Origin of the sequence: Pseudomonas sp. G.S.17 (assembly GCF_038096165.1) — a bacterium.
Lineage (GTDB): Bacteria > Pseudomonadota > Gammaproteobacteria > Pseudomonadales > Pseudomonadaceae > Aquipseudomonas.
Genome location: NZ_CP151076.1, coordinates 286,931 through 344,428, shown reverse-complemented (window position 1 = coordinate 344,428; position 57,498 = coordinate 286,931). Strand labels below are relative to the sequence as shown.

The following is a 57,498-nucleotide window of genomic DNA, read 5'->3' as shown; positions in this document are numbered from 1 at the left end:
ATTGGTGCGCGCTCAGGACGAACTGGTGCAGGCCAGCAAACTGTCAGCGCTGGGCACCATGTCCGCCAGCATCAGCCATGAACTCAATCAACCATTGGCGGCGATTCGCAGCTACGCGGAAAACGCTGAAGTGTTGCTCGACCACGGGCGCACCGATGACGCGCGGGGCAACCTCAAACTGATCAGCGAGCTGACCGGGCGCATGGCCTCGATCATTGCCCACCTGCGCGCTTTCGCTCGACGTGATCGCCATGCGCCGGAAAGCGTTGCCCTGCAACCGGCGCTGGATGACGCGCTGGCGCTGCTGGCCAAACGCCGACGCGCCATGGAAGTGGAACTGATCCGCGACTTGCCGGACGCCACGCTGTGGGTTCAGGCCGGGGAAACCCGCTTGCGTCAGGTGTTGGGCAACCTGCTGGCCAACGCGCTGGACGCCCTGACCGAAAAAGGTCCGCCGCGCAAACTCTGGTTAAGTGCCGAACAAACCCCGGAAGGCGTCAACCTGTTCATTCGCGATAACGGCCCGGGGTTTTCTCAGGAAGCACTGGCCCACGCCCGCGAACCCTTTTTCACCACGAAAACGCGCACGCAAGGGCTGGGCCTGGGTCTGGCAATCTGCGATACGCTGATGCGCGCGCTGGGCGGTGAGTTGCTGTTCGCCAACCATCCCAGCGGCGGCGCCTTGCTAACCTTGCGCCTGCGTGCCGGCGCGTCCGGCATCAGCCTTCAACCGCCCGAGGATCTTTCCGCATGACCGCCATCGACAGCCAGATCCAGGTAGTGCTGATCGACGACGACCCGCACCTGCGCCAGGCCTTGAGCCAGACGCTGGATCTGGCGGGCCTCAAGGTATTGACCCTGACCGAGGCCAATGGTCTGTCGAGCCGCGTCGGCCGCGACTGGCCCGGCGTGGTGGTCAGCGATATCCGCATGCCGGGCATGGACGGCCTTGAACTGCTGAGCCAACTGCACAGCCAGGACCCGGAACTGCCGGTTTTGCTGATTACCGGTCACGGCGATGTGCCGCTGGCGGTGCAGGCCATGCGGGCCGGCGCCTATGACTTTCTGGAGAAACCCTTCGCCAGCGATGCTCTGCTGGACAGCGTGCGCCGCGCCCTGGCGTTGCGACGTCTGGTGCTGGACAACCGCAGCCTGCGTCTGGCCTTGAGCGATCGCCAGCAATTAAGCACGCGACTGGTTGGCCAATCCGCGCCGATGCTGCGCCTGCGTGAACAGATCGGTGCGCTGGCGGCGACCAGGGCCGACGTGCTGATCCTTGGCGAAACCGGCGCAGGCAAAGAAGTGGTCGCCCGGGCGCTGCATGATTTGTCCAACCGGCGCAGCGGGCCGTTCGTGGCGATCAATGCGGGGGCGTTGGCCGAATCCGTGGTCGAGAGCGAACTGTTCGGCCATGAACCGGGCGCTTTCACCGGCGCGCAAAAACGTCGGATCGGCAAGTTCGAATTTGCCAACGGCGGCACGTTGTTCCTCGATGAAATCGAAAGCATGAGCATGGACGTGCAGGTCAAACTGCTGCGCCTGCTGCAGGAACGTGTCGTCGAACGCCTGGGCGGTAATCAGCAGATCGCGCTGGATATCCGCGTGATCGCCGCGACCAAGGAGGATTTGCGTCAGGCGGCTGATCAAGGCCGGTTCCGGGCCGACTTGTATTACCGCCTGAACGTCGCGCCGCTGCGTATTCCGCCACTGCGCGAACGGGGCGAAGATGCGCTGATGTTATTCCAGCACTACGCCGATGCGGCGAGCATGCGTCATGGCCTGCCCAGGCATGAGCTGCAACCAGGACATCGCGCCCTGCTGTTGCGTCACACCTGGCCGGGCAATGTGCGCGAGCTGCAAAACGCCGCCGAGCGATTCGCGCTGGGTCTGGAATTGGCGCTGGAGGGCAACGATGTGCCAACCATGCCCGCCAGCGGCGGCGGCCTGAGCGAGCAGGTCGAGAGCTTCGAGCGGTCGCTGATTGCCGCCGAACTGGCGCGTCCGCACAGCTCGGTGCGCAGCCTCGCCGAAGCCCTTGGCCTGCCGCGCAAAACCCTGCACGACAAGCTGCGCAAACACGGCCTGAGTTTTGGCGACAGTGGCAGCAACACCGAGGATGCGGAATGAACCACGACTCTCTTGATCAGGCTGATCACCTGGAACACGTACTGCACCACGATATCCCGCTGACCCGGGAGATGGGCGTGAAAGTCCTGAGCTGGCAAAACCGGCAATTGCGCCTGCACCTGCCCCTTGAGCCGAATATCAATCACAAAAGCACGATGTTCGGCGGCAGCTTGTATTGCGGCGCGGTGCTGGCGGGCTGGGGTTGGCTGCATCTGCGTCTGCGCGAAGCCGGTATCAGTGACGGGCACATCGTGATTCAGGACGGACAGATCAGTTATCCGCTGCCGGTACGCGGCGATGCGGTCGCGATTTGCGACGCGCCGGATGCCGCGCTCTGGGACAAATTCCTCACCACCTACCAACGACGCGGCCGCGCGCGGCTGACGTTACCGACGCGTATCTGTGCGCCAGACAGCGAAACCGAAGCGGTGAGGTTTGTCGGGCAGTTTGTGTTGCATCGGTAGTATCAGTCTGTCTGACACACCGCTTCGCGGCCGTCGTAACCTCCGAACGCTCCCACAGGATCGTGCTAGATCGCTCCCGCGGCAGATTGATTACGAACGCGCCAGATCCAGCAGTTTCTCCCGCCACGCGGCCTCGGCGGGCAGCGCCACGAAGAACGGGTTGCGCAGTGATTCCCGCGCCGGATAGCTGAACGCCTCGCCGGACAATTCCACCACTTCCCCGCCGGCACCTTCCAGCACGCCTTGGGCAGCAGCCGTGTCCCATTGCGACGTCGGGGCCAGACGCGGATAGCAGTCGGCAGCGCCTTCGGCCAGCAAGCAGAACTTCAGCGAGCTGCCGATATTGGTCAACTGTAGATGGCCCACCGCAGCGGACAGCCCGGCCAGCAGACGTTCCTGTTCGGCGCTGGTGTGGCGGCGGCTGGCGACCACGGTGAAGTCGTGGCCTTCACCCGGCTCGGTACGCACGCTGATGGGCGAGATATGGTCGTCATCGTCACTGCGCCAGGCGCCCAGACCCGCGCCGCCACAGTAGCAGCGGTTGTTGGTGGGCATCGACACCACACCGAACACCACACGACCGCGTTCGATCAGCGCGACGTTGACGGTGAATTCTTCACTGCCGGAAATAAACTCCTTGGTGCCGTCCAGCGGATCGACCAGCCACCAGCGTTCCCAACTGGCACGCTCGCTCAGCGGGATATCGGCGTCTTCTTCGGACAGCACGTGAATGTCCGGTGCCAGCGCTTGCAAGCCTTCGACCAGCAAATGGTGTGCAGCCAGGTCGGCGGCGGTGACCGGCGAATCGTCGGCCTTGGAGGTCACGCTGACGTTGGCGCGCCAGTACGGCAAGATGACTTCACCCGCCAGCCGGGCCAGCTTGATGACCGGTGCAAGCAGCGGATGCGGCAGATTATCGAGGGTGTCGATCATGGCAGGAACAGGCCTCGCTGGGTCAGCAGGTCGCGCACCAGATACAGAGCAGCCAGGGCTCGGCCTTCGCTGAACTGCGGATGTTCGATCAGACTGGACAGCTCACGCAGGTTGACCTTGTCGACGCGCATTGGCTCGGGCTCATCGCCTTCCAGACGCTCTTCGTAGAGATCGGTGGCCAGCACCACCTGGATTTTCTGGCTCATATAGCCCGGCGACAAAGACAGCTCGGTCAAGTGTTCCAGCTGATGCGCGCCATAACCGGCTTCTTCCTTGAGCTCGCGGTTGGCTGCGGCCAAGACGTCTTCGCCCGGCTCGATCAGGCCCTTGGGCAACGACAACTCGTATTCATCGGTGCCGCCGCAATATTCTTCGATCAATACCGCATGATCGGCATCCAGCATCGCAACGATCATGACCGCGCCGTAGCCGGTGCCTCGACCGACCAGACGTTCGTAGGTACGCTCAACGCCGTTGGCAAAGCGCAACTGCAGCTCTTCGACTCGGAACAAGCGGCTACTGGCGACGATCTCGCGGGCAAGTACGGTGGGTTTCTGGCGCATGACGGGCTCCTTTGCGTTGACGGCGTACTATACCGTGGCTTTTCCGATTGTCTGTGTCGGATATGCTTATGCAATTCATCAACCCCGAGAGGCCCGAATGCCTTCCATGCCTTGGCGCGACATCGATACCGTTCTGCTGGATATGGACGGCACACTGCTGGATCTGCATTACGACGAACATTTCTGGCTGCAGCACTTGCCTGCGCGCTATGCCGAATTACACGGCATCAGCCACGCAATGGCGCTGCTGGAGATGAAACCGCTGTTTGAAAATAACGCTGGCACGCTCAATTGGTACTGCCTGGACTTCTGGAGCACGGAGTTGAAGCTGTCAATCCGCGAGCTGAAACTGGAAACCGCGCACCTGATCGCCTTGCGCCCGGATGCCGAGACGTTTCTGGCCGCCATCAAACAAGCCGGCAAGCGCGTGATCATGATCACCAACGCGCACCGCGATTCGTTGTCGCTGAAGATGGAGCGCATCGAGCTGGCGCCGTATTTCGAGCGGCTGATCAGCTCCCATGACTACGGTTTCCCCAAGGAAAACCCGCAGTTCTGGGATGCCCTTCACGCCGATATCGCCTTCGACCCCGCGCGCAGCCTGTTTATCGACGACACGCTGCCCATCCTGCGCAGCGCCCGAAACTTCGGCATCGCCCATTTATTGGCCGTCAGCGAACCCAACAGCCAGAAAGGCCCGAAGGACACCGAGGAATTTGACGCGGTGAAGGATTATCGGGAGTTGATGACGGGGTTGTAAGCATCTGACACAAACCTGTGGGAGCGAGCTTGCTCGCGAAAAGGCCGTAGGAGCGACCGTAGGAGCGACTTTAGTCGCGAGAGGCGCGAGAGCGTCAATTGCCCTCCCGGCTAAAGCCGGTCCTACAACGATTCGCGAGCAAGCTCGCTCCCACGGTCTACCTCCGTCCTGATTTACTCAGGAATCCGCAACACCTGCCCCGGATAGATCTTGTTCACATCCTTGAGCATCGGCTTGTTGGCGTCGAAGATTTTCTGGTACTTGCTGGCGTCGCCATAAACACGCTTGGAAATAGCGCTGAGGGTGTCGCCTTTTTCAACGGTGACGAACTTAGCTTCAGTCGCAGGTGCAGCGCCAGCAGCGAGGGTCATCTGGTCGTCGACTTTTTCCACGCCGCTGATGTTGCCCAGCGTCAGCAGAATCTTCTCCTTCTCTTCCTGGCTGGCCGCTTCACCGGTGACAGTCACAGTACTGCCTTCAACTGTGGTCTGAATGTTCGGATTGCCCAGCCCTACTGCGGAGATGTGTTTTTTCAACGCTTCATCGGAAGCGCTGGCATCGCCTTGCGTAAGCGCGCCCAGAATCTTTTCGCCGGCGTCTTTCAGAAAACTAAAAATGCTCATCCATGCTTCTCCATGCGTATCGTTGGTGTGAATAGTTAACGATAGTTCGAACCAGCTCCTTCGCCGTTTGTTCCGACTAAGTGCCATCCGCCCATCTGACGGCCCGACAGGCTAGAATCAGCCGCTTGCATTGCGCAGTGGAGCGCCGATGGACATCAAACAACTAAAATTCCTGATTGCCCTGGACGAAACCCGACATTTTGGCCAGGCCGCTGCCCGGTGCAATATCACCCAGCCGACCTTGTCCATGCGCCTGCGCAACCTTGAAGAAGAACTGGATCTGCCACTGGTCAATCGCGGCCAGCGCTTTGAAGGCTTCACTGCACCCGGCGAACGAGTGCTGGCCTGGGCGCGCACGGTTCTGGCGGCCTACGACGGTTTGCAGGCCGAAGCTGCCGCCTGTCGCGGAAATCTGGTCGGCACGCTGCGGCTGGGCGTGGTGCCCTTGTCGAGCTTCGACCCGCTGCCACTGCTGCAACGCTTGCACGAAACACACCCAAACCTGCGTTTCGAGCTGTCGGCGCTGAGTTCCGAGCAGATCCTCGAACAGCTGGCGAGCAACCGGATCGATCTGGGTGTTTCCTATCTGGAACGCCTGGACACTGAACGCTTCGATGCGCTGGAACTGGCCGAGACCCGCATGGGCCTGCTTTACGACCAACGGTATTACACCTTCAAGGCAGCAGCCCTGACTTGGGCGGACCTGATCGAATTGCCGTTGGGTCTGCTGACCAGCGGTATGCATTTTCGCCAATCCATCGATCACAACTTCCACAGTCGTGGCCTGCAACCTCATCCGTTGTTGCAGACCGATGCCGTCCATCAATTGCTGCAAGCGGTGCATGGCGGTTTCTGCTGCGCGATCATGCCGCTGGACGGCGGGCTGGAAAACCTCACCGAACACCTGCGCCTGCATCCCATCGACGACGCCCGCACCCTCGCGCGCCTGGGTTTGATCATGCGCCGCAGCGCCCCGCGTTCGGCCCTGGCCGAAGCGTGCCTGGCGCTATACCAGAAAATCAGCGAAGAGCATTGATCGACGTCATCTATCGGAGCATCAGAACAAGCGATTAGACGTTATCGGACGAGAGGCCTACGCTAGGGACATTCTAGATGTCACTCTGCCGGTACTCTCCCATGCACGCCAAGCGCAAGGTCAGCACGGCGCCCGCTCAACACTCGCCCGCGCCCGACGCAAGCCAGTCCTACAACTACTCGAACCTTGCGCGCGAAGAATCAGCACGCACTGAGCTGGCCGAAGAGGTCGCTCTGGCGATTGCCTTCAACGGCATCAGCCAGGCCGTCATGTTGGTCAGCCCTACTGATCTTGAAGATTTCGTCGTCGGTTTCAGTCTGGCCAGCGGCATCGTCGCTTCGCCCGACGAAATCTATGACATCAAACTCAGTGGCTGCGGATCGGCGCAACAGGCCGAAGTTGAAATCGCCAGCCGCGCGTTCTGGAACCTCAAGCAGCAGCGCCGCCACATGGCCGGCACCAGCGGCTGTGGGTTGTGCGGTGTGGAAGCGGTAGAGCAAGCCTTACCCGAATTGAACGTATTGCCCGGCGCGCCGTTACCGCCCATTGAATGGCTGGACGGCCTGCGCCAGCGCATCGGCGAGTTCCAGCCCCTTGGCCAGCATTGCGGCGCCGTGCATGCGGCGGTTTTCATGGACAACCACGGCCAGCTGCTGCTGGGCCGCGAAGACATCGGTCGCCACAACGCCCTGGATAAATTGATCGGCGCGCTGGTGCGCCGGGAAATCCCCATGGCGGGCGGCACCGCTATTGTCACCAGTCGTTGCAGCCTGGAGCTGATCCAGAAAGTCCTGCGCGCTGGCATTCAGACGCTGGTCAGCCTGTCGTCACCCACCGGCCTGGCCCTGCAATGGGCGCGCCGTCATAACCTGAATCTAATTCACCTGCCGCAGCACAGTGCGCCGCGGGTCTACAGCCCTGCGATGGAGAATCAAGCGTGAGCATGCATAAAGAAGCCGACAACAAACCGGTCCCGCGCTACAAGCCGTACAAAGGTGCGGCCGGCGGTTGGGGCGCATTGATCAGCGTGACTCATCACTGGCTGTCCAGCGACAACGCCCTGAAAAACCTGCGCATGATGTTGAAGACCAACCAGAACGGCGGTTTCGACTGCCCGGGTTGCGCGTGGGGTGATTCGCCGGAAAGCGGCATGGTCAAGTTCTGCGAGAACGGCGCCAAGGCGGTCAACTGGGAAGCCACCAAGCGCCGCGTCGATGCTTCGTTCTTCGCCCGCTACAGCGTCAGTGCATTGCGCGAGCAAAGTGATTACTGGCTTGAATATCAAGGCCGCCTGACCGAGCCGATGACCTACGATGCCGAAACTGATCGCTACAAGCCGATCAGCTGGGACAACGCATTCGCCCTGATCGCCAAACACCTGAAGGCGCTGCCGAGCCCGAACATGGCCGAGTTCTATACCTCGGGCCGGGCGAGCAACGAAGCCGCTTATCTGTATCAGCTGTTCGTGCGCGCCTTCGGCACCAACAACTTCCCCGATTGCTCGAACATGTGCCACGAAGCCAGCGGCGTGGCGTTGTCGCAAAGCGTGGGCGTCGGCAAAGGCACGGTAACCTTCGATGACTTCGAACACGCCGATGCAATTTTCGTCCTCGGCCAAAACCCGGGCACCAACCACCCACGCATGCTCGAACCCCTGCGCGAAGCGGTAAAACGCGGCGCTCAAGTGGTCTGCGTCAACCCGCTCAAAGAGCGTGGCCTGGAACGTTTCCAGAATCCGCAGCACCCCATCGAGATGCTTACCAACGGTGACCGTCCGACCAACACCGCTTACTTCCGTCCGGCTTTGGGCGGCGACATGGCATTGCTGCGCGGCATGGCCAAGTTCCTGCTGCAATGGGAACGCGAAGCCCAGGCCGCCAATGCGCCGCTGGTCTTTGATCACGCCTTCCTCAACGAGCACACACACGGCGTGCTCGATTACCTTGCGGCCATCGACGACACTTCGTGGGAATCGATTGTCGAGCAGTCCGGGCTGCCATTGAGCGACATCGAGCAAGCGGCGCGCATGTACGCCAAAGGCAAGAACGTGATCATGTGCTGGGCGATGGGCATTACCCAGCATCGCCATTCGGTGCCGACCATCCAGGAAGTCGCCAACCTGATGCTGCTGCGCGGCAACATTGGCCGTCCCGGCGCAGGTCTGTGCCCGGTGCGCGGCCACAGTAACGTGCAGGGCGACCGGACCATGGGCATCAATGAGCGCCCACCGGCGTTCTTCCTGGATGCGCTGGAAAAACGCTTCCAGTTCAAGGTCCCGCGTGAAAACGGCCACAATGTGGTGGAAGCGATTCACGCCATGGCTGAAGGTCGCGCCAAAGTCTTCATCGGCCTGGGCGGCAACTTTGCCCAGGCCACGCCGGACAGCACGCGCACCGTTGCCGCGCTGGGCAATTGCGACCTGACGGTACAGATCAGCACCAAGCTCAACCGCAGCCACCTCACCCACGGCAAGGAAGCGCTGATCCTGCCGTGCTATGGCCGCACCGACATCGACAAACAGGCCAACGGCCCGCAAGCCGTCACCGTGGAAGATTCGTTCAGCATGGTTCACGGCTCCAACGGCCAGCTGGACCCATTGTCTTCGCTGATGAAGTCCGAGCCGGCCATTATTGCCGGTATCGCCAACGCGACGCTGGGCAAGCAACCGGTGGACTGGCTGTGGCTGGTGGAGGATTACAGCCGTATTCGCGACCTGATCGCCGACACGATTCCAGGTTTCAAGGACTTCAACGAACGGGTGAAAAATCCGGGCGGTTTCTACCTGGGTAACGCGGCAGGCTCGCGTCGCTGGAACACGCCAACCACGCGCGCCAACTTCAAGGCCAACGTGCTGCCGCTGGATCTGGTGCATGAAAGCGTGCGTTCAACCGGGCAGATTCCGGACCTGATCATGCAATCGATGCGCTCCCACGATCAGTACAACACCACGATTTATGGCCTGGACGACCGTTATCGCGGCGTCAAAGGTCAGCGTGACGTGTTGTTCGTCAATGAGGCCGACATCATCCGCCTGGGCTTCCAGCCGGGTCAAAAAGCCGACCTGATCTCGATCTGGGGCGACAACCGCGAGCGTCGCGTCAAAGGCTTCACGCTGCTGGCCTTCGACATCCCGGCCGGACAAGCCGCAGCGTACTACCCGGAAGTTAATCCGCTGGTACCGCTGGAAAGCATCGGCGACGGCAGCAGCACGCCGACCTCCAAGTTCGTGGCGATTCGTCTTGAACGGGCCAGTGAGACGGCGCGGATTGTTTGATTGAGTTGCAGCCTGACGAAGTCATTCTTCAGGCTGCAGTTGCCTCGCTCAGGTATGCCCTCCCACCTGCAAGACCGTCACGGTCTGAGTGATGTCGTCCACGAGAAAAGTGGCTCGATCGCTGTAGCTCAGCCGAATCTGATGCTGCTGGACTTTAGAGCTATTCAGTACCTTGTGATTGGTGTCCCCGGCGGCCCTGGCAGCGATCAGCGGATGCTGCCCCTGGTTTACAGCGTTCTGAAACCTGTCCCACGTCGCCTGGGCCGCAACACCCAGGTGCCCAATTTTTGCTGAACGCTTGTCGATCTTCCAACTCATGAATCCGAACCTTATTGTCACTACATACATACCACCCTGCGTGGCATGAACCATGAACTGTAGTGAATCTGATCAGAGGAAGATGTCGCGCTTCTCGGAAATAACTGACAGGAAAAGCAGCGCTAAACAGGGAAGTCTGACAGAAACTTCCTAGGCGGATTCCTTGCTGATCGTAGGAATTGTCGCCCATCCACCTGATCAGTCTTTGCGGCACAGGACAAAAAAAGGCCCGTTTCGCGAGAAACGGGCCTTGATCAAGTAACCTCAGACTGTCAAAACGAGTTTAAGTTCCTTAGTGAAAACAGTAACTTAGCGATATGTGTGTCAGTCGTGTTACTCGTCGGAATTGCATTGCTACAATCTTCACTTGACCTCAGGATCGCGCCGTCATCCCTATGAGGTTCCCTACATGAAGTATTCCTCGATTCTGTTGTTGTCACTCACCCTGGCCAGTGGTTTCGCCTCAGCAGGCGGTACGCTCGAATCCGGTGTGGGCGGAGCATTGGGTGGGGTACTCGGTTCAGTTGTCGGCCAGCAAATAGGCGGCAGCACAGGTGCAGCGATTGGCGCTGGTCTGGGCGGCGCAGGTGGCGCGGCCGTGGGTGCGGACCGTCGTAACCGTACAGAAGCCGCCATCGGTGGCGGTCTGGGCGCAGCAGGCGGTAACGTGATCGGCCGTAGCGTCGGTGGCAACACCGGCAGCCTGGTCGGCGCAGCCGCAGGTGGCGGCGCAGGTGGTGCGCTGGGTAACTATATGGGCAACGAAAGCCGTAACGACGAGCGTTCGGACCGTCGCTATCGTGGCGATGATCGCCGCCACTATGATCGTGGCCATGGCCCGCGCGGTCACGCTTACGGTCATCGCAAAAACCATCGCGACTATCGTCACCGTTAATTGATCCGTTAACGCGTTATCCAGCACGGGCCGCCCTTGAAGCGGCCCGTGTTGCATTCAGACGGCCAATACCTGCAGAGCCTCGCGCAGTGCGTCAGGCAGCGTTACCGGCAGATTCGACGCCCGATCCACGAACACATGAACAAAGCGGCCCGCCGCACAAGCGTCATCCTCACCCACCTTGAAGACCGCCAGCTCATATTGCACCGAGCTATTGCCGAGCTTCGCCACGCGCAGGCCGACTTCGATCAAATCCGGGTAGGCAATCGACGCAAAATAATCGCACGAAGAACTCACCACAAACCCCACCACCGCACCGTCATGAATATCCAGCCCGCCGCGTTCGATCAGGTAGGTATTCACCGTGGAATCGAAGAAGCTGTAGTAGGCCACATTGTTCACGTGGCCATAGATGTCGTTGTCGTGCCAGCGCGTGGTGATGGGCTGGAAGTGGCGATAGTCGGTGCGTTGAGTCATGGGATTCCTTTTGATAATCATGTACTGGCCTTAACAACGCCTCCGTAGGACTGGCTTTAGCCGGGAGGGCGTGCTCCCGGCTAAAGCCGGTCCTACAGATTGGAGGGCGTGCTCCCGGCTGAAGCCGGTCCTACAAATTGGACGTTTGCCGCACGACACCACAGCCATTGGCTCTCACCCACTCCCGCACTTGCGCATACGGATAATCCTCCAACGCAGCAAAACCACCAATGGCGCGAGCCTTGAGTTTGGTGAACAACGGCACGCTGATGCCGCACAGAAAGCGCGTCAGGCATTCAGTGCCCGGCGCGGCGTCCTTGTATTCCTCGTGCTTGCGTATGAACTCGCCGCACAGCTGCTGGAAGTCCTTGCTGACCAGCTCCGGCAAGGCTGGCGGCTCGGGCAGGCGGGCGACGTTACCCGCGCACACCGAACAATGCCCGCAACGCTGTGGCGCGTTGTGGTCACCGAAATAATCCGCGAGACGCTGGCTCAAGCATTGCTCACTGGCAAACAGATCGAGCATGGCGTGAATGCGCGCAACCTCGGTCGCCTCGTGATCGGTGAAGTAATCGTGCAACTCGGTGCTCAGGGCATCGGCATCGAAATCGCTGACCAGCACGCTGTACACCTCGGTGACCTGCTTGCTTTCCAGCTCGATCCAGCCCTTCTCATGAAAGTAATCCAGCGCCGTCACCACCCGCCCACGCTCGGCCTGATGCTGTTGATACAAGGTGTCGAAGTTGACCGTCGCCCAGGTGCGCGCCCGCGTAGAGGTGTCGATCAAGGCCTGCACGAACTGCTGACGCTCGCCTTCAAAACGCTGCACCAAGGCTGCAGGCTCAAGCAGAAACTTGAAGCGATACTCGGCGAAGTACGAATAACGCGGTGCGATCAGCCCGCGCAGCTCCAGTTGCACCAATAGCGTCTTCAGCGGCAACTGGCGAATATTGCTTTGATCGGCCAGCGGCCCCAGGAGGAATTCCCACTGCCCTTGGGGAATCGCATCCAGCACATCTTCGAGCACACAGCGAATCCCGTCATGTTCCGGCGTATCGCCGTAGACGAAGTTCTCCAGCACGTTGAGGCTGTCGCGATTGGCCAGCACCAGACAATCGGACGGCGCGCCATCACGCCCGGCGCGGCCGATTTCCTGGCTGTAGTTTTCGATGGATTTGGGCAGATCGAAGTGCACCACGTTGCGGATGTCACTTTTGTCGATGCCCATGCCGAAGGCGATGGTCGCGACGATGCAATTGAGCTGGCCGCCCATGAAACGCTTCTGGATCGACTCACGCTGATCGTGGGGCAAACCGGCGTGGTAAGCGCTGGCCTCCAGGCCGTTCTGGCGCAGATGCGTGGCAATGTATTCGGCGGTTTTTTGCAAGGTGACGTAAACGATGGTCGGCTCGCCTGCCTTGGGGCTCAACCATTCCACCAGACGTCGACGCTTGTCTGCGCCTTTCACCGGCTCGACCCACAAATTCAGATTGGCCCGATAGAAGCCCGTCGTCACCACATCGTCCGGGGCAATGGCGAATTTGCTCTGCATGTCGGCGATCACTTGCGGTGTCGCCGTGGCCGTCAGCAACAAGGCTTGTGGGATGTTGAACTCGCGCTGGTAGTCCGGCAGCTTGAGGTAGTCCGGACGGAAGTTGTGGCCCCATTCGGAAATACAGTGCGCTTCATCCACCACCAGCAGGGAAATCGGCACCTGGGTGATGAAGTGGCGGAAGCGCTCATTCTTCAGACGCTCCACCGAAATCATCAGGATTTTCAGCTCACCGGAGCGCGCCCGCGCCATGACCTGCGCCACCTCATCGCGGCTCTGCGCCGAATCGATACTCGCCGCCGCGATGCCGTGACGTTGCAGGAATGCCAACTGGTCCTGAATCAGCGCCAGCAGCGGCGAGACCACCAGCGTCAGGTGCGGCAACAACAACGCCGGCAACTGATAACACAGCGATTTACCGGACCCGGTGGGGAAAATTGCCGCAGCCGAACGCCCTGCCAACACGGCGCTGATCGCCGCTTCCTGACCGGCGCGAAACTGCGGATAACCGAAAACCTGCTCAAGCGTCTTGTACATAAAGCGGCCACTCCATTGACGGCTATTGGGTGTGAAACCATAGCCCGCAGGTTGTACCCATGGAAGGAGTAAACCGTTACTGAAATTGGGTCGCAGGATACAGGTTGGGCACATCAGGCCTATTTCATTTTTCAGCTCGATGGCTGTGGAGCATGCTCATCGGATTTGGCTTGCTCGCGATCCTTATCCGAAGGCTCCTTGATCCGATACCACGCCACATACAGCGCGGGCAAAAACAGCAGCGTCAGCAAGGTGGCGATGATGATGCCGCCGATCATCGCGTAGGCCATCGGCCCCCAGAACACTTCCCGGGCAATCGGGATCATGCCCAGGCTCGCGGCCGCGGCGGTCAGCAGGATCGGTCGACGCCGGTGCTGGGTGGCCTGAGCCACTGCATCCCACGGCAGATAGCCATCACGCTCGTAGATATTGATCTGCGTGACCAGAATCACCGAGTTACGAATGATGATGCCGATCAGCGCCAGAATCCCGAGAATCGCCACGAAGCCCATGGGCGTTCCCGTGGGAATCAGCGCCAACACCACGCCAATCAAACCGAGAGGCGCGACGCTGGCCACCAGGAACATCTTCTGCACACTGTGCAGCTGAATCATCAGGAACGTCGCCATCAGGAAGATCATCAACGGCACCACGCTGGCAATCGGGCCTTGAGCCTTGGCGCTCTCTTCTACGGTGCCGCCCGTGGCGACTTTGTAGCCGACGGGCAGGCCCGCGTTGAACTTGTCGATCTCCGGCTTGAGTTCCTTGACCAGATCAGTGGGCTGCATGGCATCGGCCACAGCGGCTTTCACGGTGATGGTCGGCTTGCGGTCGCGGCGCCAGACCAGCGGCTGCTCCATTTCATAGCGCACGGTGGCAAACGCCAGCAGCGGAATCGACGTGCCGCCGGGCGTGACGATCTGCAGGTTTTGCAGGGTTTCCGGCGATCCACGTTCGGCATCTTCTGCACGACCCACTACGTTGATCAGGTAAATATCGTCGCGGACCTGAGTCACCGCCGAGCCGCTGACCACGCTGTTCATCAGTTGCGCGACGTCTTCGGAAGACAACCCAAGCTGGCGCGCCTTGTCCTGATTGATATCGATGCGCAGGACTTTGCCTGGCTCGTTCCAGTCGTAGATCATCTCTCCGACGTGAGGATTCTTGTCCAGCAACGTGGCCAGCTCGATGGCGTGCTGCCGCACCTTGTCGATGTTTTCGCCGCTGACGCGATATTGCAGCGGACGCCCCACCGGCGGGCCCATTTCCAGCGGCTGCACGTAACTGCCGATGCCGACGAACTCGTCGCGCAGGCGTTTGTTCAGGCGTTCGGTCAGACCGCCGCGCTCTTCCAGGCCCTTGCTGACGATTACCAGCTGCGCATAGAACGGGTTTTCCAGTTGCTGGTCCAGCGGCAGATAGAAACGCAAGGCGCCCTGACCGATGTAGGTGCTCCAGCGCACGATGTCCGGATCATCCTTGAGCGTCGCTTCGAAACGGTCGACGGCCTTGATGGTTTCGTTGATCGAGGCATTCTGCGGCAGGTTGAGGTCGACGAGGATTTCCGGACGATCCGAGGACGGGAAAAACTGGTTCTGCACAAACTGCATGGAGAACACCGCGCCGACGAACAACAGCACAGTAATGATGATGGTCATCCAGCGATGACGCATCGCCCAGAGCATGCTGCTGTTGAAACCACGTGCGATCCGGCCTTCTTTCTCGGGCTTTTTCTTGAGGTTGGTGCTGAGGATATGCACGCCGATCACCGGCGCAAACAGCACGGCGACGACCCAGGACACCAGCATCGCCACGGCAATTACTGCGAACAGCGTGAAGGTGTATTCCCCCGCCGAACTGGCGTTGAGCCCGATGGGCACGAAGCCGGCCACCGTCACCAGCGTACCGGTGAGCATCGGAAAGGCCGTCGAGGTGTAGGCAAAGGTTGCCGCCTGCTCCTTGGTCTCCCCCAGCTCCAGGCGCGTGACCATCATCTCCACGGTGATCATCGCATCATCCACCAACAGGCCGAGGGCAATGATCAGTGCGCCAAGGGAAATACGCTGCATGGTGATGCCGCTGTATTCCATGAACACGAAGACCATTGCCAGCACCAGCGGGATCGAACACGCCACCACCAGCCCGGCGCGCACGCCGAGGCTGACGAAGCTGACAATCAGCACGATCACCACGGCTTCGAACAGCGCGCTAGTGAAGCCGCCGACAGCTTTCTCAACCACTTCAGCCTGATCCGACACGTTGTGTACGCCGACGCCCACCGGCAAGTCCGCCGTGGCATCGGTCATGCGCTGGTGCAGGGCTTTGCCGAAGTCCTGGATATTGCCGCCCTTCTTCATGGCAATCGCCAGACCGATGGCGGGTTTGCCGTTGAAGCGGAACAGCGGTTTCGGCGGATCGGTGTAACCGCGAGAGATTTCCGCAATGTCACTGAGGCGATAAAAACGGTCGTTGAGGCGCAGATTGACCGCAGCCAGATCCTTCTCCGAGGCGAACTGCCCGGAGGTCCGCACGGAGATCCGCTCCGGCCCGGCTTCGATGACGCCAGCCGGGGTCACGGCGTTTTGCGATTGCAGGCTTTGCACCACCTGGCGCTGATCCAGGCCCAGCGCTGCGAGTTTGCGAGTGGAGAAATTCAGGTACAGAACTTCGTCCTGCTGGCCGATCATCTCGACCTTGCCGAGCCCCGGCACTTCGCGGATTTCGGTTCTGACTTGCTCCACATAGTCGCGCAGCTGACGCATGGAGAAGCCGTCGGCGGTAAAGGCATAGATCGAGCCGTACACATCGCCGAACTCGTCATTGAAAAACGGGCCCTGCATGCCTTGGGGGAATTGGCTGCGGATGTCGTCGATCTTTTTGCGCACCTGATACCAGATTTCCGGAATCGCCTTGGCGTCGGTGGTGTCGCGCAAGTTGACCAGAATGGTCGACTCGCCGGGACGCGTGTAGCTTTTCACGTAGTCCAGCGAGTCCAGCTCTTCGAGCTTTTTCTCGATGCGGTCGGTGACTTGTTCCAGGGTTTCGTCCACCGTCGCGCCCGGCCAGCGGGTTTGTACGACCATGGTCTTGATGGTGAAGGACGGGTCTTCTTCGCGGCCCAGGTTGATGTACGAAAAAACCCCCATCAGCAGCGCGACGAACATCAGGTACCAGACGAATGACTGGTGCTTGATGGCCCATTCGGACAGGTTGAAATTCCCTTTCATCGCGGGCTTTCCTTATCGACTTTGACTTTCTGACCGGGCTTGAGGCTGTTGACGCCAGCACTGACCACCCGTTCGCCCGGCTTGACGCCGTTGCTCAGCACAAACGAGTCGTCGTTGCGACTCACGACATTGACGGCGCGGGGGCTGACGGTCTGGTTCTGCATGTCGACGATCCAGATTTGCGCTTTGCCGTCGACCTCCTGCAGCGCATTGATCGGCAGTTCGGTACGCGACGCGATGGTCGAACTGAGGCTGACGCTGACCGCCGTGCCAAGGCGAAACGCAGCGGGCGTATCGGTCAAAGTCAGGCGCGCACGACGAGTGCGGGTCGAGCGCTCGGCCTGGGGTTCAATTTCCCGCAACGTGGCAGTGGTGCTGATGATCGGGTCAAGCTGGCTGGCGACCTTGAATTCGACGTCCGGCGGCAGCTGTTCGGCCAAGGTCGCGGGCAGATCAATCACCGCTTCCTTGATGTCCGGGCGCGCCAGGGTGACAACTTCCTGTCCGGCGGTCACCACCTGGCCGGCTTCGACTTGCCAACGGGTGACCACAGCAGCGTGATCGGTGCGCAGCTCGCTGTAGCTGAGCTGATCCTGCGCCTGACGCAACGCCGCGCGCGCCTGTGCGAGAGACGAGCCGGTGGTTTTCAGATCCGTCAGCGCGATGTCCAATTGGGCTTGGGCACCTACGCCACGGTCGAATAATTCCTGCTGGCGACGGGCATTGGCCTGGGTGTTGATCCACTGCGCCTCGATCCGGGCCAGATCGCCCTGACTGGCGCGCACATTGTTCTGTTGGTCGGTGGGGTCAAGTGTGGCGAGCAAGGCGCCCTTCTCCACTTCGCTGCCGACATCGACGTTGCGTCGGGCAATGCGTCCGCCGACACGGAAGCCCAGCGTACTTTCGTAGCGGGCTTCGATGCTGCCGGCAAAGCGCCCCAGACTCTCTTCGGTCAGGGATTGGGCCTCGACGAACAACACCGGCCGCACTGGTTCCGGCGCTGGCTCTTCCTTGGCGCAACCACTTAACAGGCTCATCAACAGGATGCAGGAAAGACGTTTCATGGTTGCGTTCCTACCGTCTGCTTTGGCTCAGTGTCAGCCACTTCGACGTGCATGTCTGGATGCAACAACTGCCCACCCGCGACCACGACTTTTTCGCCGCCTTGCAGCCCGTCGGTAATAATCACTTTGGCTGTCAGATAACGCCCGACCGTCACGCCACGCAGTTGCACTTTGCCTTGGTCGTCCACTACCCACACTGCTGGCTGGCCCAATTGCTCGCCCAGGCCTTTGGTCAGCGCCGCCCATGGCAATTCAACGCTGGCCTTGCCCGGCGCACTCAACGCCACGCTGACCACCGAACCCAGATCCATGCCGGCCGGTAACTGAGTCAAGGCGACTTTCACTTGCAGCGTGCCGGTTTCGGCAGATACCGCAGGCGTCACTTCGCGCACCTTGCCGCTGGCCTTGATCTGCGGATTGTCGAGTAACGTCACTTGCACCGGCTGATGGGTGGGGGGCTCAACGAACAGCGATTCGTAAACATTGAATACCGCGTCGCGCTCGCCATCGCGGGCCAGGCCGAAAATCGGCATGGTCGCCTGTACCACTTGCCCGACTTCCGCCTGACGCGAGGTAATGACGCCAGGCACTTCGGCAATCAGAGCGGTGTAACCCAGTTGCTCCCGGGCGTTGGCCAGTTGCGCCTGAGCGGCTTTGAGCGCGCTTTGGCTGCTGCGCAACGCCGCTTGCGCCGAATCGTATTCGCTGCGACTGGTGTAACCCTTGGGCAGCAGTTTTTCCTGACGCACGAACGCGGCGCTGGTCTGCGTCACCCGCGCCTGCTGCGCTGCAACCTCGGCAGTGGCCGAATCGACATTGGTCTGCAAATCCTTGGGATCAAGCTTTGCCAGGACCTGACGCGCAGACACCCGGTCGCCGACATCCACCATGCGCTGGATGATCTTGCCGCCGACCCGGAACGAAAGCTGGGTCTGCACCCGCGCCTGAATATCACCGGTCAGCGCAACCTTCGCGGCAAAATCCATCGTCTGAACCTGCTGCACGCGCACCCTTGGCAGTTGCGGTTCCGGCGGTTTATCTTCGCCGCAGCCGCCCAGCAGCACGAACACTGTTGCCAGTCCGAGAATGGCCAGTCTTGAAGGGGCCTGTCTTAACGGGAAAGCAGGCATGCAGACTCCTTTTGCGAATGCCGGGTGCGGCCCTGAATCAGGCGTGATGCCGCTGTGAGTATGCGACCCTGCGCATAGCCGAGGGTTCCTTGGCCAGATAAACTCCTGACGCACTGATATCAGGCAGTTTTATGCCGCAAGGAGCATCAATGCTCAAGACTCTGGCTGTCGCCAATTACCGCTCGATCAACACGCTGATCGTTCCGCTGGAACGCCTGAATGTCATCACCGGCCCCAATGGCAGTGGCAAGTCGAACCTGTACCGTGCCTTGCGTTTGCTCGCCGAAACGGCGCAAGGCGGGGTGATCAATGCCTTGGCGCGTGAAGGCGGGCTGGACTCCACATTCTGGGCCGGGCCGGAGAAACTGTCCCGGCGCATGCGCAACGGCGAAGTCGAGGTACAAGGCGGGCCACGGCAGCACGTCAGACGCCTGCGCCTCGGATTTGCCGGGGAAGATTTCAGCTACGCCATTTCTCTGGGCCTGCCGGACAAAATCCTTAGCGCGTTTGCCCTGGACCCAGAGATCAAGAAGGAATGCATCTGGGCCGGACCGCTGTTTCGCCCGGCGAGTTTGCTGGTGCAACGCAGCGGCCCGATGATCCGCGCTCGCGAAGGCCGGGACTGGGATGTCCTGGCGCAGCACACGCAGGCGTTTGACAGCCTGTTCGATCAGGTCGGCAGCATGCGCAGTTGCCCGGAAGTCCTGCAACTGCGGGAAACCATTCGCGGCTGGCGCTTTTATGATCACTTTCGCAGCGACGCCGACGCGCCAGTACGCCGCCCGCAACTTGGCACCCGCACGCCGGTGCTGCATCACGACGGCCGCGACCTGGCCGCTGCGTTGCAAACCATTCTAGAAATCGGTGATTCCCAGGCGCTGCATGCCGCCATCAGCGACGCCTTCCCCGGTGCAAGCCTGAAAATCGACGCCGTACCCGGCGGCCAGTTCGCGGTGCTGTTCCATCAGGAAGGTTTACTGCGGCCACTTTCGGCAGCCGAACTGTCAGACGGCACCTTGCGCTATCTGCTGCTGATCGCCGCCCTGCTCACCCCACGCCCACCCACGATGATGGTCCTCAACGAACCGGAAACCAGCCTGCATCCTGATCTACTTCCGGCACTGGCCCGATTGATTATCAAGGCTTCGCATAGCTGCCAGATGTGGGTGGTTTCCCACGCCTCGCGCCTCATCGCCGCACTTGGGCAAGACCCGGAATGCAACGCCATTGAACTGGAAAAGGTGCTGGGGCAGACGGGGATTGTCGGGCAAGGAATGCTGGATGCGCCGGCGTGGCATTGGCCGGATTGAGGTTTCAGGTGGAAGTCGCCCGAGCTACAGTTTTCGCGGGCAAGCCTCCAACGGATCGGCGGGGCGGGGCGGGGCGAAGTATGAGACTTATCAGTGAGTATTTTTGTCAACGCAAGTAACTGAACACGTGCTCCGTTGGAGCGAGGCTTGCCCGCGAATGGGGCTAGCGGATTTTTGGCTCAGGTTGAGCTGGCAATCTCAACGCTCTTCGACGTGATCCAGCGAGCGTTCCAGTTCGGTTTTGGCCATGGTGATCAGATGCACCACCGAGAACGCCAGATCGCGTTTCGGGCCGTTCAGGCAGTCGCCGGTTTCGTAGGCGGTAGCGGCGGCGCAGCTGAGCAATTCAGCGACGTGCAGCAAGGATGTTTCGAGTGAGAATGGTGCTGAATCTGAGGTTGCCTTGAGCATTATTATTTCCCTTGTACTCGCTAAGCCCTATCACTGCAATTGAGTGACGGGACGCAGACTAATGCCCGCAATTGACGGGCGCAAGGGCTCGGGATTTTCTCGGAAACTTCACGCAAGGGATAAGGAAATGGATGCAGGAAACGTCTGTAGGACGTAGGAATTTGCTCAAAATCCGTAGGAGCGACCGGGTGGCGATCCACCTTGCTCGCGAATCGGTGGACCAGCCAACAGATCTGTTGGCTGGTCTGGACTCTTCGCGGGCAAGCCTCGCTCCAACAGGGTCAGCAATATAATCAGCTACCCGCACCACCATGCGCTTCTTCGAAGAAGTAATCCTTCCAGCTCGCTGCCTTGTTTTTCAACACGCCCAGTTCCTGCAGTTTTTCGGCGTAGATGAAGGTGCGCTGCGGCACGACGGTGAAGTCGATTTCCGGATCGGCGACGATTTTCTCGACCAGCGCCAGCGGCAGTTTGGACTGCTCGACCTTGATGTAGGTCTTGGCGGCAGCGGGCATGTCGGCCTTGATGATCTTCTCTGCTTCAGCCAGCGCGTCATAGAACGCTTTGTAGGTTTTCGGGTTTTCGTCGTGGAATTTCTGCGTGGTGTAGAGCACGTTGAACGTTGCCTGACCGCCCAGCACGTCATAGGAACTCAGCACTTTGTGCACGTTGGGGTTTTCCAGTTCCTGGTACTGGAACGGCGGGCTGGAGAAGTGCGAGTTGATTTCCGAGCCGCCAGCGATCAGCGCCGAGGTGGCGTCCGGGTGGGCCAGGCTCACGGAAATGTTGTCGAATTTCTTGAAGTTGTCATTGCCGAACTGCTTGGCGGTTTCGATCTGCAAGGTGCGCGACTGGAAGCCCACGCCAGCGGCTGGCACAGCGAGGCGATCCTTCTCGGTGAAATCCTTGAGGGTTTTCACGTTGGGATTGTTGGTCAGCAAGTAGTTGGGCATCGAACCCAGCGAGGCGATGGCCTTGACGTTCTGTTTGCCTTTGGTGCGGTCCCAGATAGTCAGCATCGGCGGCACGCCAGCCGACACCACGTCCAGCGCGCCAGCCAGCAAGGCTTCATTCATCGCGGTGGCGCCGGAAATGCTGTTCCAGTCGACCTTGATCTCAACGCCCTGCTCCTTGCCGTGTTTCTCGATCAACTGCTGATCGCGCACCACGTCGAGGATCAGATAGCCGATACCAAACTGCTGGGCGATGCTGATCTTGCCTTCGGCCTGAGCGCCGCTGCTGAGCAGACCTATGGTTGCGGCCAGCGCGATGAGGGCTGGGTGTTTAAAAGAAATTGCCATGTAAACCTCATTAGGATTCGTTGGAGGCTTGCACGCGAAGAGCGATAACGCGGCAAGCCTCCAACAGATGTAGGAATTTCAATCAAGTCAGCGCTGCATGCCCCAGCGTTTGACGGTCAGGCGTTCGATGTTGGCGAACAGCAGGTTTTCCACCAGCAGGCCGATCAGGATCACCGCAGCCAGCCCGGCGAAAACCTTGTCGGTGTACAGCTCGTTGCGATTCTGGAAGATGTACCAGCCCAGGCCGCCCTTGCCGGACGACGCGCCAAATACCAGCTCGGCGGCGATCAAGGTGCGCCAGGCGAAAGCCCAGCCGATTTTCAGACCGGCCAGGATCGACGGCAGCGCAGCCGGGATCAGGATGTACCAGACAAAACGCAAGCCTTTGAGACCGTAGTTGCGACCGGCCATGCGCTGGGTTTCGGAAACCCCGAGAAAGCCCGCATACGTGTTGAGCGCCAATGCCCACAACACCGAATGCACCAATACGAAAATCAGGCTGTTCTGACCCAGACCAAACCACAGCAAGGACAACGGCAGCAACGCGATGGCCGGCAACGGGTTGAACATGGCGGTCAAGGTGCTGAGCAGGTCGCGGCCCAATTGGGTGGAAACCGCCAGTGTGGTCAGGGCGAAGGCCAGCACGATGCCGATCAAATAGCCCTGAATCAGTACGGTGAGGGAAATCCACACTTTGCCGAGCAATTCGCCGCTGAGAATGCCGTCGTAAAACGCCGCTGCGGTTTGCAGGAAACTGGGCAGCAGCAAGTCGTTGTTCTGAATCCGCGCGGCAACTTCCCAGATCACGGCCAGCAGGATCAGGATCACGCTCTTGCGCACCCAGCTCAGTTGCCAGATGCGTTGCGCCAACGGGATTTCACGGGCCAGTTCTTCCTGGGTGAACGGCTCGAGCGTGACTTCGTATTCTTCACGAATGGGGGGTGCAAGGCTCATGGTTTGGTTCTCTGTTGTGCGTAACTCACCCTGTGGGAGCGAGCTTGCTCGCGAAGGCTGATAGCAGACGGTGATTTACATCGTCTGACCTGGCCTCTTCGCGAGCAAGCTCGCTCCCACAATGGGTCGTAGTATTAGTAAGCGATCCGAATGTCCTGAAAGCTCAATTCACGATCCACCGAATCGGTCTCGCCTTCGTCGAACAGCAAGCGATGAATGCGCTGGGCGGTGTTCTGGAAACCCACGCCGCCAAGGCTTTTCAGGTCGTATTGATGGCTGTTGATTTCCGCCCGGACGCGACCGGGATGCGGCGACAGCAGCAAAATACGGTTGCCGACCACCAGCGCTTCTTCGATGGAGTGCGTCACGAACAGCAAGGTGAAACGCACTTCTTCCCACAGTTCCAGCAGTTCTTCCTGCATCTTGCGGCGGGTCAGCGCATCAAGCGCCGCGAAAGGTTCGTCCATCAGCAGGATTTTCGGTTGCATCGCCAGCGCACGGGCAATCGCCACGCGGGCTTTCATGCCGCCGGACAAAGTGTGTGGGTAGGCGTCGGCGAAGGCGCTCAGGCCGACTTTCGCCAGGTAATAATGCGCGCGTTCTTCGGCCTCCTTGCGCTTCAAGGTGCGCGAGGCCAGCAGCGGGAACATCACGTTCTGGATCACGGTTTTCCAGGGCGGCAGCTGGTCGAATTCCTGAAACACCACGATGCGGTCCGGGCCAGGCTCGCTGACTTCGGTTCCGGCCAGGCGAATTTGCCCCTCGCTGGGTTTGATAAAACCCGCGACGGCTTTAAGCAGTGTCGATTTCCCGCAACCCGAAGGGCCAAGCAGGACGAAGCGGTCAGCCGGATCAACCTCGAAGCTCACCTGATGAGTCGCCCGCACCACGCGTTCGGGGGTGCGGTATTCAAGGCTAACGTTCTGGACTTGCAACAGGGCTTCAGCGGCGGGCTGGTTGACCTGTGGCGCGATCGAGCTTTCGCTAGCCGTGTGGCTTTGCAGAACAGCATTCATGGAAAAGCTCCCGGAATCAGAACGGCGCATCGCCCTGAATGGTCGTGCGAAAGAGTTTGCGGCGCAGCTGCGGCGGGCAACCGGCAGCCAGGTGGATCAGCGAACGGTTGTCCCAGAACACCAGATCATGCGGCTGCCACTGATGGCGATAGACATGCTCGGGACGCACGCTGTGGGCGTAGATTTCGTTCAGCAGTGCCCGGCTTTCGTCTTCCGACAGGCCGACGATACGTGTGGTGAAACCTTCACTGACGAACAACGCCTTGCGGCCGTTTTCCGGGTGAGTCCGCACAATCGGATGGGTCACTTCGACCACCTGGGCCAATTGCTCCGGCGTCAGTTTCGGGCGCCAGCTGGCGGCGTTATCGCCTTCGCTGTAGCGCGCGGTGTAGTTATGCACCGCAGAGCGACCTTTGACAGCATCGCGCAAATGTTGCGGCAGCGTGTCCCAGGCCAGATGCATATCGGCGAACAAGGTATCGCCGCCTTCGCCTGGCAGTTCCTGAGCGTGCAGCATTGAACCCAGGCTCGGCAGTTCCTTGTAGGACAGGTCCGAATGCCAATATTTGCCGGCATCGCCCAGGCCAATCGGCTGGCCGTCTTCAACAATGTTGGAAACGATGAGAATTTCCGGGTGGTTGGCCAGCAGGAACTGTTTGAGCACATGGATTTGCAGGATGCCAAAACGGCGGCTGAAATCGATCTGTTGCTGCGGCGTAATCTGCTGATCGCGGAACACTACAACGTGGTAATCCAGATGCGCCTGGTGAACGCGCGCGAAGTCGGCGTCATTCAGCGGCCGGGATAAATCCAGCCCAACGATTTCCGCCCCCACGTTTGCAGCGAACGGACGCACCTCAAACTGTTGAGAATCGGCTTGGACGGGCGATGACGCGAGGGAGGATGCTGACATGAACTCCGACTCCAGAAGACTGGTGGTTAAGAGTCATGACTTTATAGATATAAGAATCTAAATTTAAATATCGTTATCGCATATGGATAGTTCGGATTGAGCTAGATAGTGCCGCGAACCATTGGCGCGAATCGACCGTAGGAGCGACTTTAGTCGCGAGAGCGTCAAATGCCCTCCCGGCTAAAGCCGGTCCTACACAAGCCTCGCTGCAACGAACCGGTCTATCCGCAAAACAAAACGCCGACACTGCTGCCAGTGCCGGCGTTGGGTATTACAGGTTTACAGCGTCAATCAGAACGCTGGCACAACCGCGCCATCGTACTTCTTGTTGATGAAGTCTTTGACTTGCTGGCTGGTCAGCGCCTTGGACAGTTTCTCGATCGCGTCGGTGTGCGCGTTATCGGTACGGGTCACCAGATAGTTGACGTACGGCGAGTCAGCGCCTTCGATGATCAATGCGTCTTTCTTCGGGCTCAACTTGGCTTCAAGAGCGTAGTTGGTGTTGATCATGTCCAGGTCGACCTGATCCAGAACACGCGGCAACACAGCGGATTCCAGTTCGCGAAACTTGAATTTTTTCGGGTTGGTGGCGATATCTTTTGGCGTTGCCAGAGCGTTGGTCGGATCTTTCAGGGTGATCAGACCGCCTTTCTGCAACAGCAACAGAGCGCGACCGGCATTGCTGCCTTCGTTAGGGATGGCGATGGTTGCGCCTTCCGGCAGGTCAGTCAGCGACTTGTACTTCTTGGAGTAGCCGCCAAACGGTTCAACGTGAACGCCAACGCCGGTAACCAGAGTCGCGCCCTTGCCTTTGTTGAAGCCATCCAGATAAGGCTTGGTCTGGAAGTAGTTGGCGTCCAGGCGTTTTTCGTTGAGTTGAACGTTAGGCTGTACGTAGTCAGTGAAAACCTTGATTTCCAGGTCCACGCCTTCTTTGGCCAGTTGAGGCTTGATCAGCTCAAGAATTTCAGCGTGAGGAACCGGTGTCGCGCCGACCACCAGTTTTTCGCCCGCGTGAGCCAGGCCAATCGAAAGCGCAGCCGCCAGAGCGGTCAACAAAAACGTCTTTTTCATGCAATGTCCTTAGGGAAAATCGAGGTCGTCGGAACAACAGCTCATCAATGAGTTGCCCCCGACGCGGATGGCATCGGGGGCGTGGAGCGGACATTACCGATATTTCTTATTCCAAGACAATAATTTTTTGCTGGGTACTTATGCGATTTAGTGCGTCAGGCCTTGGTTTCCGAGCCCGCACGGTGCGGGCATGGGGCAGCATCAATCCGGCTGACGTATCTCCTCCATCCGTGAGAGCGCGCTACTGGTAAAACTCATGGCATCGTCATTGGCTGCCGCGAGCAATCCCTGCTGTTCACGTTGACGAGCCTCTGCTTCTTGCGAGGGATCTGCCTGCGGCTCCTGACCTGAGTTCAAGTAGGGAATGACATAATCCGTCAACGTTTCAGCGCCAGTAAGCGAGTAGTCGGCGTAATTCAACAGCTGCTCAGCCTTCTGCAGACGCTCGGTTACGACGACGGTATTCCTGGCGCCGGCGCCGGTGATTTGCGCAAAACTCTTCCCTGCATTTTTCGCGGACCTGACCGCTCCTTGCCGTTGTAATGCACTGGCCGCTGTCTTCGCACCCAATTTGGCTCCGAGAGAGCTATTTGCCAGCTGTCGCGTACCGAATGCCGCAACCCCCAGGCCTAGACTGGCGTACCCCAGAATTGACCCAGCCTTGGACTGAGGAGCAACTTCCTGAGCCACGCTCGCCGCAATACCGATGGCATTACCCGCGATGTCGATGACCGCTGCGGCGGTTGATAGCGAAATACCTCCCGCCGCTGCAGGCCCCGTCGCAGGCGTTGAAACCCCAAGCGTCACCACCGTGACAGCGATGGAGACGACCGCAATCGCAATGCCAAGGATCGTCAGCCATGAGAAGTGCCCGGTTGGGTCGCTTCTGTTGATCGGATCGCCAATGCAATAGGCGTAGGGATTAATGCCGCCGGAGCCGAACGGGCTCAGACTGTCCGGGCTGTGAAACCGCATGAGGACGGGGTTGTAGGCGCGATAACCGGCTCCCAACAGATAACATCCTGTAACCGGATCAGCCTGTTCAGCATTAAACCCCAATAGACTTTTCAAACCAATGCCGCAAGCCTGATCTCCGTATGGGGTGTAAGCGAAATCCGTCCGTCCTTCAGGACCGAGAGACTGCAGGATACTCGCGCCTTGGTCGGTGCCCAGCAGCGTACTTTCGAAGGTGCCGCCCTGACGAGAAGCGTGCGCAATAACCCGACCCTGCTCACGCAAAAAACAGTCCTGCCGCTCGCCCTGGACCTGCGTGACTAACGCCCCATCGAGGAAGAAACGATTGAGGGGCGGCTCATCCGGCAGCGTCATGCCGATCAAGCGGTCCAGTGCGTCGTACTGATACGCGATCAATGTAGAAGCGATAGTCATGCTCGCGCCTCCTGGACAGCGGTGAGCCGGCCCAATGCATCGTAGGCGAGTTGCCGACCCTGATGATCATTGAGCTGATGCCCATCCGCGTCGTATTCGAAGGTCATATTCGCGCTGACATAGTCTGGATGGGAATGCTCAACCCGACTCAACTGGGTCTGGTCAGGGAGATCGTAGTAAAACGTGGACACGTTGCGCCCCCCCGTAAACTCCGTCGTCAATTCTCGAATGTTATCCAGCACATCAAAGGTGTAGGTCTGGCTCAGGATTGCATTGCCGCGCGAGTCCTGAGGCGGGTGAGATCCTGCGCAGCGATAGCCTGCCAACCTCCCGCGAGCGTCATATTCATATCGCTCATCACGGACGATCAGCCCGGCGCGAGTCAGCGTGCGCTGCTCGAGTCGGTCACCTGCATCGAAGCGCTGCTCCAGCAGTTCCGGTTCTGCATCGGCAGGCGTCAGAAGGCGTCGCGACTCATGACCGAAATCGTCGTACTCCAGCGACGTGATGAAAGAACGCTTTCGCTCAAGATCCGTGGCTTGAATCCGACTGACCTGACCCAGCTCGTTGTACTCGTAGGTCGCTTCGACAGCGCCTTGACGCAAGCGACTGACCCGGCCGATTGGGTCATAGTCGGTGAGCCGCTGCTGGCCGGCAATGTCGGTGTATTCCAGCGAGCGCCCCTGAAGGGATTGCCGGTGAGTGGTTTCGAAACGCTGGCCATCCTTGACCGTCAGCTCGCTATTGAGCTTGCCGGACGGTGAATGGCTGCGTTGCTGCAGGTTCGCCGGGCTTGCTGCGTGGATTAGCTGGGCAAAGGTGCCATCGTAGCGGTAAGTGGCCGATAAATCGCTGTTGCCACTGACGCTGCGCTCAAGGACCTGATGATTCAATGCAGGATCATATTCATAGGTCAGAACCGCGCCGCTGGCCTTTGTATGGGTCTTGGGATCAGGCAGCGCCTTGTGGAACGTGAAACGTTCGGTGCGGCCGCCTGTGGTTGCCTGGGTCACGCGCAGCAGACCGTCGAATTCGCGCGAACCTATCACGTAGCCATCCACTTCAATCGCAACGGCAAAATCCTGGGTGCTGTGGGCAACGTAGCGCTTTGAGACCACTGAGCCATCCGGCAGATAAGTGGCCAACAGCCGATTGGCAAAGTCGTAGGCAAAGCGGGTGACATAACCTCGCGGGTCAGTCTTGCTGACGCAACGGCCCAGTCCGTCAAAGGCGTAGCGCGTCAGACCGTTCGTTTGGCCATTGCGATCAATACGCTCAACGCTCTCATCCTTACCAAAGAGATTGGTGACCCTGACAACCTTGCCCGCGCCTTCTTTCCATTGACTTCGAACAAGGGAGATCGGATCAAACTGATCGTGGGTGCTCACACCGTCCGGGCCGATGCTGGTAACACGATTGCCCCAATCATCATGAAGGTGTCGGGTCGTCAGGCCCAGCGCCTGGCCTTCAAGCCAATCGATGCGCCGCTCTTCCTGCAATTGCCCGAGATTATCGTAGGTGGCTTCGTAAACAGTCCGCAGCGGCCTGTCGGGCTGATCGACGTCTTCAACCTGGACGCTGATTTCACGCTTCATCCCGTCCAGTTTCGTTCGGGTCTGGGCGCCGTTGATGCCAGTGGTGATCGCTTCAACGAGATCGCCCTGGGCATTGGCCAGCCGGTACTCGAAACGTTTTTGTACCTGCACCGCGGTCCCGGGGGCGACGGTTTCCAGAGCAATACGACCCAGCCGGTCATAGGCCGTTTCGATGCGCACATCGCTTGCGTCAGTGGTGGCGACTTCTTCGCCGGATAGCGCGTCGTGCTCGACGGATTTGCTGCTCTGCACCCCCAGGCAACTCATGGTCGTATGGGTTTTCAGAATCCCGTCGACAAGCTCATAGCGATAGTCATAAACGGTGTCGATCGCCTTCACCGCCTCAACCTTGCGCACGACGCGACCACGGAACAGGCTGTCGGCCGCCTGCTGATATTCCCATTTCACGGTCCGACAAACGACGCCTGCTTCCTGCGCGACAGGGCTTGAGTCGATGACCGAAGACTCCTGCTGCAACGCAATGAAACTTCCCCGTTCCGTGCTGGCAGATGTCAGTTCAACATATCGGTAGTGCCTGGAAATAACCGGTGCAGGCGCTCGATCCGCTGCGGGTATGACGACTTTGATCCGCAACCAGCGGACCATGCCCAGCGGATCAGCAGGGCAGCCATCGCCACCCTCTGCGGCGAAATACTCATAAAGCTCGGTGATCCCCGAAGGCAGCACCTTTTTTGTCAGATTGCCGTAATCATCGAACTCGGTGAGGTTGGTTTCCGTGCGCTCCAGACCAGGCGACGCTGTTTTACGGTATGCAGTGGATTCGCTCCTGGGGAGCTGGAAATTCGGGGGTTGCTGTTCGAACGTAAGCCCGGCTTTCTGATGATATTCGGTGGTCTTGCTGACGACGTGACCGTTTTGAATGGTCTGCTCCGAGACAAGCAAATGAAAGCGGTTGTAGGTTCTTGTTGTCCGCCGCACCACTTTCTCATCCGCACCCGAACCGGTTTTGAGCAACTCCTCACTTGAGTATTCATAGTCGCCAGCAGCCTGATAAAGGTTATCGCCCCGTGATTGCCATGGCGCGGTGGAGCCGTAGCCGAGGTAATTGCTCTGCGAATAAGTGTATTCACGGACGATCATCGGCTGGTCGGATCGAGGTATTACGGCATGCCGGATGACTGCAGGCAGCGAAGCCATCGGCGCAGAGGCTGGAAGCTTCTGGGCATCCTCGCGGTAAGTGATCCACTCGGCACCGCCAGTGGGCAGTTCCAACCTGGAAATCAGTACATGACCACCCTCGCGCAGATACTCGAAATTCCAGCTTGCCAGCCGTTCACTGCCTGCGAGTATGCTGATCGTGGTGAGATCACCGTTGCTCAACTGAAACTGAAAGCTCAATTGCTTGGCCTCACTGTCAGGCCACAGCGTGATGCGCGGGTACGAGTCCCCGCTCAGGTCTATCAGCAGCAGACGACGCTGTTCATCCCAGAGTTCTTTCAGGTAACGCTTTCCCGCGCGGATCCCATATTCCAGCCGCACGTGGCGCCCTTCTGCGGAATAAACGCGGGTCAACAGCCATGGATCATTGCCCGAATTCGGTCTGCCGAGCACTTCCAGCAAACCAGACTTATGTTCGATGTGAAGCTCATCGCCGACGCGGCGGGTCAGGATATCCTTGACCTTTTTATCGGTCACGATAAATGTCGTTTCAGAGACAAACACATCGTATGTTGCCCCGCTCGACAGCATAAGTTTGCCCACAGCAGCATCACAATGGGTCATCGACAGTGACCAGCCTGTGCCAAAGCCGACATCGGCGCCGCCAAGCCCGCTAAAGGAAAGTGCCAAGGGCAACGATGGCCCGGCCAATGCGTTGCCCAATATCCTGGAGATTGAGATACCGCAACTGTAAGTGCCTGTGCGCGGATCCACCCCCGAGTCAATGAAACTCAAAAAATTGAAAGCATTGGAGTTAATGCCTGATTGCGTAGACACATTCATTAATTTTACTTCCATGTAAAAGGCACCTGACGAATCAGGCGCCTTTATCTAACTTAAAAAAGCTCCAGGAGCTTACGACCTGTACCTTGAAACCTGATGCGGAAATTGTGATCATTTCCATAAATGTCTACTACCGAAAATGACATCACTTCATCGTTATTGGGCGCGCCGCCCGATAGCATGACAATATTTCTATGAATCAGGGCGACCACGATAGTTCCATCCTTGACGTAACTGCCGCCTATCTCCAATAGTGGATTATTAAGATTGTAATTGGAGTATTTCAGGTATCGGTCGCCAGGTGCCGTCAGGCTGGTGTAACTGCCCCGTGTTCTGGGCGCGATATCAAAGCGAAAAATATTTTCCTGCGACACCTTGAGCGAATACCGGGTGAACTGAACCTGCTCACCACCCTCATACAGTTCGAGAGGATAAAAGTCATGACCGTCGTGCGCAGCAGGACTGTCCGGATTACCCGGCACCACAATAGGGATAGGTTTGAATAAGTAGTCGCTGGGCTTATATTGACGAGCCGGAAGTGGAGTGACCGTCATAAAGCCTTTCTCCAAATCAGGGTTAATGGATCGAAAGACCTGACCGTCTTCTCGGGTTATTTGCAATGCGAATTTCAGCGGTCTGAGACTCGTCGTGCGCAGGTAAACTGTGCTAAGCGTCTGAAGCGTTGCTTTGCTGTTCGACGGTGACTGATCGGCAAAGGAGCTGGTGCCTGGCAAGAAGCTGTAGTCCTGGTTGTAATCATATGACCAACGCCAGGTATTGGAGGGAAGCGGCTCACGAGAGAATATCTCGCGTTCCACTACGCTGTTATCGTCGTATTGGATCAGCTGGAGACTGCTCGCCTCTGCGTCACTCAGCGGCACAGAAGTGCCATTGTCATCGACGACTTGGATTTTTACCAGCAACTCCACTTGCTGCCGGCCGTTTGCATACAGCTGAGTATTGCCAGTGGTCGATTCGACCGAAAAATGCCCAAGCCTGGACCATTTAACTGTGGATTCGTTAACCAGATTATTCATAAGTATATCCTTATACTTGACGTATCTATTTTAATATTTCGAGAATTGAACGCAAGAAAGCTTGCCGCTCAACCTACCCTTTTTGGGGCTTCCAAACGTTTCCAGATGGCCCTGCACAAATTTGTTGGTGCTGCCATCATGAGCGAGTTCGCTGATCGCAGTCATATTTAACTCCTCGCCACGGCCGCCGACGATAAGGTATTTGTAGACGGGCTCCGATGTTGAACAGGACGGGCTGTCGCCAAACGTGATAATGGTTCCCGGTTGCCCGGTAGTAATTTTGAAATAATAATAATCGTCATTCTTGCAGCCATAGGATTTACCCATGACAACACGGCCGTCTTTCATCGGTATCTTGCAGGTATTGGTGTCTGTCTCACCACCGTTACCATAAAGCGTCAGCGTACCGATATTTCCAGAATCCTGCGCCATTGCAGTGGAACCAAAACCGAGAGCCAGACATAACATGGCGCCTGAGGCGCCCCATGAGAAGTTCATACGTGTAATCCTTTACAAGAAACATTATGCAACTTTAGAAGCGATAAATCTTACCTGGCGAGCAATAACAAGTTCATTCGAAACGAACCCGTTATTGCTTCCGGACGAGAGACTGGACAAAAAAAACCCGTATGTCCAGTCACTGTAACTAACGGAAATAAACAACCCCAAAGAAGGGGCCTTATTGGATATGAAACTAGGACACTGCGCCAAATACTTTAAGATCCAGGCATTAGTTGCGTAGTCAGTTTGATGGGATGCAGTAGGAAATTTCGGAGAAGTGAGCACGCAAGGATGACCTTGGCGACGGAGCAAATGCCGCTCCCAGATGGGTGCGGCATCGGGCAACCCTAACGCGGTGACTTAACTGACAGTCGCTTTCCGCTTTCTGTCGACCGCTTCGAGCAGCCGCTGCACCGCAAAGAGTTGCTCAACCTTTGCATCAACAAGAAGCTTTCCTACAAGCCGCTCTATTTCCACCAGCGGATCGACGCTTTCCGGCAGGTTCAAATGCTCCGGCAGGATCTCGTCACCGCTGCTGACCAGCAAGGCAAAGTGGATGACGTTTTCCAGCTCGCGGGTGTTGCCCGGCCAGCTATGGGCTTCCAGCACGAGTTGCGCCGCGTCGCTGATCAGCGGCACGTCGAGGTTCAGCCGATTGCTATAGATGCCGAGAAAATATTCGGCCAGCGGCAGGATGTTGCCCGGCTGTTCGCGTAGCGAGGGCAATTCCAGATGCCCTTCACTCAGGTAGTGAAACAAGCGCTCGTGGAATTTGCCGGCAGCCACGGCCTTGGCCAGATCAATGCTGGTGGCCGCGACCAAGCGCACGTCCACCGGGCTGGGCTGCTGGGCGCCGACGCGAGTGACTTCGTGGTTCTCAAGGGCGGCGAGCAGTTTGGTCTGGATCGGCAGCGGCAAATCGCCGATTTCATCCAGGTAAAGCGTGCCGCCGTTGGCAGAGCCGAACCATCCGGCGCGGCTGCTGACTGAACCGCTGTGGGCGCCGGCGGCATAACCGAACAGCTCGGCATCGGCGTAGGTCGGGCTGATCGCGCCGCAATTGACCGACACGAACAGGCCAGTGCGATCACTGCCGCGATGGATGTGGCGCGCCAGCAATTCCTTGCCTGTGCCGGATTCGCCACGGATCAGTACTGGCAGCGAGCGCGGTGCCAGCTGTTCCATTTCCTCACGCAACTGCCGCGAGCGTGGGTCAACGAATACCAGCGCCTTGGCGCGAATGCTCAGCGGGCTCTTTTCGGCATCGGGAAAGGTCAATAACGGCTGACCGAAGGGTTCTTTGAGGCTCATGGCAAAACTCCCGCCCGAGCCTTGCGACGGCTCACGCGTTAAAAAATGAATATCCGGACCAAATGGCCCGGCTGGGGAGATTGACGACATAAGGAAAAGGAAAACGCGACGTTCATCGCGTCGGGTGAGTTCATGCGCGACGCAGAGCGTGATGTTCCATTCGGCTCTGCAAGCGATACAGATAGGCGAAACCTTGTTCCCAGCGACGATGACCAGATTTGACGTTGATGTGCCCTGCTTCACTGAGAATGCCGATATCCGCACCCCAGTCCCGAGCCATTTCCATGGCCCGTTGCGTGCTGACCGCCGCGTCATTGTCGGAGGTGACGATCTGCGTCGGGAACGGCAGCAAGTCCTTCGGAATCGGCGCGAAATTACGCAGCGCGGGCGAGCAGTTGGGCCGTTCGACATCCGCTGGCGCAACCAGCAACGCCCCGCGCACCTGACGCAAGGATTCCAACGGCGCCAGGCGCGCCCAATGGGCAACGGTCACGCACCCCAGGCTGTGCGCAATCAAAATCACCGGCGTGCTGTCGGCGGCAATACTGCGTTGCAATTCGCCAACCCAGTCCTCGCGACGCGGCTTGAGCCAATCGGCCTGTTCGACGCGCGTGCTGTTAGGCAGGCTGTATTGCCAGTGAGTTTGCCAATGATCAACGGGTGACCCTTGCCAGCCTGGCACGATCAGATAGCGAATCGACTCGTTGTGCATGGGGTCAGCCTCCTGCATGGGGTGCGGTCATGAGGCCAAGTATAAGGAAGGGACATATATTCGTTAAGGAATAAGAAGCTATTTATTAAGCACTTAATTGCATATGAGCAGATAAAAAAAGGGGTCGCTCCCTGCCTAAGGCGCGCCCCCTATGAAAATCGTGGTGTCCGTACCCGCGTGTTTCTGCGGGCACGGTTGAAGATAGACGCGTTGTGTTACAAAAAAACGACTTCAGCTCTGTGGGAGCGAGCTTGCTCGCGAAGTGGCTTGCGTTTGGCGAAATCCCCGATCTGAAACCGCCTTCGCGAGCAAGCTCGCTCCCACATTGATAATCACCGCGCCATCAAACGGTCGGTAACAGCGGCGCACTTCCTGGCTCGACAGCAACCGGATCAGGCTGCTTCGGCAATTCCCGGGCAACGTTCCACACCACAATCGCCGCCACCACATCGAAGATCGCCAACACCACGAACAGCGGGCTGTAGCCGATCTTGGTCACCAGCACGCCGAACACCAGGGTGAACGCCGCTGCGCCGAGATAGCCGAACATGCCGCCCATGCCGGTCGCGGTTGCCACTTCGTTTTTGCCGAATGAGTCGGAAGTGATCGAATACAGCGCGCCGGAAAGCGTCTGGTGCGCAAAGCCACCGACACACAGCAACGCGATGGCGGTGTACGGGCTGTCCACCAGACCGATGCATGCCGGGCCGATCATGCAGGACGCGCCGAACAGCAGCACCAGCTTGCGCGAAGTGAACAGCGAGACTTTGCAGTACTTGTGGAAGAACGGGCTCAAGTAGCCGCCCAATACGCAGCCGACATCAGCCGCCAGGAACGGCAGCCAGGCGAACATGGCGATTTCCTTGATATTCATGTGTCGCTCGGTCATCAGATACAGCGGAATCCAGGCGTTGAATGTCTGCCAGGCAGGCTCGGAGAGGATTCGTGCCGAAGCGATGGCGTAGAAATTGCGGCTGGTGATGATTTTCTTCCAGCTGCCTTTCTGCGTCGGCACATCCTTGAGGTGCGACTCCTGGCCGCTGAGGATGTAATCGCGCTCGGTATCGCTCAAGCGCTTTTGATCGCGGGGATGTTTGTAGAGCAGCAACCACAGGCCGCTCCACAAGACGCCCAGCGCGCCGACGATCAGAAACGCCAGCTCCCAGCCACTTTGCAGAATTGCCCAGACAACCAGCGGCGGTGCCAGCAGCGCACCCACGGACGAACCGATGTTGAACCAGCCGATGGCCACCGAGCGCTCTTTGGCCGGGAACCATTCCGTGGTGGCTTTAACGCCAGCCGGCAAGCCTGCGGCTTCAGTAAGACCGAGCATCCCGCGAAAGATCGCCAGGCTCTGCCAACCCGTGGCAAAAGCTGCTGCCGCACACGCCGCCGACCAGGCCACGGCGAAAATCGCGAAACCCATCTTGGTGCCGATGGCATCAATGATGTAGCCCGCCACCGGTTGCATCAGCGCATAGCAAACCTGCCACGCCACGACGATATGCGAGTACTGCTCGGTGCTGATGCTCAACTCGCTCATCAGCGTTGGCGCGGCCACGGACAGCGTGTTGCGCGCGAGGTAATTGACGATCAGGCCGGCCGTGACCAACCCGACCATCCACCAGCGTATTCCTTTGATTTTCATCTCTTCACCCTGTTGTTTTTGGAGTGGTGGCGAGCGTCCCCCGGTGATTACCGGGCGGCGGTTGTGTTCAGTTGTTAGTGACCGATTGCAGCGCGCAAGGCGACAGCGCCGAATGGGCGATGAAAGAGTCGCTGCAGGGAAAATCCCACCCGAGGGTGCAGAAAGAGACGTTCATGACGTTGTTACCGTTTGTATTATTTTTTTGGTGGACGAAAGTCGATTTCGCCTAGTCGTCGTACGACTGAGCCGATTTAAAGACACATCCTGTAACAATGTCAACTGGAGAAAACGGGGATACGACTATTGGCTATAGGGGGTTTGGGGTTTTGCGTAGGGGAAGGAATGAGTGGCGATGTTATACGACGACTAATGACTGACTGGTCATGAATGTGGGAGCGAGGCTTGCCCGGGAAGAACGATAACGCGGATCGTCTCGCCCACCGCGGTGCCTGATTCGCGGACAAGCGTCGCTCCAACGGGCCTGCGCTAGCGCAAATCAAACGCTTCCAGCACTGCCAGCTGATAACCCACGTCACCCACGGTATGGATCAGCTTGGGCAGGTAGCGCTCGTCGATTTTCGAACGCAGGCGGTGGACGGCGACGTCGATGGGCCGGGTGTCGCCAGCGAATATCTGGGCGGCGATAAGAGTGCGGGACAGGACATCGCCTTGGCGACTGGCGAGCAATTGCAGCAAGGCGAATTCGTTTTCACTCAGGGAAATCCGCTGCCCGCCCCGGCTGACGCGCTGCCGGGTGATGTCGATTTCAAGGTCGGCAATGCTGTAGCTCGCGGCATCCCCGGTCGGCCCGCGACGCAACAAGGTGCGCACGCGAACCAGCAACTCATCAAAGGTGAACGGCTTGAGCAGATAGTCGTCGGCGCCCAGCTCCAGCCCGCGCAGGCGATCTTCGATGGCGTCGGCCGCAGTCAGGAACAACACCGGCGTGGTGCCGCGCTGACGTATCAGTTTCAGCAGTTGCCAGCCATTGAGGCCCGGCAGCATCACGTCGAGGATGATCAGGTCGTAGGTTTGCTCTTCGACAAAGTGACGGCCGTCCAGGCCATTGAGCGCCACATCCAGGGTAAAACCCGACTTGGAGAAGCCTTCAGCCAGGTTGTTTGCCGTCTTGGCATCGTATTCCACTAACAGCAGCCGCATGACTCACCTCGTTGGTCTGTACCGTCAGCATAACGATTTGGCACGCATGAAGTTGGCCGCCTTGCGTAATTTCACCACATCGAAGATTTCCACCCGGTCCGTATCGAGCCGCAGAATCTTGCGCGTGTGCAGTTCTTGAAGCACTTCAAGCAGCGCCGGACGTGACAAAGCCGCCGTGCGCATCGACTGAATATCATCCAGCGCGATCAGGCGCCGGGCATGGCTCATCGGGCCATAACCTTCGGACAAGAGCAGTAGCCTCCAGGCGACCCGCGCCTTGGCGGGCAGCAGCTTGATGCGTTCGGAATGCAGCAGCGTCAGACCCAGTTTCTGACTGAGCAACTCGGCGAAAAAACGCCAGTACGCCGGAGTTTTTTCCAGAATCCCGATAAGCATCGCATGGGGAATATGCAGGAAGATGCTGTTGCCCAGGGAATACACGTCATGGCCGCGCGGCAAGCCGTCAAACAATGACACCTCGCCAAACCAGTAAGGCATGCGAACCTCTTCCAGACGCGGGGCCAGGCGCTGATCGACAACACTGCCCACACGAAACCCTCCTTCAAGCAGTACGTAAAGACCACAAGGCGCGTCGTCTTTTTCGAAGAGCAATTTTCCCGGGGTTCGGCGACGCTGTCGTGAGGCGTCCAACAGGCTATCCTGCAAATCGGCGGGAAGATTGGCGAACCAATAATCGGTCATCAATCGCGACCGCCATGCAGCTCCGTTTGACATGTTTTCGCTTGCTCCCTGTGACGGCAAATAGTTTTTATGGCCGAAACCGTAGCAAACTCCGAGCGTCAGCCAAAGAGGAAAAATAATGAAAAACCTCGTCGATCACCTCAGCCAATACGCGTCCTACCATCGCGATTCCCGAAATATTGTCAGCCATTTCATCGGTATTCCGCTGATTGTTCTGGCAGTCGCGGTCCTGTTGTCGCGGCCCGGCTGGATGTTAGGCGGTTTTTGGCTGTCGCCGGCAGCGCTGGTGAGTCTGGCGTCGGTGATTTTCTATGTGCGTCTGGATGGTCCGCTCGGCGTGTTGATGGCGGCCTTGCTGGGACTATGCGTTTGGCTAGGCGCGCATCTGGCGCAGCAGTCGACCTTGATCTGGCTGAGCGCGGGCGTCGGGATGTTTGTGGTGGGCTGGATCATCCAGTTCATCGGCCATTATTACGAAGGCCGCAAACCGGCGTTCATCGATGACGTAACCGGCTTGATCATCGGCCCGCTGTTTGTCGTGGCCGAGCTGGCGTTTCTGCTGGGGCTGCGCAAGCCGTTGCAGCATGCGATTGAGAAAAGGGTTGGGGGGGTGCACAAGCGTAGTTTGAAGCCAATTATTTAAAACGTTGAACACGGAACCCGTGGGAGCGAGGCTTGCTCGCGAAGGCGATTTCCAGCCCCAGAAGATGGGCCGGATGTATCTGCCTCTTCGCGAGCAAGCTCGCTCCCACAGTTCCCCGCCAATCCTTCACACCACTCAGATATTCGCCACTTTCTGCCAGACCTTCGGCTTGAAGAACAGCGTTTCGCCCCGCGTCAGGCCGACCAGGCTGTCGTGATCCTTGACCACTTCGGCTTCGATCAGCTCGTTCTGGCCTTCCACTTTCAGGGTGACCCGAGTCGTGGCGCCCAGCGGGCGGATGTCGCGCACCAGTGCGGCGTGGTGGTCTTCCAGTTCATGCCGTGACAACGACACTTCGTGCGGCCGGAACAACACCTGATCTTCACCCAGATGCAGGCGATTGGAGTCGCCCAGGAAGTGATAGACGAAATCGCTGGCCGGGTTCTCGTAGACTTCGCCCGGCGAGCCGATCTGCTCGATCACGCCTTTGTTCATCACCACGATGCGATCCGCCACTTCCATGGCTTCTTCCTGGTCGTGCGTCACGAAAACCGACGTCAGGTTGATGTCCTCGTGCAGGCGCGCCAGCCAGCGGCGCAGCTCTTTACGCACCTTGGCGTCCAGTGCGCCGAACGGCTCGTCGAGCAGCAACACTTTGGGCTCCACCGCCAGGGCGCGCGCCAGGGCAATCCGCTGACGCTGACCGCCGGACAACTGCTCCGGATAGCGATCCGCCAGCCAGTCCAGTTGCACCATGTTCAGCAACTCATGAACCTTGACCGCGATCTGGGTTTCGTTAGGGCGCTGATTCTTGGGTTTCATGCGCAGGCCGAACGCGACGTTGTCGAACACCGTCATGTGCCGGAACAGCGCGTAATGCTGGAACACAAACCCGACGTTACGATCACGCACGTCATGGCCGGAAACGTCTTCGCCGTGGAAGACAATGCTGCCCTGATCCGGGGTTTCCAGACCGGCAATGATGCGCAACAAGGTGGTCTTGCCGCAGCCGGACGGGCCGAGCAACGCCACCAGCTCGCCACTCTGGATGTCCAGATTGATGCTGCTCAGGGCCTTGAAGGCATTGAAATTCTTGCTGACATTACGGACTTCGATCGACATGAATTATTCCTCCGCCGCACTTTGGCGCAGACGGTTAATGCGCGCTTCACTCCACTGCTTGAGCAGCAGGATGAACAGCGCCAGGATCAGCAACAGGCTCGCCACCGCAAAGGCTGCGACGTGGTTGTATTCGTTGTAGAGGATTTCGACGTGCAGCGGCAGGGTATTGGTGACGCCGCGAATGTGCCCGGAAACCACCGACACCGCGCCAAACTCACCCATGGCCCGTGCAGTACAGAGCACCACGCCGTAGATCAGGCCCCATTTGATGTTCGGCACCGTGACGTGCCAGAACATCTGCCAGCCGTTGGCGCCGAGCAAACGCGCGGCCTCCTCTTCTTGCGTGCCCTGCTCCTGCATCAGCGGGATCAGTTCACGGGCCACGAAAGGCACCGTGACGAAGATGGTCGCCAAAACGATGCCCGGCAGCGCGAACACGATCTGGATGTCGTGATCCTGCAACCACGGCCCGAACAGGCCCTGAGCGCCAAACATCAATACATAGACCAGACCGGCGATGACCGGCGAGACCGAGAACGGCAGATCGATCAGCGTCACCAGCATGCTTTTGCCACGGAACGAGTATTTGCTCACGCACCAGGCCGCGCTGACACCGAACACCACGTTGAGCGGCACCGAAATCAATACAGCGATGACCGTCAGCTTCAGGGCCGACAAGGCATCCGGCTCGAGAATCGCAGTGAAGAACGCGCCCAGACCGTTTTTCAACCCCTGGGAAACCACGATGAACAGCGGCAAACCCAGGAACAGAATGAACACCAGCCAGCACAGGCCAATCAGGATACGACGCGACAGCGCGCTGCCACGACGGGCGGCATTGGCGGAGGCGGCGGCTGAAACAGATGAATAGGACATGCTCTGCGCCTCCTCAGGATGGGGTTTCAATGCGCCGCTGCAGCAAGTTGATCAGCAGCAGCAGAATGAAGGAAACCACCAGCATCATCACGCCGATAGCCGTCGCTCCGGTGTAATCGTACTGGTCGAGCTTGACCATGATCAGCAGCGGCAGGATCTCGGTTTTCATCGGCATGTTGCCGGCGATGAAGATCACCGAGCCGTACTCGCCGACGCCACGGGCAAACGCCAGGGCGAAACCGGTCAGCCAGGCGGGCAGCAACGCGGGAACGAGGATGTAGCGAAACACCTGCAACGGACGCGCACCCAGGCAAGCGGCGGCTTCTTCGACTTCCCGGGGGATGTCAGCCAGAACCGGTTGCACGGTGCGTACCACGAACGGCAGCGTGACGAAGGTCAGCGCGAGGGTAATACCCAGCGGCGTGTAGGCAATCTTGAATCCCAGGTCCGCGGCGAATTGCCCGACGAGCCCGGTCGGCGTGTACAACGCCGTCAAGGCGATACCGGCTACGGCGGTGGGCAAGGCGAATGGCAAATCAATCATCGCGTCGATGATCTTGCGGCCGGGGAAGGTGTAACGCACCAACACCCAGGCCAGCAATACGCCGATCAGACCATTGATAACCGCCGCATAAAACGCCGTGCCGAAGCTCAGTTTGAGAGCAGCGAGCACGCGCGGCGCGGTGATGATTGCCCAGAATTGATCCCAGGTCAGCTGCGCGGCATGGATGAACATGGCGGCCAGCGGGATTAACACAATCAGACTGAGGTACACCAAGGTGTAACCCAGCGTCAGCCCGAAGCCGGGTATGACGGGGGAGGTACGTCGCGACATAAAAGTCCTTGGTTGACACACGGAACCCGCAAACGAATGCGGGTTCATGGTTCAGCTAAAAAACGCTCGCTGACATAACGCGATCTACCGTAGGAGCGGCTTTAGCCGCGAGAGCGTCCTCCCGGCTAAAGCCAGTCCTACAGGTGTCTGAGCTACATCACTGCGCCTGGTAGATCTGGTCGAACACACCGCCATCATTGAAAAACATGGGCTGAGCAGTTTTCCAGCCGCCGAAGTCTTTGTCGATAGTCAGCAGGTTCAGTTTCGGGAACTGCTTTTCATATTTGGCAGCGACTTCAGCGTTACGCGGACGGTAGAAGTTCTTCGCGGCGATTTCCTGGCCTTCCTTGCTGTACAGGTGTTTCAGGTATTCAGTTGCGATTTCGGTATTGCCTTTCTTTTCGGCGTTCTTGTCGACAACAGCGACTGGCGGCTCAGCCAGAATCGACAGCGAAGGTACGACGATGTCGAACTTGTCCGCGCCGCCGTCTTCTTTCAGCGCCAGGAACGCTTCGTTTTCCCACGCCAGCAGCACATCGCCCTGACCGTTGTTGACGAAAGTGATGGTCGAACCGCGAGCGCCGGTGTCCAGCACAGGAACGTGTTTAAACAGTTTTTTCACGTATTCCTGAGCCTCGGCTTCGCTGCCGCCGGTCTTCAGGCCATAGCCGTAGGCCGCAAGGAAGTTCCAGCGCGCACCGCCGGAGGTTTTCGGGTTTGGCGTGATGACCGACACGTCTTTCTTGATCAGGTCATTCCAGTCCTTGATGCCTTTGGGATTGCCCTTGCGCACCAGGAAAACGATGGTCGACGTGTAAGGCGTGCTCGCATCCGGCAGGCGGGTCTGCCAGTTTTCCGGCAAGCCTTTGCCCAGTTTGGCGACTTCATCGATGTCACCGGCCAGAGCCAGGGTCACTACGTCAGCGCGCAGGCCGTCGATCACCGAACGAGCTTGCTTGCCCGAACCACCATGGGATTGCTTGATGTCGACCTTGTCGTCCGGATGAGTCTTTTTCCAGAAGCTGATGAACTCGGCGTTGTAGTCCTGATACAGCTCACGCGTCGGATCGTACGACACGTTGAGCAGCTCGTAATCCTTGGCAACAGCGGAACCGGCAAACACGGCACTGGCGAGTGCGGCCAGCGCATAACGGCGAATGGACATGGATCAAGCTCCTGGAAATTCTGGTTGTGTTGGTTTTTCTAGTTTTTGATGATCGTGTCTTGGTAGGACCGGCTTCAGCCGGGAGCAAGCATCCATCCGACCTTCCTCCCGGCTGAAGCCGGTCCTACAGCAATCCCTTATCTCAGCTCGGTTTGGTACCCGGATTCTGCAACCGGAATTTCTCTTTACGCTCGATCTGCACCACTTGTGCATTGTGAACAGTGATTTCAACCGCTCCGAAACGCAGGTCGCGCAGCGCACTCTGAATCTCGCGCAGAATCGCCGCTTCGTCCTGACCGTCAACGCTACGCAGAGATGCGCTCATGATCGTGCCCCTTGAATTGAGAAGCCTGCAGTACCGGTTCTGGGTCCGGACTGCTTGTGGCATGGAGGCAATATTAGAGACGCACAGTTATTCTTAAAAAGACTATTTAAGAATCTATATATAACCAAAATGAATTTAGATTAAAGACCGCAACGTTAGCCGACTAGATGATGGGCTCGCGAAAGCCCGGAGCGCGCAGCCAATCGATCTGCTCGGCAGGCATCGGGCGCGCAAACCAGTAGCCCTGGCCCAGCTGACAACCGTTGTCGAGCAGGAAACTGGCTTGCTCGGCATGCTCGATGCCTTCGGCCAACACCCGCATGCCCATGCTTTGCGCCAGGGCGATGATCACCCGGACAATGGCGATGTCGTCTTCATCGCTGGGCAGCCCGGCAACGAAGCCCTGATCGATTTTCAGCTTTTGCACGGGCATCCGCTTGAGTCGCAGCAGCGATGAATAACCGGTGCCGAAATCATCGATGGACAGGCTCAGGCCCAGGCCGCGCAGCCGATGCATCTGCTCAATGGCTTGCTCCGGATCTTCCATGACCGCGCTTTCGGTCACTTCCAACTCCAGATAGACCGGGTCCAGACCGGTTTCAGCCAGCACCTTCGCCACCTGGCGTTCCAGGTCGCCGCGACTGAACAACCGACTGGAGACGTTGACCGCCACAAAGGAAATCGCAACGCCCGCCGCCAGCCAGCGGGTCATCTGATAGCAGGAGGTCTTCAGCACCCAGGCATCAATGTCGGCGATCAAACCGCTTTGCTCGGCGATCGGGATGAATTCTCCCGGCGGCACCAGGCCGCGATTCGGATGTTGCCAGCGCACCAACGCCTCGACGCCGATAATGCAGCTGTCCTGCAGATCATGGATCGGCTGATAGAAGACGCGCAGCTCGTCATTCTCGATGGCGCGGCGCAGCTCGCTGGCCAGTTGCACCCGCTGCTGAGCGTGGGCGGTCAGCTCTTCTGTGTACAACGCATAACCTTCACGGCCGTCGCTCTTGGCCTTGAACAGTGCGGAATCAGCGTTACGCAGCAATTGCTCCGCGCTCAAGGCATCGCTGGGGAACAGGCTGATGCCAATACTCGCGCTGATGAATAATTGCTGCTCATTGACGATGAACGGTGCCTTGAAGCCATCGATGATCTGCTGCGCATAGTTGGCCGCCTGGACCACTTGCTGACAGTTTTCGATCAACAAGCCGAATTCATCACCGCCCAGACGCGCCAGGGTCAGGGTTTTATCGAAGAAACCTTCGAGACGCTCGCCCACGGCCTTGAGGATTTCGTCACCGACGTTATGGCCCAGGCTGTCGTTGATGTGCTTGAAATGATCGAGATCGATCAACAGCAGTGCGCAGCCGCGTTTGCTGGAACGAGCGGATGCCAGCGCCTGGCCGGTGCGGTCGATGAACAGCAGGCGGTTCGGCAAGCCCGTCAATGCATCGTAATGCGCCAAGTGCAGCAGCTCATGTTCCGAGCGCTTGATAGCGGTTATGTCGGAAAAAACTGCAACAAAATGTTTTATCTCGCCATTGTCGCCCTTGATGCTGCGGATGCTCTGCCATTGCGGGTATATCTCGCCGCTTTTGCGGCGGTTCCAGATCTCGCCGCTCCACTGACCGGCACTGAGAATCGAGCGGTACATCTGCCGGTAGAACTCCGGGCCATGCCGACCCGATTTGAACTTGCTCGGATTCATGCCCAGCACTTCGTCCTGCTGGTAGCCGGTAATCTGCATGAAGGCGCGATTGACATGGACGATGAGCCCCTCGCTATTGGTGACCACGACGCCTTCGTTGGTGCTGTCGAATACCGCCGCCGCCAGGCGCAAGCGGTCATGATCTTCACTCTGACGGTGCACCCTGTCGTCATTGCGCATGAATTTCAGCAGTCGGCCACGCGCCACAAAAACCAGAACGGCACTGAGCAACACCCACGCATAAGCGCTTATCTGCTGCGCTAACGCCAATTGCGCTGGATTCTCGATGATATCGGGCAGCACGTAGTCGCAGAATGCCAGCCACAGGACGGACACCAGTCCATACAACAGGGCCGTACACAGGGCGTTTCGGGAAGATTCAGTCATAAGAAAACGAAAAGCCTTACGAAAGGATGGGATTATAGGGTAAGAAACATCTGGCGACTCTTATCTGAAAGGTCGACTGGTTTTATCTGACGGCTAAGTGATAATGCGCACTGTTACTTTTTTCTTCACGCGCGTCACTTCGAGGGCAACACAGCCTATGTGGTACAACGGTCTGCTCGATCTTTCCGTCTGGCAGTTGGTGGCAGTCACTCTGGCGATAACCCATGTGACTATCGTCGGCGTCACGGTTTATCTGCATCGCTACTCGGCGCACCGCTCGCTGGAGCTGAATGCAGGTCTCAAACATTTCTTTCGTTTCTGGCTGTGGCTGACCACGGCGCAGAACACCCGCGAATGGACCGCTATCCATCGCAAGCATCACGCCAAATGCGAAACCGTCGATGACCCGCACAGCCCGGTCATCAAAGGCTTGTCTACCGTGCTGCGCAAAGGTGCCGAGCTGTATCGCGCCGAAGCGGAAAACCCGGACACCTTGCGCATCTACGGGAAAAACTGCCCGGAAGACTGGATCGAACGAAATCTCTATACCCGCTTCCCGCTGTTGGGCATCGCGATCATGGCCGTTATCGACCTGTTGCTGTTCGGCGCGCTGGGCATCACCGTCTGGGCGATCCAGATGATGTGGATTCCGTTCTGGGCCGCTGGTGTGGTCAACGGCCTTGGCCACGCGGTGGGTTATCGCAATTTCGAATGCCGTGATGCGGCGACCAATCTGGTGCCGTGGGGCATCATCATTGGCGGCGAAGAACTGCACAACAACCATCACACCTATCCCAACTCGGCCAAGCTCTCGGTCAAGAAGTGGGAATTCGACATGGGCTGGGCGTGGATCAAAGTGTTCAGCGCCCTGCGTCTGGCCAAAGTACAGCGCGTTGCGCCCATCGCCCATCGGGTCGAAGGCAAAGGCAATCTGGACATGGACACCGCGATGGCGATTCTCAACAACCGCTTCCAGATCATGGCCCAGTACCGCAAGCTGGTTATCGGCCCGCTGGTTACGCAGGAACTGGCCAAGGCTGACGCGTCGGTACGCCATCAATTCCATCGTGCCAAAGCGCTGTTGTCTCGGGAAACCAGCCTGCTGGAAGACAAGCATCACCTGCATATCCAGTCCATGCTGGAGCACAGCCAGGCGCTGAAAGTAATTTACGAAAAACGCCTGGCCCTGCAGCAGATCTGGCTCAAGACCAGCAGCAATGGGCATGACATGCTCGCGGCGATCAAGGATTGGATCCACGAAGCCGAAGCCAGCGGCATTGCTTCGCTGCACGACTTCGCAGATCAGCTCAAAACCTACTCGCTACGTCCTGCCCACGCCTGACACCGTTGATCGGCGCGCCCTTCTCCGGCGCGCCTTTGCGGAACTTCACCCCTGAAAATCACTCTGAACATCAGCCCATAACCTTCGTGGGAAATGTTGTGGCTGTGCGCCGCACTTCTTCTTGAGATGCAGTGCCATGGACAACCAGAACCCCGCTCCCCCCGCCTCTACTGTCGACATGCCCGCTGCAGCGGAAACACTGCTGGCGTTAATGCATGCCCAGGCAGAAGTCGCGCGCCTGAGCGAACGAGAGCAACTGTTCAGTTCGCTATTGGTCAGCGTTAACGCGGTGCTGTGGGCGTTCGACTGGGCGACTCAGCAGATGATTTACGTCAGCCCCGCCTATGAACGGATTTTCGGGCGCTCGGCCGGCTTGCTGCTGGCCGACTACGGCGAATGGCGCGACAGCATCTACCCGGATGACCTGAATTACGCCGAGCGCAGCCTCAACGAGGTGATCGAAAAAGGCTCCATCGAAGATCGCGAATACCGCATCATCCGCGCCGATGGCGAAATACGCTGGCTCAGCGACAAGTGTTTCGTCAGCCATCAGGCGGACGCCGGGCATCGCTTGATCGTGGTCGGCATCGCCGAAGACATCACTGAAAAGAAGCAGCTGGAGAGCGAATTACAGCGTCTGGCCACCACCGACGTGCTCACCCAGAGCAGCAACCGCCGCCACTTCTTCGACTGCGCCCAGCGCGAATTCGAACAGGCGCGCCTGAATGGCACGCCACTGGCGTTCCTGTTGCTGGACATCGATGACTTCAAGCTGGTCAATGATACTTACGGCCACCAGGAAGGCGATCTGGTGTTGCAGCGCATCGCCGAGTGCGGTCGAGGAACGTTACGCCGTGGTGATCTGTTCGGCCGGATTGGCGGTGAGGAGTTCGCCGCAGTTTTCCCCGGCTGCGCCCCTGACATGGCCAAACAGATCGCCGAACGCCTGCAACGGGAAATCCAGCGTTTGAGCTTCCAGCGTGATGGCGTGACATTTGGCATCACCGCCAGCCAGGGTTTGACCAACCTGGGCGACGCCGATCAAAGCCTCGAAGCCCTGTACGGCCGCGCCGACGCCGCCATGTACCAGGCCAAACGCCAGGGCAAGAATCAGATTGTGTTGGTCTAGCAGGCGTCAGACTGTTGGAGCGAGGCTTGCCCGCGAAATCAGGCGCCTCGGTGGACCAGACTCACCGCGTTATCGTTCTTCGCGGGCAAGCCTCGCTCCGACGGAATCTAGCCCTGCGAAGGTTTCTCCGGATCGTCTTCGACAGATTCCGGCTCCGGCGCCAGCAGGGCCGGATCGGTCACGCCCGTGAATTTTTTGCGCAGCCGCTGCAAGTCTGCGACGTTCATCTTCAGCAATCTGGCGGGCTTGGTCTTGAGCAAGGGCGTGACGCTGTCATCGTTGCCGAGCCGCGCCATTTGCCCTGCCAGGTTCATGACCAACACTTCGCGGGTGTAAACGCCGGTGTTGTATTGATAAACCGCCGCAATCAGCTCTCGCAGTTCAAAGGGCAAACGCCAGCGAGTGCGCAACGCAGAACCGAAGGCTGCCGAATATTGCTCCAGCGATTGCCTGATCTGCTCATCATCCAGTTCGCCGCCGGCCTGCAACCATTCCTGCAGGCAACCCACCACAGCCAGATCGCCCAGCGTCTGTAACAGTCCCGCGCAAAAACAGCGCTCGGCATCCACTTCAAGCATGCGCGCCAGAGTGCGTCCGTATTCAGCAGTACGTTGCGACAACGTCCACAGCTCACTGGCCTTGGCCAGCAGCGCGCCGTTGGTCAGCACTGACGTGCGCTTCTTTTCCAGGCTGGAAACGATGTCGGCGCTCTGCGCCCCACCCAACACCGCCAAGGCAGCAGGCAGTGTCTGCACAGGCGTGCCCAGATGCTGCGCCGCGCTATTGGCCGCCGCGATGAGCACCGCGGTGATATGCGGGTCGTTGCGCAGCTCCTGCTCCAGCAAAGTGGGGTCGACGCGTGCGGCGCCCTTGCTGAGTTTGATCGCCGTCGCGACATCCACGAACAAAGGCGCACCGTCGGTGGTATCCCGTCGCTGCTCCAGAAACCTGGCAAGAGTCATACCGGGAATCAGCGCCGGAACCGCATTCGGTACCGGACACACCAGCAACAGGCGTTCAAGGCGCTGGCGCAGGCCTTCGGTATTCAAGGGTTTGGTCAGGTAAGCAGTCGGCGCGAGCGGCACAGCCTCGCGGACACTGGCGCTGTCGCTGCGATTACTGATCAGGATAAAAGGAATGACTGGCTTGCGCTGTAACCCGCGAACACCGCGCAACAGGCTCAAACCGTCGATGACAGGAAGTTCTCTTGCCGCAATGACCAGATCAGGCAGCTGCTTCTTCATCCACTCCGCAGCCTGTTTGCCATCGGTGCAAATCTCAAGGTCGATATCCGCGCGCACGCTCAAGAGCAACTCACTCAGCGTTTCGCGAACCCGTGGATCGGATTCGGCAATCAATACGCGAGGTACCGCGGGTAAATCTACAGCAGTCATCAGCAGTCTCCGACATCGATGCGTTCACCTTAGCCAATGCATCCGTTTGGAGATATACCCCGAAAGCGATATCTGCCCCCTAAAAACGCAAAAAAACCCGCCGAAGCGGGTCTTTTTTGTCCATTTGGTCACATTTTAATCAATGCGACCTTGGCGTTCTCACGCCAGTTCAGCGAAGCACTCTTCAAGAATCGCCAAGCCTTTATCCAGTTGCTCGTCCGGCGAAGTCAGCGGTACCAGGACGCGCAAAACGTTGCCGTAGGTGCCGCAAGACAGCAGGATCAGACCCTTGTCGCGAGCCTTGGCCACAACCTGCGCCACAGCAGCAGCGTTCGGCTTGTGGGTGTCGCCGTTTTCGAACAGCTCCAGCGCGATCATCGCGCCCAGCGCACGGACTTCACCGATCACCGGGTACTTGGCCTGAATCGCCTTGAGGCCTGTCACCAGACGCTCGCCAACTGCCTTGCAGCGATCCAGCAGGTGTTCTTCTTCAAACACTTGCAATACCGCCAGCGCAGCCGCGCACGCCACCGGGCTACCGGCGTATGTGCCGCCCAGACCGCCCGGAGCGATAGCGTCCATGTATTCAGCCTTGCCGCACACACCGGCCAACGGGAAACCGCCAGCGATGGATTTGGCGAAGGTGGTCAGGTCAGCGCTGACGCCCATCTGTTCCATGGCGAAGAACGTACCAGTACGACCGGCACCGGTCTGCACTTCGTCAGCGATCAGCAGGATGCCGTGTTTGTCGCACAGTTCGCGCAGGCGAGCCATGAACGCCTTCGGCGCCACATAGAAACCACCTTCGCCCTGAACCGGCTCGATGATGATCGCAGCGATGTCGCGCGGCTCGGCGTCGTTCTTGAAGATGCGCTCGATGCTGGCGATGGAATCGTCGACGCTCACGCCATGCAGTTCACATGGGTAGATTGCGCGGAAGATGCCGCCTGGCATCAGGCCCATGCCGGCCGAGTAAGGCACGACTTTGCCAGTCAGACCCAGGGTCATCATGGTGCGGCCGTGGTAAGCGCCAGTGAAGGCGATCACGCCGGTACGGCCAGTGGCGGCACGGGCGATCTTCACGGCGTTTTCAACCGCTTCGGAGCCGGTGGTCACCAACAGGGTTTTCTTCTCGAAATCACCTGGCACCTTGGCGTTGATCTTTTCGCACAGCTCAACGTACGGCTCGTAAGCCAGCACCTGGAAGCAGGTGTGAGTCAGCTTGGTCAGCTGCTCTTGCACGGCGGCAATGATTTTCGGGTGCAGGTGACCGGTGTTCAGTACCGCGATGCCGCCAGCGAAGTCGATGAATTCACGACCCTCAACGTCAGTCACAGTAGCGTTTTTGGCCGAAGCGGCGAAGATCGGGTGGATCTGGCCAACACCGCGTGGAACAGCGGCTTCGCGGCGTTTCATCAATTCTGCGTTTGTTTGGCTCATGGTTTCCTCATTCGCCGCTCATCGGTCGGCGTTGGTCAAGGATTAAGCAGTCGGGGTGAGTTGCAGCAGCATACGATGATCGACTGCTGCAACTTCCGGCTACCGGGTGGAATTGCGGGTGAAGCGAGTACGCGAGCGTTAAACGCTCAGGCACAGGTATTTGATTTCCAGATAATCTTCGATGCCGTACTTGGAGCCTTCACGGCCCAGGCCCGACGACTTGATCCCGCCAAACGGTGCGACTTCGTTGGAGATCAGGCCGGTGTTGATGCCGACCATGCCGTATTCCAGCGCTTCAGCGACGCGGAACACGCGGCTCATGTCGCGAGCGTAGAAGTACGACGCCAGACCGAACTCGGTGTCGTTGGCCATCGCAATCACTTCGGCTTCGTCCTTGAAGCGGAACAGCGGCGCCAGCGGGCCAAAGGTTTCTTCTTTCGCGACTGCCGCGTCTTTCGAGACGTTGACCAGAATGGTCGGCTCGAAGAAATTGCCTTGCATGCTGTTGCCGCCCAGCAGCACTTTCGCGCCCTTGCCCACGGCGTCGGCGATGTGCTCCTTGACCTTGTTCACGGCTTTTTCGTCGATCAGCGGACCGGTCGTGGTGCCCTCTTCCAGACCGTTACCGATCTTCAGCTTGCCCACAGCGGTTTTCAGCTTCTCGGCGAACGCGTCATAAACGGCGTCCTGCACATAGATGCGGTTGGCGCAGACGCAGGTCTGGCCGTTGTTGCGATACTTGGAAATGATCGCGCCTTCGACGGCCTTATCCAGGTCCGCGTCGTCGAACACGATAAACGGCGCGTTGCCGCCCAATTCCAGCGACACCTTCTTGATGTCCTTGGCGCATTCGGCCATCAACTGACGACCAATTTCCGTCGAGCCGGTGAACGACAATTTGCGCACAATCGGGTTGCTGGTCAGCTCGCTGCCGATATCGCCAGCGCTGCCGGTCACCACGCTGAACACGCCAGCCGGGATGCCCGCGCGCTCAGCCAGTTCAGCCAGGGCCAATGCCGAATAAGGGGTTTGCGACGCAGGCTTGAGCACCATGGTACAGCCAGCGGCCAACGCCGGGCCGGCTTTACGGGTGATCATCGCCGCCGGGAAGTTCCACGGGGTAATGGCCGCCGTCACGCCAATCGGCTGCTTGAGCACGATCAGACGCTTGTCCGGCTGATGGCCAGGAATCACATCGCCATACACGCGCTTGGCTTCTTCAGCGAACCACTCGATAAAGGACGCCGCGTAAGCGATCTCGCCCTTGGCCTCGGCCAGCGGCTTGCCTTGTTCGAGCGTCATCAGGCGCGCGAGGTCGTCCTGGTTCTCGATCATCAGCTCGTACCAGCGACGCAGCTTGTTGCCGCGCTCTTTGGCGCTCAACGCACGCCAGGCCGGCAGCGCCTTGTCAGCAGCTTCGATGGCACGACGGGTTTCAGCAGCGCCCATTTTTGGCACAGTGCCGAGAATTTCATTGTCAGCCGGGTTGTTGACCTTGATCATCTGACCACTGTCCGCGTCCAGCCAGACACCATTGATATAGGCTTGTTGGCGGAACAGTTTCGAGTCTTTAAGCTGCATGTCGGCCTCCTAAACAGCACCGCGCAAGGGGCGGAGCAATTATTGTTGTGCAAAGGCGTCTCGAACGAGACTGCCGTCAGGAAATATTCGCCGGGCTCCGCAACGAAGGGTCGCCAAAAGTGCGGGAGAACCGGACAAGAGCGTTTGAAATCTCAAACGAATCCTAGGGACTGCTGGGGTAAAGGACAATAGGCTGTTCGAAAAAAAGAACGCATTTGCCAGATTCCTCCAGATTTTCTGATAAACGTCATCCACAGCCGCAAAAACGTACGAAATCAACAACAGCCTCTCGCCAGCATGGACGCATGCCAATCAGATGAGTATCATGGCGGCCGCATTGCACCAGTAGCTCAGCTGGATAGAGTACTGCCCTCCGAAGGCAGTGGTCATGGGTTCGAATCCCGTCTGGTGCACCACCTACCTGTTTTGAGCTGTCTCAGATTGTCTCGAAACACCCCAAGAAGCCCGCCTAGTGCGGGCTTTCTTGTTTCCGGGGTTTGGCTTTGCGTCCAATTGGCAGGCTGCACTTTTCAGATGCGCAACGTCGCAAGAATCGTTAGGGTGTTTTGGATCAAATCCAGCCCATTCAAGGAACGACTCATGCCGTTGATGTTTTCGCGCTCTGCCCTCGCCTCCGCTCTGGCGCTTGCTGTCACTTTTGGTGGTGGCTCCCTCGCTCAGGCGGCGACGCCCGACAAACTGGTTCAGGCTGGCGCCGAGCAATCCAAGGAGCCCGCGCTGAAGCTGTTGGAGCAACTGGTGAATATCGATTCCGGCTCCGGTTACGAGCCGGGCCTGAGCAAGGTGAGCGCAATTGTCGTCGAGGAGCTGAAAAAGCTCGGCGCGACCATCGAGACCTTCCCCAATACCGCCCCGGACAAGAGCAACCATGTGATCGCCACGCTCAAGGGCACGGGTAAAGCGAAAATATTGCTCATGGCGCACATGGATACGGTGTTCAAGGAAGGCTCGGCCGCCGCTCGCCCTTTCCACATCAAGGACGGACGCGCTTATGGTCCGGGCGTAATGGACGATAAGGGTGGCATTGTGGCCGGCATCTACGCACTGCAGATTCTGAAAAATCTGAATTTTACCGACTACGCGCAGATCACGTTCCTGCTGGACGCCAGCGAAGAAACCGGTTCGGACGCTGCGACCGACCTGATCAAGAAAACCGCCAAGCAACACGATGTGACGTTGAACCTGGAGCCAGGCCGCCCAGCCGATGGTCTGGTCGTCTGGCGTAAAGGCAGTGCGACGGCGGTGGTCGACGTGAAGGGCAAAGCTTCCCACGCGGGTGTCGCACCGGAACTGGGCCGTAACGCGGCGATGGAAGCGGCGCACCAGATCCTGCAACTGGGCAAACTGGGCGATGCCGAGAAGAAGACCACCATCAACTTCACCACCATCAATGCCGGTGACCGCACCAACGTCATTCCTGACCAGGCCACCGCCAAGGCCGATGTGCGTGCAGCGGTGCCGGAAGAGTTCGACCGGATCGAGAAGGACCTCGCGCGAGTATCGGCTGACAAACTCATCCCGGAAACCGAAGTGTCGACGAAGCTGATTCGGGGCCTGCCACCCATGCCGCAAACCGCCGAAAGCGACAAGTTGGTGGCTATCGCGCAAGGCATTTACGGCGAACTGGGCCGCACGCTGACCATCGAAGGCAGCGGCGGCGCAGCCGATGCAAGCCTGGCCGCGAGTGTCGGCGTGCCTACGCTGGACGGTTTCGGCATCGTCGGCGGCAACATTCACACCCCCGAAGAGTACGCGGAAGTCGAAAGCGTCTCGCCACGGATTTACCTGCTGACGCGCATGATCATGGAGCTTTCTCGCGGCACGCCTAAACAGTAATTGCGCGGCGTCTGCGCAGGGAATCGTGGGTACTGCGCAGACGCTGAACATAGCATTTGGGTTGTTCATTATTAGAGCGGGCGGATGTTGCGGCCTCTTCGCGGGCAAGCCGCGCTCCAACGGAATGTGCGCCGCCCTTGTAGGAGCGAATTTATTCGCGAGGCGATTTATTTGTTTTCGCAGAACCAATGCCTCGCCAACAAGTTGGCTCCTACAGCATTTCAGTTGCCCATCATTGCAGTACAACGCCGTCTCGTTGGAGCCTCGCTCCAACGGAATGTGCACCGCTCTTGTAGGAGCGAATTTATTCGCGAGGCGATTTATTTGTTTTCGCAGAACCATCACCTCACCAACAACCTGGCCCCCACAACTCTCCCTTAAAATAAATGGCACAAATGTTCAAATTCCCCATCCATTCGAATTCTTCAGTCATCGTACATCTAACCCAGGCGGGCTGCGGGTTTCAGCCCTGAGGCCCGGTCTAGAGCCTTGCATGACGAATAGTCTAGATAGCACTTTGCCTGTTTTAGATATTGCCGAATGTTTCGTGATGTGAAACATTCCACCCAGTTTTGTGCGGCACCCTGTCGCATGCGCTGAGCCAATGCCACCGTGGGCGTTGGTTCTGACCAAGCGCGTTAGCCGAATCCGAACCTCGAAAAAGCCAGGCCGCAACTGCCTAAGGTAAACAAATGTCACGTTACGCTCGTGAAGGACGAGGCCTGCCCAAGGCCTTTGCTGGATTGCTGTGCCTGCTCGTCTGTATGGCGGGATCGGCCTTTGGCCAGGAACTGGAAGCCACGGCTTCTGTCGGTAAGCGTCTGGCGGTTGCCGCCGACTGTGTGGCCTGCCACACCGCGCCCGAAGGCAAGCCTTTCGCTGGCGGCTATCCGCTCAGCTCGCCGATGGGGGTGATTTATTCGACGAACATTACCCCGTCCAAAACCGCTGGCATCGGCAACTACTCCAACGAGCAGTTCGCCCGCGCGGTGCGTGATGGCGTAGCGGCGGATGGGACTCATCTGTATCCGGCGATGCCCTACACGTCCTACGCGAAGATGACCGATAGCGATATCGCTGCGTTGTACGACTACTTCATGAAGGAAGTGCAGCCAGTCGACACGCCGTCGCCGAAGACCGCGCTGACGTTCCCGTTCAACATTCGCGCGTCGATGATGGGCTGGAATTTGCTGTTCCACAGCGACGCACGCTTCAAGCCGGACGCGAGCAAGTCCGCTGAAGTGAATCGTGGCGATTATCTGGTCAACGCCCTCGCCCACTGCGACACCTGCCACACACCGCGCAATTTCCTGATGGGCGCCGACAGTGGCAAGCCGCTGGGCGGTGGTTCGCTGGGCAGCTGGTACGCGCCGAACATCAGCTCGGACAAGGTCAGCGGCATCGGCGCCTGGTCCAACGATGAAATCGTCGCTTACCTGCGCACGGGTCATGTGGCTGGCAAGGCACAAGCGGCTGGCCCGATGGCCGAGGCGATCGAGCACAGCCTGCAGTACCTGGGCGACAGCGATTTGAAAGCGATTGCGGCGTATTTGCAGCAAACGCCAGCGATCAAATCCGGTGAGAACAAAGCCCGCCACGAATTCGGCGCAGCGTCCACCGATGAGCTGACCTTGCGCGGCACCAAGCCGGAAGACAATCCGGGCTGGCACATCTTCAGCGGCACCTGTGCCAATTGCCACCAGGCCAATGGCCAAGGCACCAAAGAATACCCGTCGCTGTTCAACAACACCGCGACCACGCGTGCGGACAACCTCATCGCCGCCATCGTCTACGGCGTGCATCGCACCGTTGATGGCGTGGCCGTGGACATGCCGGCATTCGGGCCCGACGCGCTGTTCACTGATCGCCTGAATGACCAGCAGATTGCCGACGTCAGCAACTACGTGCTGTCGCGCTATGGCAATTCTGAGCTGAAGGTCACGGCTGCCGACGTCGCCCAGAGTCGCGCAGGCGGTCCCAAGGCGCCGCTCGCTGAGCTGGCCAAATTCACGATCCCGGCAATCATCCTGGTGTGCCTGTTGATCGGCCTGGTGGTGTGGATGATCGCCCGCCGCCGCAAGGGAGCCTGAGCAAATGGATACGTCAATGAGCACCACGCAAGCTGAAACTCCACAGGGCTTGTCCCGCCGCAACCTGCTGCGCGGCTCGGTAACGCTGGGCCTGATGACGCTGGTGGGCAGCGTACTGCCTTGGCAATCGGTGCTGGCGGCAGACGCGCCGACCGCTGATTTCATCGCGCTTTCGCAGTTCCTGGTCAGCCGTGCGGCCAACCCGGTTCTGGCGGCGCGTTATTACGCGGCTCTGGCCCGGCGCGCGCCAAACTTTGCCGGGAACGTAACGACTTTGAAGCAGTTGATCGCCGATAAACAGCTTAAGCATGTTGATGAATATCTGGCACTGGCCGACGCTGATCCGTCGCTGAAAGCCACAGCGGTGAGCATCATTTCCGCCTGGTACCTGGGCATTGTCGGCGAAGGCGCTGACGCGGAAATGGTCAGCTACTCCGAAGCCATGATGTACCAACCGACCCACGCCACGCTGATCATCCCCACTTACGGTGGCGGCCCGGCTACCTGGGGCGCCAAGCCAGCAGATACCAAGGATTCCAGACTATGAGCAACGCTGATTTCGACGCCGACGTGGTCATCATCGGCTCCGGTGTCATGGGCGGTTTGATCGCCAGTGAACTGTCCAAAGCGGGCAAATCGGTGATCGTGCTGGAAGCCGGTCCTCGGGTTAATCGACGTGACGTGGTCGAAACCTTCCGTAACGCGCCGATCAAATTGTCCCTGGCCAACGCCAAGCTGCAAGGTGCCGGCTCGCCCTACCCGAGCCTGCCGCACGCGCCGTCCACCTATGGCGATTACCTGCAACAAGTCGGCCCGGTGAAGTACAACACCTCGTACTTGCGCGTGGTCGGCGGCACCACCTGGCACTTCGGTTCGTCGTTGTGGCGCATGCTGCCCAACGACTTCCGCCTGAACTCCTTGTACGGCCGTGGCCGCGACTGGCCGATCAGCTACGACGAGCTGGAACCGTTTTACGCCCGGGCCGAAACCGAGCTGGGCGTGTCGGGCGTGGATGGCCAGGATGAAAGCGGGCAAGGCGGCGCGGCGTATCCACCGCGTTCGATTCCGTACCCGATGGAAGGGCTCAAGCCGAGCTACATGTTCAAGCGTCTGTCGGAGCTGCTGAGCAAGGGCGGCTACAATCCGATCCTCGAACCCAACGGCCGCGCCACTCGCCCTTACGGCAAGCGCCCGCCGTGCGCGGGCAACAACAACTGCAACCCGGTCTGCCCGATTGCCGCCAAGTACGATGGCTCCATGCACATCGACGAAGCCGAACGTCATGGCACGAAAGTGCTGGAGAACTCGGTAGTCTACAAAGTCGAAGCAGGCGATGACGGCAAGATCACCGCGATCTGGTACATGCGTCCGGACAAGTCGCAACACAAACTGACCGCGCGCTATTTCGTGCTGGCCGCCTACGGCATCGAATCGCCGAAGCTGTTGCTGATGTCCACGTCAGACAAATACCCGAACGGCATCGCCAACTCGTCGGATCAGGTCGGTCGCAATCTGATGGACCACACCGGCATCAGCATGAACGTGATGACCAAGGAAGACATGTGGCCCGGCGAAGGCCCGACGCAACTGCTCGTGTATTTGAACAGTCGCGACGGTGCGTTCCGCA

The 57,498-nt window shown here is 58.8% G+C and carries 49 protein-coding genes and 1 tRNA gene (2 of these 50 only partly in view); 17 read left to right on the top strand and 33 right to left on the bottom strand.

Translation table 11 applies throughout. The features are described from left to right. The 3 genes in view from AABC73_RS01535 to AABC73_RS01525 are tightly spaced (each overlapping or abutting the next) and all read left to right on the top strand, a layout consistent with a single transcriptional unit that may run on beyond the window. Positions 1-754, top strand: the 3' portion of a protein-coding gene (locus tag AABC73_RS01535) for a cache domain-containing protein (protein ID WP_341522161.1). The gene continues 1,061 nt to the left of window position 1, outside the view; 754 of the gene's 1,815 nt are visible here — the last part of the coding sequence; the start codon falls outside the window, past its left edge; its stop codon occupies positions 752-754. Further along, a complete protein-coding gene (locus tag AABC73_RS01530) occupies positions 751-2,127 on the top strand; it encodes a sigma-54 dependent transcriptional regulator (protein ID WP_341522160.1) in 1,377 nt (458 codons plus the stop codon). Before AABC73_RS01535 ends, AABC73_RS01530 begins: the two co-directional genes overlap by 4 nt. Then, complete coding sequence (locus AABC73_RS01525; protein WP_341522159.1) at positions 2,124-2,591, top strand: thioesterase domain-containing protein; 468 nt, start codon at positions 2,124-2,126, stop codon at positions 2,589-2,591. The genes AABC73_RS01530 and AABC73_RS01525 overlap by 4 nt, the downstream gene beginning before the upstream one ends. 90 nt (positions 2,592-2,681) lie before the next feature. Here AABC73_RS01525 and cysQ read toward each other — a convergent pair whose 3' ends face one another. After that, positions 2,682-3,524: a 3'(2'),5'-bisphosphate nucleotidase CysQ gene (gene cysQ, locus AABC73_RS01520; RefSeq protein ID WP_341522158.1), complete on the bottom strand. Its 843-nt coding sequence runs from the start codon at positions 3,522-3,524 to the stop codon at positions 2,682-2,684. Further along, positions 3,521-4,087 (bottom strand): ADP compounds hydrolase NudE, encoded by a 567-nt coding sequence (nudE, locus tag AABC73_RS01515; protein ID WP_331149032.1) that lies wholly within the window; start codon positions 4,085-4,087, stop codon positions 3,521-3,523. The genes cysQ and nudE overlap by 4 nt, the downstream gene beginning before the upstream one ends. A gap of 97 nt (positions 4,088-4,184) precedes the next feature. Here nudE and yrfG point away from each other — a divergent pair, with 97 nt between their 5' ends. Continuing rightward, a complete protein-coding gene (yrfG, locus tag AABC73_RS01510; RefSeq protein WP_341522157.1) occupies positions 4,185-4,847 on the top strand; it encodes a GMP/IMP nucleotidase in 663 nt (220 codons plus the stop codon). Between the two features lie 173 nt (positions 4,848-5,020). On the opposite strand, the gene lysM is transcribed toward yrfG, so the two are convergent. Beyond that, positions 5,021-5,470 (bottom strand): peptidoglycan-binding protein LysM, encoded by a 450-nt coding sequence (lysM, locus tag AABC73_RS01505; RefSeq protein ID WP_341522156.1) that lies wholly within the window; start codon positions 5,468-5,470, stop codon positions 5,021-5,023. 148 nt (positions 5,471-5,618) lie between these two features. On the opposite strand from lysM, the gene AABC73_RS01500 reads away from it, so the two are divergent. The 3 genes from AABC73_RS01500 (at position 5,619) to AABC73_RS01490 (ending at position 9,780) form a co-directional block, all read left to right on the top strand. Beyond that, positions 5,619-6,506 carry a LysR family transcriptional regulator gene (locus AABC73_RS01500; RefSeq protein WP_341522155.1) on the top strand — a complete coding sequence of 296 codons (888 nt, stop codon included), beginning with the start codon at positions 5,619-5,621 and terminating at the stop codon, positions 6,504-6,506. A 101-nt stretch (positions 6,507-6,607) separates the two neighbouring features. Further along, on the top strand, positions 6,608-7,447 hold the full coding sequence (fdhD, locus tag AABC73_RS01495) for a formate dehydrogenase accessory sulfurtransferase FdhD (RefSeq protein WP_341522154.1): 840 nt from the start codon (positions 6,608-6,610) through the stop codon (positions 7,445-7,447). A 2-nt stretch (positions 7,448-7,449) separates the two neighbouring features. Further along, positions 7,450-9,780: an FdhF/YdeP family oxidoreductase gene (locus tag AABC73_RS01490; protein ID WP_341524156.1), complete on the top strand. Its 2,331-nt coding sequence runs from the start codon at positions 7,450-7,452 to the stop codon at positions 9,778-9,780. Positions 9,781-9,828: 48 nt separating this feature from the next. Here the strand turns inward: AABC73_RS01490 and AABC73_RS01485 are convergent, their stop codons facing one another. Beyond that, positions 9,829-10,098 (bottom strand): hypothetical protein, encoded by a 270-nt coding sequence (locus AABC73_RS01485; protein WP_341522153.1) that lies wholly within the window; start codon positions 10,096-10,098, stop codon positions 9,829-9,831. A 409-nt stretch (positions 10,099-10,507) separates the two neighbouring features. On the opposite strand from AABC73_RS01485, the gene AABC73_RS01480 reads away from it, so the two are divergent. Beyond that, positions 10,508-10,993, top strand: coding sequence for a glycine zipper domain-containing protein (locus AABC73_RS01480; protein ID WP_065835246.1), 486 nt, complete (start codon positions 10,508-10,510; stop codon positions 10,991-10,993). A gap of 57 nt (positions 10,994-11,050) precedes the next feature. On the opposite strand, the gene AABC73_RS01475 is transcribed toward AABC73_RS01480, so the two are convergent. The 5 genes from AABC73_RS01475 to AABC73_RS01455 all read right to left on the bottom strand — a co-directional run bounded on the left by AABC73_RS01475 (position 11,051) and on the right by AABC73_RS01455 (position 18,980). Continuing rightward, on the bottom strand, positions 11,051-11,470 hold the full coding sequence (locus AABC73_RS01475; protein WP_341522152.1) for a thioesterase family protein: 420 nt from the start codon (positions 11,468-11,470) through the stop codon (positions 11,051-11,053). A 130-nt stretch (positions 11,471-11,600) separates the two neighbouring features. Then, positions 11,601-13,559: a RecQ family ATP-dependent DNA helicase gene (locus tag AABC73_RS01470; RefSeq protein WP_341522151.1), complete on the bottom strand. Its 1,959-nt coding sequence runs from the start codon at positions 13,557-13,559 to the stop codon at positions 11,601-11,603. A 131-nt stretch (positions 13,560-13,690) separates the two neighbouring features. Continuing rightward, positions 13,691-16,786 (bottom strand): efflux RND transporter permease subunit, encoded by a 3,096-nt coding sequence (locus AABC73_RS01465; RefSeq protein ID WP_341522150.1) that lies wholly within the window; start codon positions 16,784-16,786, stop codon positions 13,691-13,693. Further along, complete coding sequence (locus tag AABC73_RS01460; RefSeq protein ID WP_341522149.1) at positions 16,783-17,850, bottom strand: efflux RND transporter periplasmic adaptor subunit; 1,068 nt, start codon at positions 17,848-17,850, stop codon at positions 16,783-16,785. Before AABC73_RS01460 ends, AABC73_RS01465 begins: the two co-directional genes overlap by 4 nt. After that, positions 17,847-18,980 (bottom strand): efflux RND transporter periplasmic adaptor subunit, encoded by a 1,134-nt coding sequence (locus AABC73_RS01455; protein ID WP_341522148.1) that lies wholly within the window; start codon positions 18,978-18,980, stop codon positions 17,847-17,849. Before AABC73_RS01455 ends, AABC73_RS01460 begins: the two co-directional genes overlap by 4 nt. Before the next feature lie 149 nt (positions 18,981-19,129). Between AABC73_RS01455 and AABC73_RS01450 the strand changes: the two genes are divergently transcribed. Next, entirely contained in the window at positions 19,130-20,290 is a 1,161-nt protein-coding gene (locus tag AABC73_RS01450; protein ID WP_341522147.1) for an AAA family ATPase, read from the top strand. Between the two features lie 198 nt (positions 20,291-20,488). Here the strand turns inward: AABC73_RS01450 and AABC73_RS01445 are convergent, their stop codons facing one another. From AABC73_RS01445 to AABC73_RS01375, 15 genes are all read right to left on the bottom strand, one after another. Continuing rightward, complete coding sequence (locus AABC73_RS01445; RefSeq protein WP_331151665.1) at positions 20,489-20,701, bottom strand: DUF3077 domain-containing protein; 213 nt, start codon at positions 20,699-20,701, stop codon at positions 20,489-20,491. Between the two features lie 293 nt (positions 20,702-20,994). Next, the gene (locus AABC73_RS01440; RefSeq protein WP_341522146.1) at positions 20,995-22,002 is read right to left on the bottom strand and encodes an ABC transporter substrate-binding protein; all 1,008 of its coding nucleotides are present in this window, start codon (positions 22,000-22,002) and stop codon (positions 20,995-20,997) included. Positions 22,003-22,089: 87 nt separating this feature from the next. Then, positions 22,090-22,956, bottom strand: a complete 867-nt coding sequence (locus tag AABC73_RS01435) for an ABC transporter permease (RefSeq protein ID WP_331151663.1) — start codon at positions 22,954-22,956, stop codon at positions 22,090-22,092. Positions 22,957-23,090: 134 nt separating this feature from the next. Then, a complete protein-coding gene (locus AABC73_RS01430; RefSeq protein WP_331151662.1) occupies positions 23,091-23,972 on the bottom strand; it encodes an ABC transporter ATP-binding protein in 882 nt (293 codons plus the stop codon). 16 nt (positions 23,973-23,988) lie between these two features. After that, complete coding sequence (locus AABC73_RS01425; protein WP_341522145.1) at positions 23,989-24,885, bottom strand: TauD/TfdA family dioxygenase; 897 nt, start codon at positions 24,883-24,885, stop codon at positions 23,989-23,991. A 291-nt stretch (positions 24,886-25,176) separates the two neighbouring features. Further along, the gene (locus AABC73_RS01420) at positions 25,177-25,959 is read right to left on the bottom strand and encodes a MetQ/NlpA family ABC transporter substrate-binding protein (RefSeq protein ID WP_341522144.1); all 783 of its coding nucleotides are present in this window, start codon (positions 25,957-25,959) and stop codon (positions 25,177-25,179) included. Between the two features lie 201 nt (positions 25,960-26,160). Beyond that, entirely contained in the window at positions 26,161-27,348 is a 1,188-nt protein-coding gene (locus AABC73_RS01415) for an RHS repeat-associated core domain-containing protein (protein WP_341522143.1), read from the bottom strand. Continuing rightward, positions 27,345-30,599 (bottom strand): hypothetical protein, encoded by a 3,255-nt coding sequence (locus AABC73_RS01410; protein WP_341522142.1) that lies wholly within the window; start codon positions 30,597-30,599, stop codon positions 27,345-27,347. The genes AABC73_RS01415 and AABC73_RS01410 overlap by 4 nt, the downstream gene beginning before the upstream one ends. A 359-nt stretch (positions 30,600-30,958) precedes the next feature. Then, on the bottom strand, positions 30,959-31,942 hold the full coding sequence (locus AABC73_RS01405) for a hypothetical protein (protein ID WP_341522141.1): 984 nt from the start codon (positions 31,940-31,942) through the stop codon (positions 30,959-30,961). 30 nt (positions 31,943-31,972) lie between these two features. Then, positions 31,973-32,440 carry a hypothetical protein gene (locus AABC73_RS01400; protein ID WP_341522140.1) on the bottom strand — a complete coding sequence of 156 codons (468 nt, stop codon included), beginning with the start codon at positions 32,438-32,440 and terminating at the stop codon, positions 31,973-31,975. A 363-nt stretch (positions 32,441-32,803) separates the two neighbouring features. Next, positions 32,804-33,754: a sigma 54-interacting transcriptional regulator gene (locus tag AABC73_RS01395; RefSeq protein WP_341522139.1), complete on the bottom strand. Its 951-nt coding sequence runs from the start codon at positions 33,752-33,754 to the stop codon at positions 32,804-32,806. Between the two features lie 130 nt (positions 33,755-33,884). After that, entirely contained in the window at positions 33,885-34,466 is a 582-nt protein-coding gene (locus AABC73_RS01390; RefSeq protein ID WP_341522138.1) for an alpha/beta hydrolase, read from the bottom strand. Positions 34,467-34,809: 343 nt separating this feature from the next. After that, positions 34,810-36,087, bottom strand: coding sequence for an MFS transporter (locus tag AABC73_RS01385; protein ID WP_341524155.1), 1,278 nt, complete (start codon positions 36,085-36,087; stop codon positions 34,810-34,812). 513 nt (positions 36,088-36,600) lie between these two features. Next, a complete protein-coding gene (locus AABC73_RS01380) occupies positions 36,601-37,275 on the bottom strand; it encodes a response regulator (protein ID WP_341522137.1) in 675 nt (224 codons plus the stop codon). Between the two features lie 24 nt (positions 37,276-37,299). Beyond that, complete coding sequence (locus AABC73_RS01375; protein ID WP_341522136.1) at positions 37,300-38,010, bottom strand: Crp/Fnr family transcriptional regulator; 711 nt, start codon at positions 38,008-38,010, stop codon at positions 37,300-37,302. Positions 38,011-38,095: 85 nt separating this feature from the next. Between AABC73_RS01375 and AABC73_RS01370 the strand changes: the two genes are divergently transcribed. Further along, a complete protein-coding gene (locus AABC73_RS01370) occupies positions 38,096-38,620 on the top strand; it encodes an Mpo1-like protein (RefSeq protein ID WP_341522135.1) in 525 nt (174 codons plus the stop codon). Between the two features lie 135 nt (positions 38,621-38,755). On the opposite strand, the gene AABC73_RS01365 is transcribed toward AABC73_RS01370, so the two are convergent. From AABC73_RS01365 to dibA, 6 genes are all read right to left on the bottom strand, one after another. Next, positions 38,756-39,742, bottom strand: a complete 987-nt coding sequence (locus tag AABC73_RS01365) for a sulfate ABC transporter ATP-binding protein (RefSeq protein ID WP_341522134.1) — start codon at positions 39,740-39,742, stop codon at positions 38,756-38,758. Between the two features lie 3 nt (positions 39,743-39,745). Next, positions 39,746-40,618, bottom strand: a complete 873-nt coding sequence (gene cysW, locus AABC73_RS01360; RefSeq protein ID WP_341522133.1) for a sulfate ABC transporter permease subunit CysW — start codon at positions 40,616-40,618, stop codon at positions 39,746-39,748. A 13-nt stretch (positions 40,619-40,631) separates the two neighbouring features. After that, on the bottom strand, positions 40,632-41,453 hold the full coding sequence (gene cysT, locus AABC73_RS01355) for a sulfate ABC transporter permease subunit CysT (protein ID WP_065835220.1): 822 nt from the start codon (positions 41,451-41,453) through the stop codon (positions 40,632-40,634). Positions 41,454-41,610: 157 nt separating this feature from the next. Further along, complete coding sequence (locus AABC73_RS01350) at positions 41,611-42,618, bottom strand: sulfate ABC transporter substrate-binding protein (protein WP_341522132.1); 1,008 nt, start codon at positions 42,616-42,618, stop codon at positions 41,611-41,613. Between the two features lie 142 nt (positions 42,619-42,760). After that, a complete protein-coding gene (oscA, locus tag AABC73_RS01345) occupies positions 42,761-42,943 on the bottom strand; it encodes a sulfur starvation response protein OscA (RefSeq protein ID WP_020293745.1) in 183 nt (60 codons plus the stop codon). Positions 42,944-43,106: 163 nt separating this feature from the next. Continuing rightward, on the bottom strand, positions 43,107-45,038 hold the full coding sequence (gene dibA / locus AABC73_RS01340; RefSeq protein WP_341522131.1) for a phosphodiesterase DibA: 1,932 nt from the start codon (positions 45,036-45,038) through the stop codon (positions 43,107-43,109). 157 nt (positions 45,039-45,195) lie between these two features. Between dibA and desA the strand changes: the two genes are divergently transcribed. Both desA and AABC73_RS01330 read left to right on the top strand, forming a co-directional pair. Continuing rightward, a complete protein-coding gene (gene desA, locus AABC73_RS01335) occupies positions 45,196-46,380 on the top strand; it encodes a delta-9 fatty acid desaturase DesA (protein ID WP_341522130.1) in 1,185 nt (394 codons plus the stop codon). 136 nt (positions 46,381-46,516) lie between these two features. Beyond that, on the top strand, positions 46,517-47,509 hold the full coding sequence (locus AABC73_RS01330) for a sensor domain-containing diguanylate cyclase (protein WP_341522129.1): 993 nt from the start codon (positions 46,517-46,519) through the stop codon (positions 47,507-47,509). Between the two features lie 107 nt (positions 47,510-47,616). Here the strand turns inward: AABC73_RS01330 and AABC73_RS01325 are convergent, their stop codons facing one another. The 3 genes from AABC73_RS01325 to gabD form a co-directional block, all read right to left on the bottom strand. Next, positions 47,617-48,903: an HDOD domain-containing protein gene (locus tag AABC73_RS01325; protein WP_341522128.1), complete on the bottom strand. Its 1,287-nt coding sequence runs from the start codon at positions 48,901-48,903 to the stop codon at positions 47,617-47,619. Positions 48,904-49,062: 159 nt separating this feature from the next. Continuing rightward, positions 49,063-50,343: a 4-aminobutyrate--2-oxoglutarate transaminase gene (gabT, locus tag AABC73_RS01320; RefSeq protein WP_065835214.1), complete on the bottom strand. Its 1,281-nt coding sequence runs from the start codon at positions 50,341-50,343 to the stop codon at positions 49,063-49,065. A gap of 138 nt (positions 50,344-50,481) precedes the next feature. Further along, positions 50,482-51,924: an NADP-dependent succinate-semialdehyde dehydrogenase gene (gene gabD / locus AABC73_RS01315; RefSeq protein WP_341522127.1), complete on the bottom strand. Its 1,443-nt coding sequence runs from the start codon at positions 51,922-51,924 to the stop codon at positions 50,482-50,484. Between the two features lie 339 nt (positions 51,925-52,263). Here gabD and AABC73_RS01310 point away from each other — a divergent pair. The 5 genes from AABC73_RS01310 to AABC73_RS01290 form a co-directional block, all read left to right on the top strand. Continuing rightward, a tRNA-Arg gene (locus AABC73_RS01310) sits at positions 52,264-52,340 on the top strand. 184 nt (positions 52,341-52,524) lie between these two features. Next, positions 52,525-53,781 (top strand): M20/M25/M40 family metallo-hydrolase, encoded by a 1,257-nt coding sequence (locus AABC73_RS01305; RefSeq protein ID WP_341522126.1) that lies wholly within the window; start codon positions 52,525-52,527, stop codon positions 53,779-53,781. A 692-nt stretch (positions 53,782-54,473) separates the two neighbouring features. Then, a complete protein-coding gene (locus AABC73_RS01300) occupies positions 54,474-55,871 on the top strand; it encodes a cytochrome c (protein ID WP_341522125.1) in 1,398 nt (465 codons plus the stop codon). Positions 55,872-55,887: 16 nt separating this feature from the next. Next, positions 55,888-56,418, top strand: a complete 531-nt coding sequence (locus AABC73_RS01295) for a sugar dehydrogenase complex small subunit (RefSeq protein WP_341522124.1) — start codon at positions 55,888-55,890, stop codon at positions 56,416-56,418. After that, positions 56,415-57,498, top strand: partial view of a GMC family oxidoreductase gene (locus AABC73_RS01290; protein WP_020293732.1) — the 5' portion only. Its footprint extends 551 nt past the window's final position; 1,084 of the gene's 1,635 nt are visible here — the first part of the coding sequence; the start codon lies at positions 56,415-56,417; the stop codon falls past the right edge of the window. Before AABC73_RS01295 ends, AABC73_RS01290 begins: the two co-directional genes overlap by 4 nt.

Excerpts from the sequence above, each read along its gene's own strand:
- AABC73_RS01300 (WP_341522125.1), top strand. The coding sequence starts at position 54,474 with ATGTCACGTTACGCTCGTGAAGGACGAGGCCTGCCCAAGGCCTTTGCT.
- cysQ (WP_341522158.1), bottom strand. The coding sequence starts at position 3,524 with ATGATCGACACCCTCGATAATCTGCCGCATCCGCTGCTTGCACCGGTC.
- nudE (WP_331149032.1), bottom strand. The coding sequence starts at position 4,087 with ATGCGCCAGAAACCCACCGTACTTGCCCGCGAGATCGTCGCCAGTAGC.
- AABC73_RS01365 (WP_341522134.1), bottom strand. The coding sequence starts at position 39,742 with ATGTCGATCGAAGTCCGTAATGTCAGCAAGAATTTCAATGCCTTCAAG.
- AABC73_RS01400 (WP_341522140.1), bottom strand. The coding sequence starts at position 32,440 with ATGAACTTCTCATGGGGCGCCTCAGGCGCCATGTTATGTCTGGCTCTC.
- AABC73_RS01450 (WP_341522147.1), top strand. The coding sequence starts at position 19,130 with ATGCTCAAGACTCTGGCTGTCGCCAATTACCGCTCGATCAACACGCTG.
- AABC73_RS01305 (WP_341522126.1), top strand. The coding sequence starts at position 52,525 with ATGCCGTTGATGTTTTCGCGCTCTGCCCTCGCCTCCGCTCTGGCGCTT.
- AABC73_RS01370 (WP_341522135.1), top strand. The coding sequence starts at position 38,096 with ATGAAAAACCTCGTCGATCACCTCAGCCAATACGCGTCCTACCATCGC.
- AABC73_RS01350 (WP_341522132.1), bottom strand. The coding sequence starts at position 42,618 with ATGTCCATTCGCCGTTATGCGCTGGCCGCACTCGCCAGTGCCGTGTTT.
- AABC73_RS01445 (WP_331151665.1), bottom strand. The coding sequence starts at position 20,701 with ATGCTCAAGGCAACCTCAGATTCAGCACCATTCTCACTCGAAACATCC.
- AABC73_RS01460 (WP_341522149.1), bottom strand. The coding sequence starts at position 17,850 with ATGAAACGTCTTTCCTGCATCCTGTTGATGAGCCTGTTAAGTGGTTGC.
- lysM (WP_341522156.1), bottom strand. The coding sequence starts at position 5,470 with ATGAGCATTTTTAGTTTTCTGAAAGACGCCGGCGAAAAGATTCTGGGC.
- gabD (WP_341522127.1), bottom strand. The coding sequence starts at position 51,924 with ATGCAGCTTAAAGACTCGAAACTGTTCCGCCAACAAGCCTATATCAAT.
- AABC73_RS01455 (WP_341522148.1), bottom strand. The coding sequence starts at position 18,980 with ATGCCTGCTTTCCCGTTAAGACAGGCCCCTTCAAGACTGGCCATTCTC.
- desA (WP_341522130.1), top strand. The coding sequence starts at position 45,196 with ATGTGGTACAACGGTCTGCTCGATCTTTCCGTCTGGCAGTTGGTGGCA.
- AABC73_RS01425 (WP_341522145.1), bottom strand. The coding sequence starts at position 24,885 with ATGTCAGCATCCTCCCTCGCGTCATCGCCCGTCCAAGCCGATTCTCAA.
- AABC73_RS01325 (WP_341522128.1), bottom strand. The coding sequence starts at position 48,903 with ATGACTGCTGTAGATTTACCCGCGGTACCTCGCGTATTGATTGCCGAA.
- dibA (WP_341522131.1), bottom strand. The coding sequence starts at position 45,038 with ATGACTGAATCTTCCCGAAACGCCCTGTGTACGGCCCTGTTGTATGGA.
- AABC73_RS01390 (WP_341522138.1), bottom strand. The coding sequence starts at position 34,466 with ATGCACAACGAGTCGATTCGCTATCTGATCGTGCCAGGCTGGCAAGGG.
- AABC73_RS01415 (WP_341522143.1), bottom strand. The coding sequence starts at position 27,348 with ATGACTATCGCTTCTACATTGATCGCGTATCAGTACGACGCACTGGAC.
- AABC73_RS01420 (WP_341522144.1), bottom strand. The coding sequence starts at position 25,959 with ATGAAAAAGACGTTTTTGTTGACCGCTCTGGCGGCTGCGCTTTCGATT.
- AABC73_RS01295 (WP_341522124.1), top strand. The coding sequence starts at position 55,888 with ATGAGCACCACGCAAGCTGAAACTCCACAGGGCTTGTCCCGCCGCAAC.
- AABC73_RS01465 (WP_341522150.1), bottom strand. The coding sequence starts at position 16,786 with ATGAAAGGGAATTTCAACCTGTCCGAATGGGCCATCAAGCACCAGTCA.
- AABC73_RS01485 (WP_341522153.1), bottom strand. The coding sequence starts at position 10,098 with ATGAGTTGGAAGATCGACAAGCGTTCAGCAAAAATTGGGCACCTGGGT.
- AABC73_RS01500 (WP_341522155.1), top strand. The coding sequence starts at position 5,619 with ATGGACATCAAACAACTAAAATTCCTGATTGCCCTGGACGAAACCCGA.
- AABC73_RS01490 (WP_341524156.1), top strand. The coding sequence starts at position 7,450 with ATGCATAAAGAAGCCGACAACAAACCGGTCCCGCGCTACAAGCCGTAC.
- gabT (WP_065835214.1), bottom strand. The coding sequence starts at position 50,343 with ATGAGCCAAACAAACGCAGAATTGATGAAACGCCGCGAAGCCGCTGTT.
- AABC73_RS01395 (WP_341522139.1), bottom strand. The coding sequence starts at position 33,754 with ATGAGCCTCAAAGAACCCTTCGGTCAGCCGTTATTGACCTTTCCCGAT.
- AABC73_RS01380 (WP_341522137.1), bottom strand. The coding sequence starts at position 37,275 with ATGCGGCTGCTGTTAGTGGAATACGATGCCAAGACGGCAAACAACCTG.
- yrfG (WP_341522157.1), top strand. The coding sequence starts at position 4,185 with ATGCCTTCCATGCCTTGGCGCGACATCGATACCGTTCTGCTGGATATG.
- oscA (WP_020293745.1), bottom strand. The coding sequence starts at position 42,943 with ATGAGCGCATCTCTGCGTAGCGTTGACGGTCAGGACGAAGCGGCGATT.
- cysW (WP_341522133.1), bottom strand. The coding sequence starts at position 40,618 with ATGTCCTATTCATCTGTTTCAGCCGCCGCCTCCGCCAATGCCGCCCGT.
- AABC73_RS01435 (WP_331151663.1), bottom strand. The coding sequence starts at position 22,956 with ATGAGCCTTGCACCCCCCATTCGTGAAGAATACGAAGTCACGCTCGAG.
- AABC73_RS01375 (WP_341522136.1), bottom strand. The coding sequence starts at position 38,010 with ATGTCAAACGGAGCTGCATGGCGGTCGCGATTGATGACCGATTATTGG.
- AABC73_RS01385 (WP_341524155.1), bottom strand. The coding sequence starts at position 36,087 with ATGGTCGGGTTGGTCACGGCCGGCCTGATCGTCAATTACCTCGCGCGC.
- AABC73_RS01440 (WP_341522146.1), bottom strand. The coding sequence starts at position 22,002 with ATGGCAATTTCTTTTAAACACCCAGCCCTCATCGCGCTGGCCGCAACC.
- fdhD (WP_341522154.1), top strand. The coding sequence starts at position 6,608 with ATGCACGCCAAGCGCAAGGTCAGCACGGCGCCCGCTCAACACTCGCCC.
- AABC73_RS01480 (WP_065835246.1), top strand. The coding sequence starts at position 10,508 with ATGAAGTATTCCTCGATTCTGTTGTTGTCACTCACCCTGGCCAGTGGT.
- AABC73_RS01470 (WP_341522151.1), bottom strand. The coding sequence starts at position 13,559 with ATGTACAAGACGCTTGAGCAGGTTTTCGGTTATCCGCAGTTTCGCGCC.
- AABC73_RS01430 (WP_331151662.1), bottom strand. The coding sequence starts at position 23,972 with ATGAATGCTGTTCTGCAAAGCCACACGGCTAGCGAAAGCTCGATCGCG.
- AABC73_RS01405 (WP_341522141.1), bottom strand. The coding sequence starts at position 31,942 with ATGAATAATCTGGTTAACGAATCCACAGTTAAATGGTCCAGGCTTGGG.
- cysT (WP_065835220.1), bottom strand. The coding sequence starts at position 41,453 with ATGTCGCGACGTACCTCCCCCGTCATACCCGGCTTCGGGCTGACGCTG.
- AABC73_RS01330 (WP_341522129.1), top strand. The coding sequence starts at position 46,517 with ATGGACAACCAGAACCCCGCTCCCCCCGCCTCTACTGTCGACATGCCC.
- AABC73_RS01530 (WP_341522160.1), top strand. The coding sequence starts at position 751 with ATGACCGCCATCGACAGCCAGATCCAGGTAGTGCTGATCGACGACGAC.
- AABC73_RS01525 (WP_341522159.1), top strand. The coding sequence starts at position 2,124 with ATGAACCACGACTCTCTTGATCAGGCTGATCACCTGGAACACGTACTG.
- AABC73_RS01475 (WP_341522152.1), bottom strand. The coding sequence starts at position 11,470 with ATGACTCAACGCACCGACTATCGCCACTTCCAGCCCATCACCACGCGC.